The sequence below is a fragment of the Streptomyces sp. PT12 genome (assembly GCF_003311645.1).
Taxonomy (GTDB): domain Bacteria; phylum Actinomycetota; class Actinomycetes; order Streptomycetales; family Streptomycetaceae; genus Streptomyces.
This window is the reverse complement of the sequence record NZ_QEST01000131.1, coordinates 1-56,094: the sequence shown is the minus strand read 5'-3', so window position 1 is coordinate 56,094 and position 56,094 is coordinate 1. Positions and strand designations below refer to the sequence as shown.

Genomic DNA, 56,094 nt, shown 5'->3' with positions numbered 1-56,094 from the left:
AGCCGGACGGGCCGGGTCTCGACGGGGGCGTCCGCGGGGAAGGGGCCGTCGGGTGAGGCGCTTCCCTGGTCGTGCGGGTCGGTGGAGAAGCGGTCTCCGGCCACGACGTCGATGGGCGGCAACACGGCCGCGAGGGCGCGCACCGCGGTCGACTTGGCGGTGCCCTTCTCGCCCCTGACCAGGACGCCGCCTATCTCGGGGGAGACGGTGGTGAGGATGAGCGCGAGGCCCATGTCGCCGAGCCCGTCGGGGTGTTCGGGGTCACAGCCGAGGACCGCGGAAAAGGGGTAGTGCGCTGGCATGTGAGGCTCCCGCTCGCTTCGCCATCGTCAAGTGCGGGGCGCAAGGCCGGTCTTCGGACTTGCCGGGTCCCTGCTCCTTGCGAGCGGGCTCGGTTCACCGCAGCGGGCCTGTGCCGGAGTCTCACCGGCTTCCCAGATTCTCCCCGCCGGCCTTCCCCGCCGTTTCCGATGGCTGGGCCGTTGGGGCACCTTGTGCCTTCGGCGTTCACGATAGCGTCTCGTCCCATGGAGGACGCCAGGGGAGTGCCCGATGGCCCGGGGGGCGGGCCGCGGATCACGGTGATCGGCATCGGCGCGGACGGCTGGGAGGGTTTGCCCGAGCGGCTGCGGTCGTTGGTGCGCGGCGCGGGCGTCCTCCTGGGCGGCGCCAGGCACCTGGGCCTTGTGCCGCCCGTGCCGGGGCAGCGGCGCGAGACGTGGCCATCGCCGCTGCGGGAGGGACTGCCCGCCCTGCTGGGCTCGTCGGGCGGCGCGCCGGTGGCCGCCCTCGCCTCGGGCGACCCGATGCTCTCGGGCATCGGCACGACCCTGGTGGAGGTGCTGGGCGCCGAAGCGGTGCGGATCGAGCCCGCGGTCTCCTCCGTGGCGCTGGCGCGGGCCAGGATGGGCTGGTCGGCCGAGAGCAGCGAGGTCGTCACGCTCGTGGGGCGCGACCCGCACCTGCTGCTGCGCGCGCTCGCCCCTGGCCACCGCGTCCTGGTCCTCTCCCCCGACCGGGCCGCCCCCGGAGTGGTGGCGCGCCTCCTGGCCGACGCCGGGTACGGCGAGAGCGGGATGACGGTGCTCGGCGACCTCGGCGCGGACACGGAGTCACGCGCGGAGACGACGGCCAACGGCTGGCTGCGCGAACGGGCCCCCGGCGTGCCGGCGTTGCACGTGCTCGCGCTCGACCTGCGCGGTCCCGGCGTCAGTTGGGCCCCCGGGCTGCCGGACGAGGCGTACGAGCACGACGGCCAGCTCACCCGGCGCGACCTGCGCGCGGCGGCGCTCGCGCGGCTCGCCCCGGCTCCGGGGGCGCGCCTGTGGGACGTGGGCGCGGGGGCGGGGTCGGTCGGCATCGAATGGCTGCGCACCCACCCCCTGTGCCGGGCCAGCGCGATCGAGAGCCGCCGGGAGCGGGCGGCGCGCATCCGGCGCAACGCGCGGCGCCTCGGCGTTCCCTCGCTCACCGTGGTGGAGGGCACGGCGCCCAAGGCGCTCGCGGGCCTTCCCGCGCCCGACGCGGTCTTCGTGGGCGGCGGGGCGAGCGGGCCTGGGGTCATCGACGCGTGCCTCGGCGCGCTGCGCCCCGGAGGGCGGCTTGTGGTGCACGGGGTGACGCTCGAGACGGAGCGGGTGCTGGCCGACGCCTACCGGCTCCACGGCGGCGAGCTGTCCAGGCTGGCCGTGGAGAGCGCCGCGCCGCTCGGCACGTTCACGGGCTGGACGCCGGCGCGGACCGTCACCCAGTGGTTCTTCACGCGCCGTTCGTGACGTCGTCGGGGCCGCCTGGGCCGTCGGTGCCACCGGTGCGGTCCCTCGCCCGGTCGTAGAGGTGCGACTCACCGCCGCCGTCGGCCAGCGCCCACCCGACGAGGACGACGGCGGCCTGGCGCAGCCCGGCCCGCTCGACGGCGCCCGCGATGGTGGCGACGGTGCCCCACAGCACCAACTCCCCCGGCTGGCTTGCCCGGTGGACCACCACCACGGGGCAGTCGCCGCCGTACTCGGGCTCGATCTCGTCCATCAGCGCGCGGACGCGGCGGATCGCCAGGTGCAGCACGAGGGACGCCCTGGTCGCGGCGAACCGGCCAAGCGCCTCGCTCCGGGGCATCGGCGTCGAACGCGCCCGCGTGCGGGTGAGGACCACCGACTGGGCGACGAGCGGAACGGTCAGCTCCCTGCCGACGCGCGCCGCCGCGGCGGCGTACGCCGGGACGCCGGGCGTCACGTCCCAGGCCACCCCCGCGAGGGAGAGCCTGCGGGTCTGCTCGGCGAGGGCGGAGTAGAGGGAGGGGTCGCCCGACACCAGGCGGACGACCCGCCTGCCCGCGGCGGCCCCGCGGACCAGGAGGTCCACGATCCGGTCGAGGTCGAGGCCCTGGGTGTCGACCAGCTCGGCCCCCTCGGCGCAGGGGGCGAGCGCCTCGGGGTCCAGGTAGGTGCCCGGGTAGAGGACCAGGTCGGCCTCGGCGATGAGGCGGGCGGCGCGGACCGTGAGCAGATCGGCCGCGCCCGGCCCCGCGCCGACGAAGTGGACGGTCACGACGCGACCCACCTCGGCGTCAGGACCCGCCCTGAGGCGGTGACGCGGGTGGTGGAGGCGCCGACGATGACCAGGCACCTCATGTCGATGGCGGCGGGGTCGAGCGCGCCCAGCGTCGTGACGGTGACGGCCTCGTCGGCCCGGCCGATGTCACGGCCGACGACGACCACCGTCTCGGGCTTGCGGTGTTCGAGCAGAACGCGCCGCGCCACGGCGATCTGGGTGGCGCGCGAGCGGGACGCGGGGTTGTAGACGGCGAGGACCAGGTCGGCCTCGGCGACGGCGCGCAGGCGCCGTTCGACGACCTCCCATGGCTTGAGCCGGTCGGACAGGGAGATGACGGCGAAGTCGGCGCCGATCGGCGCCCCGGCCCGCGCCGCGACCGCCTGCACGGCGCTGACGCCGGGCAGGACGCGGATGGGCACGTCGGCGTAGGCGGGGTCTTCGGCCACCTCGAAGACGGCCGCGGCCATCCCGAAGACCCCGGCGTCGCCGCCGGAGACGACGGCGACGCGCTCCCCGCTCCGCGCCAGGTCGAGGGCGAGCCTGGCGCGGTCGGCCTCGACGGTGTTCCCCGAGGCGTGCCGCGCGAGTCCCGCGCGCCGCGGCACGCGGTCGACATAGGCGCGGTAGCCGACCACGTGGCCGACCGTGGCGAGCGCCGCGGCCGCCTCGGGGGTGAGCCAGTCGTCGGGGCCCGGGCCGAGGCCGACCACGAGCAGTTCGGCGGGCGCGGACGGCTCGGCGTCGGCCCGCGCGGGCGGCTCGGCGGCCCTGGTGCGGGAGCGGGGGCCGTTGCGGCTGTCGCCCGTGACGACGATGAGGGAGAAGTAGGGAACGGTCTCCGGGTCGACCTCGCTGACCGGCAGCAGGCGTTCGCCCGGCATCGAGGCCCGTTCGACGTAGAGCGCGTGGTCGAGCCGCCCCGCGGTGGCCAGGGCGCGGCGAACGGCGGGGAAGGTGCGGCCCAGCTTCATGATGACGGCGCCGTCGGTGTCCGCGAGGCGGCGGGCGAGCTCCGCCTCGGGCAGCGTACCCGGCAGCACGGTGAGCACGTCCGTCTGCCGCACCAGGGGGGATCCCGCGGTCACGCTCGCCGCCGCGAAGGCCGGGACGCCCGGCACGATCTCGGCGGCGTAGCGCTCGGCGAGCCGGTCGTGCATGTACATGTAGGAGCCGTAGAACAGCGGGTCGCCCTCCGCCAGCAGAACAACGTTCCTGCCCGCGTCGAGGTGCGCCGCGAGCCGCGCGGCGGAGTCCTCGTAGAAGTCGGCCAGGGCCCCTTCGTAGCCGAGCGGGTGGTCGGTGGTGCCGACGGTCACGGGGTAGACCAGCTCCTCCTCGACGGCCGTCGCGGGGATCAGGTCGCCGGCGATGCGGCGGGCGTTGGACCGCTTGCCTGTGCCGGAGTGGTAGGCGACGACATCGGCCGCGGCGATGAGGCGCGCGGCCTTGAGCGTGATCAGCCCGGGGTCGCCGGGGCCGACGCCGACGCCGTAGAAGCGGCCCGTTCTCGCGTCGTTCACTCCGCCTCCCGGGCCAGGGCGTTGAGGGCTGAAGAGGTCATGGCCGAGCCGCCCCTGCGGCCGCGCACGGTCACATGGGGGATGTCGATGCCGTGGTCGGCGGCGAGGGCCGCCAGGGCCTCCTTGGACTCGGCCGCGCCGACGAAGCCGACGGGGCAGCCGATGATCGCCGCCGGTCTCGGCGCGCCGTCGATCAGCATCTCCAGCAGGTGGAAGAGCGCGGTGGGGGCGTTGCCTATCGCCACGACGGCGCCCTGGAGCCGGGGCTCCCACAGCGACACCGCCGCCGCGCTCCGCGTGGTCGACCAGGCGCGGGCGAGCGTGCGGGCCCGCGGGTCGTTCAGCGCGCAGACCACGTCGTTGCGGGCGGGCAGCCGGTCGGCGGTGACGCCCGCGGCGACCATCGTGGCGTCGCACAGGATCGGCGCCCCCGCTTCGAGCGCCGTGCGCGCGGCCGCGACGAGCCGGGGGTGGACGACGAGGTCGTCCACTAGGTCGACCTGGCCGCTGCCGTGGATCATGCGGACGGCGAGCCTCTCGGCGTCGGCGGGAATCCCGTCGAACGTGGCCTCGCGCCGGATGGTCGCGAAGGAGTCGGCGTAGATCTCCCGGCCGTTGTCGACGTAGTCGTAGCGGCGCCGCGGGCGGCCGAGCACGCTCATCGCGGGACCTCGGCGGCGGGTATCAGGACGCCGTGCCAGGGCGTGACGACGAGGTCGAGGCCGGTGGCGAGCAGTTCGTCGGCCAGGGCGCGGGTCAGCGTGCCGCCGGGGATCTCGACGTGCCGCCCTGCGGGGACGTCGCCGTAGGGCAGGGGCGCGGTCGCGGGCGGCAGCCCCGGGTCCGGCGGCACCGGCGCGGCCAGGGGAACGGCCAGCTCGCGCACGTGCCACGGCGCGGCCGGTCCCTCGCCCCTGGCGCGCAGGAAGGCGAGGGCGAGGCCGGTGAGCGCGCCCACGGCGTCGCCCAGGGGCGTCACGGGGCCGAGCCCTTCGCCGATCCTCAGCTGCGCCGTCGTGCCGTTCAACGCCACGAGCCCCAGGTCGCAGGGCCTGTCGACGAGATCGCCGCGGCCGTCGTCGAGCGCGAAGAGGAAGCGGCCAGGCAGCTGGGCGGTCCTGGCGCGGGCGAGCAGCGCGGCGTCGAGCGCGGCCGCCACGCCGCGCAGGTCCGCCCGCCCACCGGCGATTCCGGTCCCCGGCGAGACCATGATGTTGCGCACCAGCTCGTGCGACCGCGACGGCAGCAGCCCGGTCGCCTCGAACGCCGCAAGCACCTCGGGGGCGAGCCCGCCGCCGCCCGGGCCGCCCGAGCCGTGCGAAGGCAGCCCGCGCACCTGGACGTTGGCGCGCGAGGTGAGGTGGATCCGCCCGTCGCCCCAGCGTTCGCAGAGCGCCAGCAGCGCCCGCAGGCCGCGGGCGGGAAGCCTGCCGCCGACCAGCCGCAGGCGGACGAGCAGCCCGTCGTCGGCGGGCCAGGGACGCAGCGCGCCGGGGCACCGGTCACGGCGGTCGCGCACGGCGTGAGAGGTCGGCACTGACACGGTCCTTCGAGGTCAGGGGCACATACGCGGGGCCCGCGGTTGACCTGGCGGCGGTCGCCGCTAGGGCCAGCAGGTCTTCGGACTCGGGATCATCCGGTGCGCGGCGCCTTCCCGGAACGGCTCGCTCCAGTGGCATGTCGCCGCGCCCGTCCCCCTCACCGCTGCGCGTCAGTCCCGGACTCTCACCGGGTTCCCTGACTCCACGGGGGAGCTCGACTGGCCGGACCAGCCTACGACGCGACCACGCGCGCGCGGCAAGGGGGCCTTCCCACCCATGGCACGCCGCGACGGCGTTCGCCGACCGGCACCGGGCCTCAGGGGGTCACGGCGACGGCGCGTCCGTCGATCTGGCCGTCGCGGAGCTTGCCGAGGTATTCGGGGATCTACTCGAAGGCGATCGGCGTGATCGTGGAGCGGATCTTGCCCTGGGCGATGAGGTCGAGCACGGCCTCGCACTCGGCCTTCTCCCCGTTGGAGGCCCCGACCAGGGTGATCTCCTTGAGGATGATCTTCTGCATCGACAGGGTCGCGGACTCGCGGGCCATGCCGATCTGCACGACCCGGCCGCCGTGGCGGACGGCGTCGATGGCGGAGGCCGTGGTGGTGCCGAATCCGGCGAAGTCGATGATCACGTCGAGCTTGGCGTCCTCGAAGTCACGGATGTCGGCGGACATGCCCGCCGGTCCGAAGTCCTGGATGTTCGGCCGGACGGCTTCGTTGATCTCGGCCACGTACACCTGCGCGCCGAAGGCCCGAGCGATCTGCGCGCCGAGTGAGCCCAGCCCGCCGAAGCCGATGACGCCGACCTTCATCCCCTCATCGACGCGGCCGAAGGTCCGCACGGCCCGGTAGGCGGTGCGCGCCGCGTCGGTGGCCGGTGCGGCCTGCTCGAAGCTGACCGCGTCGGGGATGCGGACGACAAGCCGTTCTTCGACGCGCACCTTCTCGGCGAATCCGCCGTCGACGGCGGTGCCGGGGCCCTCCGTCGTGGCGGGGATGCCGACGCGGTCACCGATGGCGAAGGAGTCCACGTCGCTGCCGATCGCGGAGACGATGCCCGCGGTCTCATGGCCGAGGACGATGGGGACGGATCCGAGGAGCGCGGTGATGGTGCCGTCCACGAAGCTGACGTCACTGTGGCACAGACCCGCCGCCTTCACGTCCACCACGATCTCGTCGGGGCCGGGCCGGGGATCCGCCAGGTCGACCAGACGCAGCGGCTCGTCGACGCCGGTGAACTGCCATGCCTTCATGGGGTGGTGCCTTTCGTCCTTGTCTGGTGGTGCCGGTGTCGCGGGTGTCCGCGAGAGGGCGTCGAACGAGCGGACCCGCGGCCCCCCGATGCCCTCCTCCGCGCGTGCCGGTGCCTCACCTGCGCCCAGAGATTTATGGTACTCCGTCCTACAAATATGTCCGGCACACATGTCCGGCGCGAGGCACCACACAGGGCGAGGTGGGAGGCAGGCCGAAGCCCCCCGGTCACGGGGGCGGGCAGGACATGCGCGCCGGGTCGGGAGCTCAGTCAGGATCCGCGGAGGGCAGCGGACGGAGCAGGGCGGCAACGCGCCCCATGTCCCGGTCGAGGTGAGCGATGAAGGCGTCACGGTCCCGATCGCCGCGCCAGGCGCGAAGCTGGGCGACGAAGCCGCTGTGGAACGCGCCCGCGACCGCCAGCGGGATCACCGCGTCCGGCGCGCCGCCCAGGTGCCCCGCGATGTGCTCGGCGATGACGCGCTTCCACCGCTCCCAGTGCCGGTGGGACTCCGCCTGCAACTCGGGGACTGTATCCAGGAGTTGGAACCGCTCCAGCCAGACCGGGCTGTCCCTGACCGCCGCCCGGGTGGATTCCACGACGGCCGCCCGCACCGTGTCGAGCGCGTCGGCGTCAGCGCCCGCCGCGGCGATCGCCGCGGCCAGACGTTCGATCGTGGTGTCGAACGCGTACCAGATGACCCCGGGCTTCGAGCCGAAGTAGCGGAAGAAGGTGGTCCTGCTGATGCCCGCGGCGGAGACGATCGAGGCGACGGTGACGTTCTCGTAGCCGTCGCGCCGCATCAGCGCGAGGGCCGCCGACTCCACGTCCTCGCGCGTACTGGCGCGAGGACGCCCCCTCCCCCGCCGCCCCGGCTCCTGCGACACGTGGAGGAGTCTAACGTCGCGCGTTCGCGGAGTACGGGGCCCAGCAGGTGATCGGGTCAGTGAAGGGCCCCGCTGACCGGCAGGGGGTTCACCGCAGTGCCGACCGGTCGGTGGGGGCGAGCCGCAGCCGTTGCGGGGGCCTGGCCCACCGTTCCGAAAGGGCCGGAAGCGCCTCGTCGCGCCAGCGTTCCGCGCGCCGCAGGCGATCCAGGTGGTCGTCGATGTGCCCTTCGTCGGTGAACCGCGCGAACCACACGAACACCTCCTCGTCCTCCCGCACCGGGAGCGCGGGGAAGGTGTTCGGGGCGTGCTCCGACCGCAGGTACGCCAGTGGCTCGCCGCCGGTCTCGGCCAGCACGGGCCGCACCCGCTCCTCGAAGCACGCGACGAACGGCGCGTCGAACGGGCCGTGCCCGTACCGGATCTTGACCTCGCCTCCCGGTGCTGAAGCACGGAGATTCTCCGTCCGTCCTCGGCGCGTGTGGTGAGCCGAGGACCACGGTGTTTCCTGGTTCCTCCCGACGGGTGCCGGGGTTGTGCGCGCTGCCTGGCTTCTGCCGGGTCTTACGTGTGCTCCGCAGGCGTTTACCGCCGCCGTTACCGGCGTCGGGCCCCTGGTCCGGGGGTGGGTGGTGCTGTCGTTGAGGCCGCGAGGATGCGGCGGCCTTCATAGCCGACGTTGCGTCCGGCGTTCCAGTCCAGGTCGTGGACGGTGCCGCAGGTTGGCTCGCTGCATGCCCAGGTGCGGACGTGCAGGGGCTTGGGTCCGTCGCGGTGCCCGCAGGCGGAAGAGATCGTCGACGACACGCTTACGGCCCCCGCCCGGACGGCGCGCGCGTCCCAACGGCGCCTTTCCGGCATCGAGTTCCCGCGCTCCCAACGACACGGTTGCCTCGCGGACACCGGCAGCCCGGGCGACTAGCCTGACCCCGCCATGACCGATCGACCGGGCCTCCGCTCCTATCAGCAGACGCCGCTGCCGTTCGTCCAGATGCGGAAAGATCGCCCCGAACTTGGCTGCCAGCGAAGCCCGCTGCCCCTCCAACGCACTCACACCGCACCAACGAGCCACAGCACGGGAAGCTACGGGTTAATGATCGGCAGGCCCTAACTGAACGGCGTTGCTACTAGTTCTCCGGCGTGGTCGTGGTCGGATGGACGGTGCCGACCGGGGTCGAGGGCAGCGGGGCACGTTCGCTCCCCGTTCCGGACAGACCTACGAGGGCTTGCCCTTCGGCCGCCCGCACCTCAACCGTCGAAGCGGTTCTCATCGGTCGCGTCGTCCAGGTCCCACGGCCCGTCGTGGCCGTGGGTGGCGAGGAGCCCTGGTCCCGCGTCCGGTAGCCGGGGTTCAGACAGTCGGCGACGTTGCGGCCCAGCCGGTCCACGGCCGCCGCGACCAGGCCGCCCCACGGGCAGCGCTCGTCCCGCGGCCGTCGTTGGGACGCTCCCCCATCTCCAGGCCCGTGTCGAACGCCGCCCTCTGCCTTTCGGCGCGAAGCCCAGGGGGAATCGGCGGCCACGCCCCGGAGGGCGGGACTCAGCCCAGAAAGCTCAGCCTGACCTGGCGGTCGACGTTGTCGACATTCGTGTCGACAAGGCACACCGACTGCCATGTGCCCAGCTGGAGGCGGCCCGCGACCACCGGGATCGTCGCGTGTGGGGGGATCAGGGCCGGGAGGACGTGGTCGCGGCCATGGCCGGGGGCGCCGTGGCGGTGGCGCCAGCGGGCGTCGGGGGGAAGCAGCTCGCGCAGCACCGCGAGCAGGTCGTCGTCGCTGCCCGAGCCCGTCTCCAGGATGGCGATGCCCGCGGTGGCGTGCGGGACGAAGACGTTGAACAGGCCGTCCGCGCCGCCCGCCGCCTCCCCGGCGAACTCCTCGCACGCGCGGGTCAGGTCGGTGACGGACTCGGACGAGCCGGTCGACACGTGCAGCACTCGGCTGCGCAGGGGGTCGCTCATGCCTCCCACGCTACGCGGGCGTGGCCAGGCTGGACTGGCGGACGATCAGCTCGGGGTCCAAAACGATCCGCTGGTGGGTGTGCAGGCCCGCCCCCTCGCCCGTCTCCTCAAGCAGCAGCTCGGCCGCCTGCCGCCCCATCCGCACCGCGGGCTGGCGCACCGAGGTCAGCGGAACGGCCGCGGCGGCGGCGAACTCGATGTCGTCGTACCCGACGAGCGCGACCTCGTCGGGCACGCGGACGCCCGCCGCGAAGAGGGCCTGAAGCACGCCGAGGGCCAGCAGGTCGTTGGCGCAGAACACCGCGGAGGGGCGCGGGGAGAGGCCGAGCAGCCTGGCGCCCGCGTCGCGGCCGCACGCGACGTCGAGGCGTTCGGCCTCCACATGGACGAGGGAGTCCTCGTCGAGCCCGGACTCGGCGAGCGCGGCGACCGCGCCCTGCTTGCGGTCCTGGCACTGCGGCAGCGACATCGGGCCGCTCACATAGGCGACGCTCCTGTGCCCCTGTTCGAGCAGGTGCCGCACGGCGAGCGAGCCGCCGAGCACGTCGTCCACGGACACCGAGCAGCCCTCGGCGCTCGGCAGGACGCGGTCGACGAAGACGAACGGGATGTCGTGGCGGCGGAAGTCGGCGAGGTTGCGGCCCGACATGTCGGCGGGGGTCACCAGGACGCCGCGCACGCGCTGCTCGGCGAAGAGCGAGAGATAGTCGGCCTCCTCGGACGCGCTCTGCGCGCTGTTGCACAGCATCACGCCCAACTCCGAGGCGCGCGCGACCCGTTCGGCGCCGGAGGCCACGTCGACGAAGAACGGGTTCCCCATGTCGAGCACCAGCAGCGCGATGATGCGGGACTGCCCGGCCCGCAGCTGCCGCGCGGACTCGCTGCGGACATAGCCCAGCTCGGCGATGGCCGCCCGCACCCGCTGCCTGGTCTCATCGGCGACCATGTGGGGGCGGTTGATGACATTGGACACGGTGCCCACCGACACGCCCGCCCGCCGTGCCACCTCTTTGATCCCCACCGTGTGCGCCATCCTCGTGTCCCGCTCCCTCATCCGCGCGCCCTGTTCGCCGCCGAGCCATGGTATGCACCACCGGCACCTACGGCGTTCCCGAGCGGGGTGCGAAGCGCCGGAACGCGCCCGGTGGCGCGGGCGCCGGGCGCTCAGGGGAGGTGGAACACCTCGGTGAGCGGGCGCATCGCCTCGTCGGGCCTGGCCCCGTCGAGCGCCTCGAAGAACTCCCCCATCGCGGCCTGCCAGCGGGCGTTCACCTCGGTCGCGTCCATGGCGCGCCGCGCCGCGGCGAAGTCGTCGGTCTCCAGGTAGCCGACCAGGAGGCCGTCATCGCGCAGGAAGAGCGAGTAGTTGTGCCAGCCCGCCTCGGACAGGGCCGCGCGCATCTCGGGCCACACGTTCTCGTGCCGCTCGCGGTACTCGTCGATCCGGTCCTGGCGGACCTTCAGCAGAAAGCAGACCCGCTCCATGGCCCCGTCCCCTCTGAAAGGTTTCACGCGGTCGCCGCACGCTAGCCACGTCCCTCGGACGGCGTCAAGATCCGCCCCTGCGCCCGCGCGGCGACGGCGGCGCGCGGCGGCCCGTGCGCGCCCGCCCGTCTTGACAGCCCTTGCCGCCCGTCTTAGCGTCCAGACAGTGAAACGATTCATACTCCGCGTCCGCACGGCGTCGCGCACCTTGGGAGCCCTGATCGCATGACCGCCCCATCCGCCGTCAAGGCGGCCCTCGCCTCGCAGGCCATCGAGACCCCGTCGTGGGCCTACGGGAACTCCGGCACCCGCTTCAAGGTGTTCGCCCAGCCCGGCGTCCCCCGCGACCCCCGGGAAAAGCTCGACGACGCCGCCCAGGTCCACCGCCACACCGGCGTCGCCCCCACGGTCGCCCTGCACATCCCCTGGGACCGGGTGGACGACTACGCCGCGCTCGCCCGGCACGCCGACGACCTCGGGCTGCGGCTCGGCGCGATCAACGCCAACGTGTTCCAGGACGACGACTACAAGCTCGGCAGCGTGTGCCACCCGGACGCGGCCGTGCGGCGCAAGGCGCTCGACCACCTCTTCGAGTGCGTCGACATCATGGACGCCACGGGCTCGCGCGACCTCAAGCTGTGGTTTTCCGACGGCACCAACTACCCCGGCCAGGACGACATCAGGGCCCGCCAGGACCGGCTCGCCGAGGCGCTGACCGCGGTCTACCAGCGGCTCGGCGATGACCAGCGGATGCTGCTGGAGTACAAGTTCTTCGAGCCCGCCTTCTACACCACCGACGTCCCCGACTGGGGCACCGCCTACGCGCACTGCCTCAAGCTCGGGCCCAAGGCGCAGGTCGTGGTGGACACCGGGCACCACGCCCCCGGCACCAACATCGAGTTCATCGTGGCGCTCCTGCTGCGCGAGGGAAAGCTCGGGGGGTTCGACTTCAACTCCCGCTTCTACGCGGACGACGACCTGATGGTGGGCGCGGCCGACCCGTTCCAGCTGTTCCGCATCATGTACGAGGTGGTGCGCGGCGGAGGGCTCGACCCGGCGGCGGGGGTGGCGTTCATGCTCGACCAGTGCCACAACATCGAGCCCAAGGTGCCCGCCATCATCCGCTCGGTGATGAACGTCCAGGAGGCCACGGCCAAGGCGCTGCTCGTCGACCGCGACGCGCTGGCCGCCGCGCAGGCGTCGGGGGACGTGCTGGGCGCCAACGCCGCGCTGATGGACGCGTTCTCGACGGATGTGCGGCCGCTGCTCGCCGAGGTGCGCGAGGACGCGGGGCTCGACCCCGATCCGGTGGCCGCCTACCACCGCTCGGGCTGGGCGGAGAAGATCATCGAGGAGCGCAAGGGCGGCCAGCAGGCCGGTTGGGGGGCCTGAACCGATGACGACGCACGAGGACAACGGACCCGTCGACGAGCTGCTCGCGCGCTCCCACCGGCTGGGCTCCGACCCGCGCAACACCAACTACGCGGGCGGCAACACCTCGGCCAAGGGCACCGCGAAGGACCCGGTGACCGGGGGCGACGTGGAGCTGCTGTGGGTGAAGGGCTCGGGCGGCGACCTGGGCACGCTGCGCGCCGCGGGGCTCGCGGCGCTGCGGCTCGACCGGCTGAGGGCGCTGACCGGGGTCTACCCGGGCGTGGAGCGCGAGGACGAGATGGTGGCGGCGTTCGACTACTGCCTGCACGGCAGGGGCGGGGCCGCGCCGTCGATCGACACGGCGATGCACGGGCTGGTGGACGCGCCCCATGTGGACCATCTGCACCCGGACTCGGGGATCGCGCTGGCGTGCGCGGCGGACGGCGAGGCGCTGACCGCGGAGTGCTTCGGCGACCGGGTGGTGTGGGTGCCGTGGCGGCGGCCGGGCTTCCAGCTCGGCCTGGACATCGCGGCCATCAAGGAGGCCAACCCCGGCGCGATCGGCACGATCCTGGGCGGCCACGGCATCACCGCGTGGGGCGCCACGAGCGAGGAGTGCGAGCGGAACTCCCTGGAGATCATCCGCACCGCCGAGCGCTTCATCGCGGAGCGTGGCAGGCCCGAGCCCTTCGGTCCCGTGCGGGCGGGGTTCGAGGCGTTGCCCGAGGGTGAACGGCAGGCGCGCGCCGCCGCGTTGGCGCCGGTGATCAGGGGGCTGGCGTCCACGGACAGGCCGCAGGTGGGGCACTTCGGCGACGCGGAGGTGGTGCTCGACTTCCTGTCGCGGGCCGGGCATCCGCGCCTGGCGCGCCTGGGCACGTCGTGCCCCGACCACTTCCTGCGGACCAAGGTCCGCCCTCTGGTGCTCGACCTGCCCGCGGACGCGCCGCTCGACGAGGCCGTGGCGCGCCTGAGGGAGCTGCACGCCGAGTACCGCGAGGAGTACCGGGCGTACTACGAGCGGCACGCGGACGCGGCGTCGCCGCCGATGCGCGGGGCGGATCCGGCGATCGTGCTGGTGCCTGGCGTGGGGATGTTCTCGTTCGGCAAGGACAAGCAGACGGCGCGGGTGGCGGGCGAGTTCTATGTGAACGCCGTCAACGTGATGCGGGGCGCCGAGGCGGTGTCGTCGTACGCGCCGATCGAGGAGCGGGAGAAGTTCCGCATCGAGTACTGGGAGCTGGAGGAGGCGAAGCTGCGGCGCATGCCGCCGCCCAAGCCGCTGGCGACGCGGGTGGCGCTGGTGACGGGGGCGGGCTCGGGGATCGGGCGGGCGACGGCGCGGCGCCTCGCCGACGAGGGCGCGTGCGTCGTGGTCGCCGATGTCAACTCCGAGGCGGCGCAGACCGTTGCCAAGGAGCTTGGCGGCCCCGACCGGGCGGTGGCGGTGACCGTGGACGTCACGTCGGAGGAGGGCATCGCGGCGGCGTTCCGGGCGGCGGCGCTGGCGTTCGGCGGGGTCGACCTGGTGGTCAACAACGCCGGGATCTCCATCTCCAAGCCGCTGCTGGAGACGACGGCCGAGGACTGGGACCGGCAGCACGGCATCATGGCGCGCGGCTCGTTCCTGGTGTCGCGCGAGGCGGCGCGGGTGATGTCCGAGCAGGGGATGGGCGGCGACATCGTGTACATCTCGTCGAAGAACGGGGTCTTCGCCGGGCCCAACAACATCGCCTATGGCGCGGCCAAGGCCGACCAGGCGCACCAGGTGCGGCTGCTGGCCGCCGAGTTGGGCGAGCGAGGGATCCGTGTCAACGGCGTCAACCCCGACGGCGTGGTCCGCGGCTCCGGGATCTTCGCCGGTGGCTGGGGCGCCAAGCGGGCGGCGGTGTACCGGGTGCCCGAGGAGCGTCTTGGCGAGTTCTACGCCCAGCGCACGCTGCTGAAGCGGGAGGTGCTGCCCGAGCATGTGGCGAACGCGGTGTTCGCGCTGACCGGCGGGGACCTGAGCCACACGACGGGGCTGCACATCCCCGTGGACGCGGGCGTGGCGGCGGCCTTCCTGCGTTGAACTCCCCTTCCCCGCCTTCCCGTTGACCGTTCGCCCGTTGACCGTTCGCCCGTTGACCGTTCGCACCGCCTTCGACCGAGGAGAGTCGCCATGCCGTCCGCCCCCCGTCCCTTCGCCGCGGTGGATCTGGGGGCGGCCAGCGGCCGGGTGATGCTCGGGCGGGTGGCCGGTGGCGAGCTGTCGCTGACCGAGGTGCACCGCTTCCCCAACGAGCCGGTGCGGGTGGGTCCGACGCTGCACTGGGACATCCTGGCGCTGTACCGGGGCGTGCTTGAGGGGCTGCGCGCGGCGGGCCGTGCCGCGGGCGGGCGGCTCGCCTCGGTCGGGGTGGACTCGTGGGCGGTGGACTATGGGCTGCTCGACGCGTCGGGCGCGTTGCTTGGCAATCCGGTGCACTACCGCGACGGCCGCACCGAGGGCGTCGCGGCGCGCGTGGCCGAGGTGCTGCCGCCGCGGGAGCTGTATGCGGCGACGGGGTTGCAGGAGCTTCCCTTCAACACGGTGTACCAGCTGGCCGCCGCCCGGGGCACGCCCCAACTGGCCGCCGCGCGCACGCTGTTGCTGATTCCGGATCTGGTCGCCTACTGGCTGACCGGCGTGGCGGGCACCGAGCTGACCAACGCGTCCACCACGCAGCTGATCGACCCGCGCACGCGCGACTGGTCGCGGGTGGTGGCGGACGCGGTGGGCGTCGACCTGGGGCTCTTCCCGCCGCTTCGCCTCCCTGGCGCGTCGGCGGGGGCGCTGCTGCCTGGGGTACTGGACGAGACGGGGCTCACCGGCCCTGTGCCGGTGACGGCGGTGGGCTCGCACGACACGGCGTCGGCGGTGGCGGGGGTCCCGGCCGCGGGGGAACGTTTCGCCTACATCGCCACGGGCACGTGGTCGCTCGCCGGGGTGGAGCTGGACGCGCCGGTGCTGAGCGAGGAGAGCCGCCGGGCGAACTTCACCAACGAGCTGGGCGTGGACGGCACCGTGCGGTACCTGAGGAACATCATGGGCCTGTGGCTGCTCCAGGAGTGCCTGCGCGCGTGGGCCGCGGCAGGGGAGCCGCACGAGCTCGGCCCGCTGCTTCGGCGGGCGGCGGCCGCGGCGCCGCTGCGTTCGGTGGTGGACGCGGGGGATCCGGCGTTTATCGCGCCGGGGCGGATGCCGGAGCGGATCGCGCGGGCGTGCCGCCGCACCGGGCAGCCGGTGCCGCGCGACGCGGGCGAGACGGTGCGCTGCGTGCTGGACTCGCTCGCGCTGGCGCACCGGGCGGCGGTCGACGACGCGGTGCGGCTCTCGGGCCGCGCGGTGGACGCCGTGCACGTGGTGGGCGGCGGGGCGCGCAACGCGCTGCTGTGCCAGCTGACGGCGGACGCGTGCGGGCTGCCCGTGGTGGCGGGCCCGGCCGAGGCGGCGGCCCTGGGGAACGTGCTGACGCAGGCCAGGGCGGCGGGCGCGGTGGCGGGGGGCCTGGCGGAATCGAGGGCGCTGCTGGCCGCCACGCAGCCGCTGAGGCACCATGAGCCGTCGGGCGACCGAGCGGTCTGGGACCGCGCGGCGGCCCGGCTGGCCGACGCCGGAGCGGCCGACGCCGGAGCGGCCGACGCCGAAACGGCGGACGCCGGGACGGCCTTCGGCGGAAAGGAGAAGTAGCCATGCGCGTCGCGCTCTTCGTCACGTGCGTCAACGACACGCTGTATCCGCGCACCGGGCGGGCGGTCGTGTCGCTGCTGGAACGGCTCGGGGTCGAGGTGGAGTTCCCCGTCGAGCAGTCCTGCTGCGGGCAGGCGCAGTTCAACAGCGGGTACCGGCACGAGACCGAGCCCCTGGTGCGGCGCTTCGCGCGGGCGTTCGACGGGGTCGACCACATCGTGGCGCCCTCGGGGTCGTGCGCGGCGATGGTCAGGGACAACTACCCCAGGATCGGCGCCAAGGCCCTTGCGGAGGGCCGGGGTTCGGAGCTGGCCGACGCGGCGGCCTCGGTGGTGCCGCGCACGCGCGAGCTGACGGAGTTCCTGGTGGACGTGCTCGGGGTGACCGACGTGGGGGCGTACTACCCGCACACCGTCACCTACCACCCCACGTGCCACGGGCTGCGGATGCTGGGGCTGGGCGACCGCCCGACGCGGCTGCTGCGCGCGGTCAAGGGCCTTGAGCTCGTGGACCTGCCGGGCGCCGACGAGTGCTGCGGCTTCGGCGGAACGTTCGCGGTGAAGAACTCCGCGGTCTCCTCCGCCATGGGCGCCGACAAGGCGCGCCACATCACCGGCACGGGCGCGGCGGCCGTGTGCACGGTCGACAACTCGTGCCAGATGCACATCGGTGGCACGCTGTCCAGGCTCGGCTCGCCGGTCCGCCCGGTGCACATCGCCGAGATCCTGGCCAGCACGGAGGAGGAGCAGTGGTAGGCACCTATCTCGGCATGCCCGCGTTCCCCGAGGCGGCGCGCGGCGCGGTGGGCGACGCGCGGCTGCGGTCCAATCTCACGCACGCCACGCACACCATCAGGGACAAGCGCGCCAAGGCCGTCGCCGAGCTGCCCGACTGGGGGCGGCTGAGGGCGGCGGGCGCGGCGATCAAGGACAGGACGCTGCGGCATCTCGACCACTATCTGGAGCGCCTCGAGGAGTCGGTGACCGCCGCGGGCGGCCAGGTGCACTGGGCGGCCGACGCGCGCGAGGCCAACCGCATCGTGACGCGCCTGGTGCGGGAGACCGGCGAGGACGAGGTCGTCAAGGTCAAGTCGATGGCGACGCAGGAGATCGGCCTCAACGCCGCGCTGACCGCCGCGGGGATCCGGGCCAACGAGACCGATCTGGCCGAGCTGATCGTGCAGTTGGGCGACGACCTGCCCTCCCACATCCTGGTCCCTGCGATCCACCGCAACCGGGGCGAGATCCGCGACATCTTCGCCGAGCGCATGGCCGACTGGGGCCGCCCCGCGCCCGAAGGGCTGACCGACTCCCCCGCGGACCTCGCGGAGGCCGCGCGGCTGCATCTGCGGCAGAAGTTCCTGAACGCCAAGGTCGGCGTCTCCGGCGCCAACTTCATGGTGGCCGAGACCGGCACGATGGTGGTGGTCGAGTCCGAGGGCAACGGGCGGATGTGCCTGACGCTGCCCGAGACGCTGATCTCGGTGGTGGGCATCGAGAAGGTCGTGCCAACGTGGCGCGACCTGGAGGTGTTCCTGCAACTGCTGCCGCGCTCCTCGACGGCGGAGCGGATGAACCCGTACACGTCGATGTGGACCGGCACATCGGAGGGCGATGGGCCGAGGACGTTCCACCTGGTCCTGCTGGACAACGGCCGCACCGACGCGCTCGCGGACACGGTGGGGCGGCAGGCGTTGCGCTGCATCCGCTGCTCGGCGTGCCTGAACGTCTGCCCGGTGTACGAGCGGGCGGGCGGCCACGCGTACGGCTCGGCCTACCCGGGCCCGATCGGCGCCGTTCTCACGCCCCAACTGCGGGGCGTGGCCAGCGAGTTGGATGCCTCGCTGCCCTATGCGTCATCGCTGTGCGGGGCGTGTTACGAGGTGTGCCCCGTGGCCATCGACATCCCCGAGGTGCTGGTGCACCTGAGGGAGCGGGTCGCCGAGGGCGGGGAGGTGACCGTGCGGGGCACCCGCACCACCGTGCGCCCGGCGCGCGGGCACGCGGCGGAGCGCGCGGCGATGCGCGCCTCGCGCTGGGCGCTCGACCACCCGGGCGTGCTGCGCGCCGGGCAGCGCGTGGCGGGCCGGGCGCGTCGGCTCGCGCCCCGGCGCCTGCCGGGCCCCGGGCGCGCCTGGACGGACACGCGGGACATCCCGGCGCTACCCGCCGAGTCGTTCCGCGACTGGTGGCGGCGGACCAGGGAGAAGCCGACGCGGGGACGCGGAAACGGCGCGAAGGGGACGGGCCGATGAGCGGGCGCGATGTGGTGCTCGGCCGGGTGCGGCGGGCGCTGGCGGACGTGCCGCGCGACGAGGGCCCCGACGACGTGCCCGTGCCCCGCGACTACGCCATCACCCACTCCCCCGCCGACGCGGTGGAGACCCTGGCCGAGAACCTGGCCGACTACCGCGCCCTGGTGCACCGCGCCGACGCGGCGGGCCTGCCCGGGCTCATCGCCCGGCTGCTGGCCGAGCGCGGCAGCCGCTCGGTGGTGACCCCGCCGGGGCTGCCACCCGAGTGGCTGACCGGGACGCCCGAGGACGTGCGCCGCGTGGCGGACGCGGCGGAGTCGACCCCGCACGACCTGGACGCGGTCGACAGCGTGGTGACGGGGTGCGCGCTGGCGATCGCCGAGACGGGCACGATCGTCCTCGACGGCGGCCCCGACCAGGGGCGGCGGCGCATCACGCTGGTCCCCGACCACCACATCTGCGTGGTCAGGGTCCCCGACCAGGTGGTGGACTCGGTGCCCCAGGCCCTGCCCCTGCTGGTCCCCGACCGGCCGCTGACCTGGATCTCCGGGCCATCGGCGACGAGCGACATCGAGCTGGACCGAGTTGAGGGCGTGCACGGCCCGCGTACGCTTGAGGTGGTTCTCGTCCGCGCGTGATGAGGGGTGGCCCATGCGACTGCTCGACGGCTTCGACCTGGCGCTCGACGCGTTCTCCGAGCGAGTCCACCGCGTCGGCGGCGACCAGTGGGACACGCAGACGCCGTGTGCAGCCTGGTCGGTGCGCGGCCTGGTCAACCATCTGACGAGCGAGCACCTGTGGGCGCCCTGGCTGCTGCGCGGCGCGGCGCTTGACGAGGTGGGCGACCGGTTCGACGGCGACGTGCTGGGCGACGACCCGGTGGCGGCGTGGGACGGCGCGGCGGCGGGCTCGCGCGCGGCGTTCCACGCCTCGGGCGCGCTGGACACGCCGGTGCAGACGAGCGGCGGGCCGACCCAGGCCGAGGAGTATCTGTCGCAGATGACGCTCGACCTGGCCGTGCACGGCTGGGACCTGGCGCGCGGCATCGAGGTGGACGACCGGATCGACCCGGGTGTGGCGGATCTGCTGCTCGGCTACGCGGAGGAGAAGTCGGCCGCCTGGCAGAGCCTCGGCATCTTCGCCCCCCCGGTCGCCGTCCCCGACTCCGCCTCGCCCCAGGACCGCCTGGTCGCGGCCCTGGGCCGCCGCCCCTGAGGGGAGCCACCGCCGGGCGGGCCAAGCGGCAGGAGACCGGGGGGCGCCCGGTCCTGTGGGACCGCATCGGGTGCGCCGCCCCGGACGGACGCGCGGATCAGCGCAGCCGGGTCGCGGGGCTGGCGGGGGTGAGGAGGTGGGTGGTCAGGCGTGTGGCGTGCGGGGCGATGAGGCCCGCCAGCTGGTCGACGGCCTGCTCGACGACCTTGCGGCCCGCGTCAGGCTCGACGGTCTCGAGCAGGAACACCACGTCGGCCGAGCCCGGGGTGACCTTGGTGCGGTCGCTGTCGCGGTGGTTCCAGTGGCGGGTCAGCACGCCGTCGGCGTCGGCGTAGACGACCTCGCCCCGCCTGGCCTCCTCGACGGTGTCAGGCTCGCCCAGCGGGACGAACGCGTCGCCGGGCACCGCGAACCGCAGCGCGATGTCGCCGCGCACGGCGCCCAGGTCGAACGCGCCCGCGGGGACGGCATGGGTCACCGAGACGGCGTTATAGGCGTCCACGGCGGGGCTGATGCGCGGCAGCCGCCCGGTCTTGCCAAGCCGCCGCGCCAGCGCGTCCATGCTGGGCCTGAAGCGGCGGGGGTTGGTGCCGAACGCCCGGTAGGCGGCGTGCCACGAGGCCAGCGAAGGGTCGGACTCGGCGGGCGCGGTCCAGCCGCCGTCCGCCGCCGACGACTCGACATCGGACAGCAGGCGTTCGGTCTCGGGCCACGGGTCCTGTCCCCGCACGCCCTCGGCCACCACCGCGGCCACGGCGAGCGCGGGGAACGCCTCGCACACCTCCGCCGCCACCCGCAGCTCCGTCATCCGGCACGCTCCCTTCGCGGTCCGCCTCTCCGCCCCCGACCCTAGCCCCTGCCCTTCCGCCCCCGTCCATCGGCAGCGTCCGGGGGCCCGCGGCCGTAGGTTCAACGTCGTGAACGCGCTGGGCCTCCCGTCGGTTACGGGGGCCGGAGCGGCGCCCGTAGCGTCGTCGGCATGGAGAAGGACGCCGCGGGCACGCTCGACGAGGCACTGCTCAGGCCGCACGCCACGGGACCCGAGTTCGAAGGGTGGCTGAGCAATCACGCGCTGATGGCCGTGGAGGCGCTGATCCGCCATGGCGAAGGTGCAAGGGTGCACCGCTGGTTGGACGCCTATCGGGCCCGGCTCGAGGACCATCCCACCTCCTGCGGCCGGATCACCGAGCGGAATTGGCGCGAGGCGCTGGGCGATCCGCGTCATCTCGCCGACTGGCCGGTGTACTTCGCCGAGCGGCTCGCCGAGGCGCCCTGGCGCGATGTGCTCGCCGTGTGGTGGCCCCGGCTGCTGCCCGGCATCACGGCGAGCGCGACGCACCCGGTGATCCGGGTCGGGCACGCGGTGCGGACGCTTCTCGCGGAGGGGCGCAACGAGCCGCGGCTGGCCGAGTTGGCGCACGCGCTCGGCTACTGGGCGGCGCGCCCCACCAGGCGCTCGCGGTGGGCGGCGCGGCGGCGCCTTCCCCTGTGGGCGCGGAGGAGGCCCTGCGGTCGGTGCCGCGCGTGGCCGACCAGTCGGGCGGCATCACCCACCGCCTCGCGCGGGTGCGGGACGTTCCCTCGTGGGCGGCGGGGGACGCGGCGGGGGACGCGGCGGGGGACGCGGCGGCGGCGCACAAGCGGCTGCGCGACCTGGTGGTGGGCGCGGCCCGCTACTACGCCACCCATGCGCACGGCTCGCCGGTGATGCTGGTGCACGCGGTGACGGCGCCCAACGCGGTGCGCCGAACCCTGCCCGCGCTGCCGCCCGCGCTATGGCCCGCGAGCCTGGCGGCGGCGTGGACGGCGAGCGCGGGGGTGGTGGCGGCCTATGGCCCGCCCGACGGGGCGCACGCGCCGGAGCGCGCGGCGGGGATCACGCCGGACGAGGTGTTCGCGCGGGCGGCCGAGCACGGCGACGAGCATGTGATCAAGCTGGCCGACACGGTGCTCGACGTGGCGTCGGACGACGACCCGCTCCCCCTCGCCGCGGCCCTGCGCCAGACGCCCCGCGGCGCGTAGCGGGAACGGTCAGGCGCCGTCCGCGGGCAGGCAGGCGGCCCAGCGCAGGCCGCCGAGGAGGTGGCGGGTGAAGTCGGGGTCGGAGAAGCACTCATCGGAGTGGCCGAGCGCGGTGTAGAACGAGCGGCCGCCCGCGCGTTCGTGGCACCAGACGAGCGGGTGGTCGGCGCCCATCCGCCCCCCGGTGTAGGTGCTTTCGTCGGCGGCGGCCAACACCCGCACGCGCTCGCGGGGGTTGGTCGCGAAGTTGTACCACTCGTCGGTGAACTCCCAGCGCTCGCCGAGGTGCGCGGTCGCCGGGTGGTCGCGGTCCTCGACCGACACCACGCCGGGCTGGAGGTCGGGGTGGCCGTCGAACACGGTGCCCACGAGCGTTTCGCCGAACCACGGCCAGCCGTACTCGGTGGTCGAGGCCGCGTGGACGCCGACGAAGCCGCCGCCGTCGGCGACGAAGCCGCGCAGCGCCGCCCTGCCCTCGTCGGTCAGGACGTCTCCGCTGGTGGAAAGGAAGACCACGGCCCGGCTGCCCGGCAGCCCACGGGTCAGCTCGTCGGGGTCCTCCGTGGCCGTCACGTCGAGGCCGTGCTCGGCGCCGAGCCGCCTGAACGCCTCGACGCCCGCGGGGATCGAGGCGTGCCGGTAGCCGGTGGTGCGGGAGTAGACCAGGATCCGGGGGTCGCTCATGGCGTCCCATGGTAGGCGCGGCCGCCGCGGCCCGCCCGGCGCGGCCCGGTGGCGATACCGCCATGATCGCCGCCATTCCGGGCGCCTGATGGGGCGGGAAGGCACAGGCGAAGGAATATCCGACGGCATATTCACCCGGCAGGTCTTCCACTGGACACCCGTGGGGCCCCATGATCTTGACCATCCCCTGGGAGGAGTACACATGCCCCGTGAACCTGTCGCCCGGATCTTCGCCCAGCAGGCGGAGGCGTGCGCCCGGCTCGGCTCGCCGCTCTACGCGGCGCTGCTGGAGCGCGCGGCGGACGACATCAGGGAGGGCGGTCCCTGCGCGGCGGTGCTCGCGGGGCACATCGTCGCGGGGCGCGAGGAGGCGGCGCGGGACCAGGCGTTGCCGCTCCGGCTCGCGGGGGCGGTGCACGCGCTGGTGCTCACCGGGCGCGCGCCCCGGCTCGCGGAGCACTACCCCAGCGCGGGAGGCGTCTTCAGCGCCGAGCGGCCCGACGCGGCGTGGCCCGCGTTCCGCGAGGTGGTCGCGGCCGAGGGCGAGTGGATCGAGGGCTGGCTGCGGCGGCCCCCGCAGACGAACGAGGTGGGCCGCGCCAATCTGCTGCTCGCCGGGCTGCTGTACGCGGTGCCGTCGGCGCAGCTGCCGGTCAGGCTGTTCGAGCTGGGGTCGAGCGCGGGGCTGAACCTCAGGGCCGAGCAATTCCGTTACAGCGCGGGTGACTTCGCGTGGGGCCCGGCCGACTCGGCCGTGCGGCTCGCCGACGCGTGGGAGGGTGAGGTGCCCGACTGGCTGCGGATGGGCGCCCAGCGGCACCAGGCGCTGCGGATCGTGGAGCGGCGCGGCTGCGACCTGACGCCGATCGACCCGCTGTCGGCGGACGGCTCGCTGGCGCTGCGGGCCTATGTGTGGCCCGATCAGCGGGACCGCTTCGCGCGCCTGGACGGCGCGCTGAGCATCGCGGCCAAGGTCTATGCCACGGTGGAGAGCGCGGGGGCGGCGGAGTTCCTTTCGGCGGTCGATCTCGAGCCCGGCACGCTGACGGTGGTGTGGCACTCGGTGATGCGCCAGTATGTGCCCGCCGAGGAGTGGGCCGCGGTGGAGCGCGAGCTGGACCGGCTCGCGGCGGCCTCGGGGCCGGAGGCGGGGTTCGCGGTGATCAGGTTCGAGCCGGGCGAGGTCCGCGGCACGCGCGGCTTCTGGCTCTCGGTGCGCTCGGACAAGGGCCCGGAGCGGCCGCTGGCGCTCGCGCACCCGCACGGGGTACCGGCCCGCTGGCCCACGGCGGTCGTGTGACCGACGATGGGCGCATGGCACACACGATGAGCCCGGCGGAGTGCCGGGAGTTCCTGGCCGAGGGCACCAGGACGGGGAAGCTGGCGACCGTGCGGGCCGACGGCTCGCCGCATGTGGCGCCTGTGTGGTTCGTGCTCGACGGCGACGCGCTCGTGTTCACCACGGGGGCGGACACGGTCAAGGGCCGCAACCTCGCGCGGGACGCCAGGGTGGCGATCAGCGTGGACGACGAACGGGCGCCGTACGCGTTCGTCGTGGTGCGGGGCCGGGTGGCGCTGAGCGAGGACATCGAGGAGCTGCGCGCGTGGTCGACGCGCATCGGCGGCCGGTACATGGGCGCGGACCGCGCCGAGGAGTTCGGGGCGCGCAACGGCGTGCCGGGCGAGCTGCTGGCGCGGGTCACGCCCGAGAGCGTCGTCGGGCAGTCCGCCGTGGCCGAGTGAAGGGGCGGCGCTGATGTCAGGCGGCCGGGTGGACCACCCGTTCTTCGCCCGCGTGTACGCGCGGGCCGCCCCGGCGCTCGACCGGCGCGGGATGGCCCAGCGGCGGGCCGCGCTGCTCGCGGGCCTCGCGGGCGACGTGGTCGAGATCGGCGCGGGCGAGGGCCGGAACTTCCCGCACTACCCGCCCGAGGTCACCCGCGTGGTGGCGATCGAGCCCGAGCCGAGGCTGCGGCGCCTGGCGCGGGAGCGGGCGGCATCGGCGCCGGTGCGGGTGGAGGTGGTGGACGCGCTGGCCGGGCGGCTGCCCGTGGACGACGCGTCGCTCGACGCGGCGGTGGCCTGCCTGGTGCTGTGCTCGGTCGCCGACCAGGAGGCAGCGCTCAACGAGGCGTACCGCGTGCTCAGGCCGGGCGGTCAGCTGCGGTACCTGGAGCACGTGCGGGCCCCTTCGGCGGGGCTGCGCGGGGTGCAGCGGCTGCTGGACGCGACGGTCTGGCCGCGGCTCGCGGGCGGCTGCCACACGGGCAGGGACACGCTGTCGGCGGTGGAGCGCACGGGGTTCGCGGTGCCCGAGCCGGTCCGTTTCCTCTTCCCCTCCGTCCCCGGGGTGCGGACGCCGTTCTCGTTCCATGTGCTGGGCACGGCCCACCGGCCGCCCGCCGCGCCCTGATGGGATGATCCTCCGGCGGCGCCCTCGCAGGATGGGGGCGCGGGGAGGAGGAACGGCCGTGGCGCGGCTGATCGAGACCGTGGCGTGGGTGCACCTGGACGAGCGGCACCGGATCCTGGGGGCGCGCTCCCGGGGGCGGACGCTGTTCTACATCCCCGGCGGCAAGCGCGAGGCGGGCGAGGACGACGTGGCGGCGCTCGTGCGGGAGGTGCGCGAGGAGCTGGCGGTGGCCATCGACCCGGCGACGGTGGCGCACCTGGGGACGTTCACGGCGCGCGCGGACGGGCACCCCGAGGGCACGCTGGTGCGGATGGCCTGCTACACGGCCGAGCACCGGGGAACGCCCGTGGCCAGCGGCGAGGTGGAGGAGCTTGCCTGGCTGTCGCTGGCCGACCGGCACCGCACGGCGCCCGTGGACCACGCGGTGTTCGACGCCCTGGCGGGCGAGGGCCGCCTGCGTTGACGGGCCCGCGGTGTGCCCGCGGAACGATCTGGTGCGGTCGTGGCCCCGCCGACCGGACGCCTATCCCCAAAGGGCCTGCCAGGGGCCGTCGTTGACGGCGGCAAGACGGCCCTGACCCTGACATTCCCCTGAGCGGCGGCGCCTCTGCCCGACGATCCGCTCTCTCGGCCGGTCGGCACGGACCGGCGGTGCTCCCTCGGCGATCCTCGGGCGGGGTGAGAGCACTTTTGTCAGAACTGTTGACTCGCGGTCCGGCGCGTTCTACGTTCACCCCCACTGCGGCTCGTACGCCATATCTCATATACGAGACGCCGTACATGAGATGCCCATCAGAGCTCCTAGTAAGGCCCTGTCCCGCATGAATGCACCCCTGTCCGGCGCCGTACCGGTGCCCATCCCGTCCAGGACGCAGTTTGTCCTTGAGCACCTGACCCATGCGATCCTCACCGGTCAACTCGCCCCTGGGACGGCCCTGGTGGAGACGGAGCTCGCGGCGCGCTTCGGGGTGTCCAAGACCCCGGTCCGGGAGGCGCTCAAGACGCTGGCCGGGCGTGGACTGGTGGTGATGAGCGAGTACAAGGGCGCCGCGGTGCGCACCGTGGACGCGGCGATGGCGCGTTCGGTCTACGACGTGCGGCTGCTGCTCGAGCCCGAGGCGGTGCGCCGCAGCGTCGCGGGCGAGGCCGGGCTGGCCGCCGCGCACCAGGCGCTCGAACGCGCGGCCACCGCCGGGGACAGCGCCGAACGCTCCCTGGCCAACCGGGACTTCCACCGCGCGCTCTACCTGCCGTGTGGCAATCCGCTGCTGGTCCGGATGCTTGACGACCTGCGCGACCAGGCGGCGCTCGTGTCGTCGGTGGCGTGGCAGACCAGGCCGACGTGGGAGCGGGAGGCGGCCGAGCACCGCGCGATCCTGGCCCGCGCCGAGGAAGGCGAGGCGGACGGGGCGGCGGCGCTGCTGCGCGAGCACATCGAGGGCTTTGTGCGACAGGCCTTCCCGAACGCGCAGGGTCCGAGCGAGGACGGGGAGGCGGCATGAGTGACTTCGCCGAACGCCGTGCCGCGCTCGCCGGGGTTGTGGCCATCACGGTGAGCCCGTTCGACGAGGCGGACCGGCTGGAGCACGACACGTTCAGGGCGCTGATCCGCCGCCTGGTCGACGGGGGCGTGCGGGCGATCACGCCCAACGGCAACACCAGCGAGTTCTACTCCCTCACCGCCGAAGAGCGGCGTGCCGAGGTGGAGTTGACCGTAGCGGAGGCCGGGGGCGCGGCCGAGGTGATCGTGGGCGTGGGCCTGGACGTGCCCACGGCGGTCGCCGAGGCGAGGCAGGCCCGAGAGCTCGGCGCGGGGATGGTGATGGTCCACCAGCCGGTGCACCCGTATGTGTCGCTGGATGGCTGGGTGGCGTACCACCGGGCGATCGCGGAGGCCGTTCCCGAGCTCGGCGTGGTGCCGTATGTGCGGAGTGCCGCGATCGATGGCGCGACGATCGCGCGCCTGGGCGAACTGTGCCCGAATGTGATCGGGGTGAAATACGCGGTGCCCGATCCGGTGCGGTTCGCGACCGTGGCGCGTCGGGCGGGTCTGGAGCGCCTGGTGTGGGTGGCGGGTCTCGCGGAGCTGTCGGCGCCGCCGTTCTTCGCGTGCGGGGCCACCGGTTTCACCTCGGGCCTGGTCAATGTGGCGCCCCGGGTGTCCGCGCGGATGCTGGACGCGCTCCACGCGGGGGACTATCCGGCGGCGATGCGCGTGTGGGAGTCCATCCGCGTCTTCGAGGAGCTGCGCGCGGAGAACCAGTCGGCCGACAACGTGAGCGTCGTCAAGGAGGCGCTGGCCGCCCTCGGCCTGTGCGGGCGGGCGATCCGCCCTCCGAGCAGCGCCCTGCCCGAGGCGCGCCGCGCGGCGGTCGCCGAGATCGTCCGGAGGTGGGAGATATGAGGGACGCTGCCGCTGTGGCTTCGCCGCGACCGCCCGTCCCCGGACGGGTCGTGGGGTCCAAGACCGGGGAGCCGCGCGCCGACGCCGCGCGCGCCGACGGGGTCGAGGTCGGGGGGCGGGGACGGGCGCTGCGTAGTGCTCAGTGGTTCGAGACCGAGGGGCTGCGGTCGTTCAGCCATCGGGCGCGGACGCGGCAGCTGGGGTTCCTGCCGGAGGAGCACCTGGGCAAGCCCGTTATCGCGATCCTCAACACCTGGTCGGACATCAACCCCTGCCACCAGCACCTGCGCGAGCGCGCCGAGGCGGTCAAGCGGGGGGTGTGGCAGGCGGGCGGGTTCCCGCTGGAGTTCCCGGTGGCGACGCTGTCGGAGACGTTTCAAAAGCCCACGCCCATGCTCTACCGCAACCTCCTGGCGATGGAGACCGAGGAGGTGCTGCGCTCCTACCCCGTCGACGGCGCGGTGCTGATGGGCGGGTGCGACAAGACGACGCCCGCGCTGCTGATGGGCGCGGCCAGCGTGGACGTTCCCGCGGTGTTCGTTCCCGCGGGGCCGATGCTGCGCGGGCACTGGCGCGGCGAGACGCTGGGCTCGGGCACGGACATGTGGAGATACTGGGACGAGAAGCGGGCCGGGCGCATCGGCGACCGCGAGCTGGCCGAACTGGAGTGCGGTCTCGCGCGGTCGGCCGGGACGTGCATGACCATGGGCACCGCCTCCACGATGGCCTCGGCCGCCGAGGTGCTTGGCGTGACCATGCCGGGCGCCGCCGCCATCCCGGCCGTGGACTCCGGGCACAGCCGCATGGCGGCCGCCGCCGGGATGCGCGCGGTCGAGCTGGTCCGCGCCGACCTGCCGATCTCCCGCTTCCTCACGCGGGAGGCGTACGAGGACGCGATCGCCACCGTGCTCGCCCTCGGCGGCTCGACCAACGCCGTCATCCACCTGATCGCGATGGCCGGGCGCTCCCAGATCCCGCTCTCGCTCGACGACTTCGACCGCGTCGCGCGCGATGTGCCGGTCCTCGCGGACATCAGGCCGGGCGGCCGGTTCCTGATGGAGGACTTCCACTACGCGGGCGGCCTGCCCGGGCTGCTGACCCGCCTCGCCGACGCCGGGCTGCTGCACCTTCAGCGCCCCACCGTCGCCCACGCCACGCTGCGCGAACAACTCGACGGCGCCGGGGTCCACGACGACCAGGTGATCAGGGCGTTGGGCAACCCGGTGGCCGACCAGGGCGGCCTGGCCGTGCTGCGCGGCAACCTCGCCCCCGACGGCGCGGTCATCAAGCACATCTCCGCCGAGCCCCACCTCCACCACCACACGGGCCCCGCCGTCGTCTTCGACGACTACCGGACGATGCAGGCCACCATCAACGAACCAGCCCTCGGCATCACCGCCGACAGCGTCCTGGTGCTGCGCGGCTCGGGACCGCTCGGCGGCCCCGGCATGCCCGAGTACGGCATGCTGCCCATCCCCGACTACCTCATCAAGCAGGGCGTCACCGACATGGTCCGCCTCTCCGACGCCCGCATGAGCGGCACCAGCTATGGCACGTGCGTGCTGCACATCGCGCCCGAATCGCACATCGGCGGCCCCCTCGCGCTCGTCGAGGACGGCGACCTGATCACCCTCGACGTCGCAGCCAGGACGCTTCATCTCCACGTGGACGACACGGAGTTGGAACGCCGCCGCGCCGCCTGGCAGCCCCCGCCCCGGCGTTATGGCCGCGGCTACGGCGCCCTGTACGAGGAGCACATCACCCAGGCCGACACCGGCTGCGACTTCGCTTTCCTCTCCCGCGAGGGAGACGTCCCCGAACCCGACGCGGGCTGACCGCAGGAACACACCCCGTTCCAGCCCTTCGATCCCCCCTCAGAGCCCACCCATCCACACCCACGCGGGAAGCGCTTACCGCCCTACCGCCCATCGAGAATCTGGAGAAGCGGAGCATGGCCGACACCGTCAACGAGGACGGTGCCGGGTCGAACGGCCCGGTGCCGATCGTCCTCGCGGGTGCCCGCGGGCACGGCCGCTGGCACCTGCGCAACATCCGCAGGCTCGCGGACGAGGGCCTGGTCAGCCTGGTCGGAGTCTGCGAGCTCACCCCGCTCGACGAGGAAGAGCTCGCCGGGCACGGCCAGGTGGCGCAGTCGGACGACCTGGCCCGCCTGCTGGAACGCACCGCGGCCGAGGTGGTCGTGGTCTGCACTCCCATCCACACGCATGCCGAGCTGGGCCAGATCGCGGCCGACGCCGGCGCGCACCTGCTGCTTGAGAAGCCACCCACCCCCTCCCGCGCGGCGTTCGAGCGGCTCACCGGCGGACTCGAGAGGGCCGGGGTGGTCTGCCAGGTCGGCTTCCAGTCACTGGGGTCGCACGCCCTCGACCGGATCGCCGAGCTGATCGGTGACGGCGCGATCGGCACCGTGACGGGCATCGGCGCCGCCGGCGCCTGGGGGCGCGACGAGTCCTACTGGCGGCGCGCGGCCTGGGGTGGCAGTCGCCGCCTTGACGGCCGCGACGTGGTGGACGGCGTGCTCACCAATCCGCTGGCCCACGCGGTGGCCACCGCGCTGCGCATCGAGGGCGCCGAGCGGGCGGAGGACATCGCGGCCGTCGACCTGGAGTTGTACCGGGTCAACGACATCTCCGCCGACGACACGTCCTGCGCCAGGATCACCACCACGGCGGGTGGGCGGGTGGTCGCCGCCGTGACGCTGTGCGCCGAGCACCCGAGCGAGCCATACGTGGTGGTGCACGGTGACGCGGGCCGGATCACCTTCTGGTACAAGGCAGACCGGCTGCTGCTCGAACGGGCGGGAGAGCGACCGCGGGTCTCCGAGCACGGCCGCACCGACCTGCTGGCCAACCTCGTGGCCCACCTGCGCGAAGGCGCCCCGCTGCGGGCCCCGTTGGCGCACACCGGGGCGTTCACTGAGGTGGTGGAGGCGGTGCGCACGGCCCCGGATCCGCTGGTCCTGCCCCGGGGCGCCTGGCGCAGCGAGCCGGGGACGAGCGGGCCGCGCCGGGTCATCCCCGGCATCGACGAGCTGACCGCGCGGGGAGCGGCGGAGCTGGCCCTGTACTCCGAACTGGCCGTGGACTGGGCGCGATACCCGAGGGAGCGCCTTCGCCGTCCCGGCCAAGGCCCGGGCCCGGGCTGAGAAGGGGGTGGGAGTTGGCAGGCGCCATCCATGGGCTCTTTGTCCGTTGTCCGAATCCAGCGCTCGCAGGGAGAGTGCAGATGATCAAGGAAATTCCCGGCACGTCCGTGACGCGTCGGCCCGAGCCGGGTGGACGGGGCGGTCCGGCATGACACGCACCGAGATACACGTGGAGCCCACCCGGGCCCGGTCGCTGTCGCCGCGCAAGGCGCGGCCCGAGCCCAGGGGCGCGAAGACCCGCCGCCGCCGTGAGGCGGTGACGGCCTATGTCTTCCTGGCGCCCTGGTTCGTCGGTCTGGCCCTGATCACCGCGGGGCCGCTGGTGGCGTCGCTCTATCTGTCCTTCACCGACTACAACCTGATCGGTGACGCCGACTGGGTCGGGCTGGACAACTACCAGCGGATGTTCACGGACGACCCGCGCTTCATGAAGGCCCTGCGCAACACGGCGGTGTACGTCTTCGTCTCCGTCCCGCTCCAGCTGGGCTTCGCGCTGGCGCTGGCGCTGCTGCTGGACCGCGGCGTGTCCGGACTGCCCATCTACCGATCGATCTACTACCTGCCCTCGCTGCTCGGCGGAAGCGTCGCCATCGCGATCCTGTGGCGGCAGATCTTCGGCGACGAGGGCATCGTCAACGGCTTCCTCGGCATCTTCGGAGTCGAGGGCACCAGCTGGATCGCCAATCCGGACACCGCCCTGGGAACCCTGATCATCCTGAACGTCTGGACGTTCGGCGCGCCGATGGTCATCTTCCTGGCCGGACTGCGGCAGATCCCGCAGAGCCTCTACGAGGCGGCCGGGATCGACGGGGCCAACAAGCTGCGGCAGTTCCGCTCCATCACCGTGCCCCTGCTCACGCCGATCATCTTCTTCAACCTGGTGCTCCAGTTGATCAACGCCTTCCAGTCCTTCACCCAGGCGTTCGTGGTGAGCGGCGGTAAAGGCGGACCCGCGGATTCCACGCTCTTCTACACCATGTACATCTACCTGAAGGGATTCGGCCCTTCCCTGGAAATGGGATACGCATCGGCGATGGCGTGGGTGCTCGTGCTCATCATCGCCGTCTTCACGGCCATCAATTTCGGCATGTCGAAATACTGGGTGTTCTACAGTGACAAATAAAACTGAGCGCAACGGCACCCTGCTCGCCAGGACGCTTGGTGCGGCGCAGCGTCACCGGTTCCTGACGCATCTGCTGCTCATCGGGTTCGGCTTCGTCATGCTCTACCCGCTGCTGTGGATGGTCTCAAGTGCCCTCAAGCCCGAGGAGCTCATCTTCCGGGAGACCGGGCTGCTCCCGAGCGAGGTCACTCTCGACAACTTCTCCGATGGCTGGGGTGCGCTGAGCCACTCCTTCGGCCACTACTTCGTCAACTCGGCCATCGTCACGGTCGGCGCGGTGGTCGGCAATCTCGTGGCCTGTTCGCTCGCCGCCTACGCTTTCGCCAGGCTGGAGTTCCCCCTCAAGCGCCTGTGGTTCGCGCTGATGCTCGGCTCGATCATGCTGCCCCTCCACGCCGTGCTCGTCCCGCAGTACGTCCTGTTCTCCGAGCTGGACTGGATCAACACCTTCTGGCCGCTGATCATTCCGAAGTTCCTTGCCACGGACGCGTTCTTCATCTTCCTGATGGTGCAGTTCATCAGGACCCTGCCGAGGGATCTCGACGAGGCGGCCAGGATCGACGGGGCCGGGCACTGGCGGATCTTCAGCCGCATCATCATCCCGCTGTCCATGCCGGCGCTTGCCACCACGGCGATCTTCACCTTCATCTGGACGTGGAACGACTTCCTCAGCCAGCTGATCTTCCTCACCAACCCGGATATGTTCACGGCTCCGGTAGCGCTTCGCACCTTCATGGACGCCAGTGGCAATTCGTCCTGGGGCCCCATGTTCGCCATGTCCTTGCTGTCTCTCGGTCCCATTTTCGGGTTCTTCCTCGCCGGTCAGAGGTATCTGATCCGCGGTATCGCCACCACCGGGCTGCGTTAGCCCAGGTCCTTTAGAAAGGGAATAACATGTCACATCGGAAAGGAAAGTCATATGCGGCGCTCGCCGCGGTGGGGGCGCTTCTCGCGGGCGTCACCGCGTGCGGCGACGACAGCGAATCCGGCGACGGGTCCGTGACGTTGCGCATGGCCTGGTGGGGAAACGACTCCCGGCACGAGCTGACGCAAGAGGCGATCGCTCTCTTCGAGGAGAAGAATCCCGGTATCCAGGTGGAGCCTGAGTACACCGACTTCACCCCCTACTACGACCGGCTGACGACGCAGGTGGCCTCCCGTGAGGCCCCCGATGTCTTCGCGATCGAGATCCGCAGGCTGGGGGAGTTCTCCGACAACGAGATCCTGGCCGACCTCACGGACCGGTTGGACACGGCGGACCTTGACCCGAATGTGCTGGCGTCCGGCGTGGTGAACGATCAGCAGGTGGGCATACCCACGGGCGCCAACACCTTCAGCCTGATGGCGAACACCGCCGTGTTCGACGAGGCGGGGGTCGAGCTCCCGGACGACACCTCATGGACGTGGGACGACTACCTGGAGGTCAGCCAGCAGATCAGCGAGGCCACAGGGGACGCCTACGGCTCGCAGCCGTCGTTCAACGACGCCTTCCTGAAGATCTTCGCGGAGCAGCACGGCGAGCAGATGTACACCGAGGACGGCATCGGCCTCTCCGAGGACACGCTGGTCGAGTGGTTCGAGCTCCAGCTGGAGCACCAGGACTCCGGTGCCGCGCCGGACGCGGCGCTCAGCGCCGAGCTCGGAAGCGCCGTCGAGAACGCCCTGGTCGCCACCAACGACGGAGCGTTCGGCATGTGGTGGAGCAACCAGCTGAGCGCCATCAGCATCAGCTCGGGCGAGAGCATCGAGTTGCTGCGCTTCCCGACCGCCCCCGGCGCCGAGGCCAGCGGCATGTTCCTCCAGCCGAGCATGTACTGGTCGTCCTACGCCGGGACCGAGCACCCCGAGGAGGCGGCCCTGCTCATCGACTTCCTCGTCAACGACCCCGAGGCAGGAGCCATCCTGGGCTCGGACCGCGGGCTTCCCATCAACTCCACCGTGCTGGAGAGCATCCAGGCCGATCTTCCTGAGGCGGACGTCGCCTCGCTCGAGTTCTTCAACGAGATCGCAGGGGAGCTCAGCGCGGCCCCCACCGCGCCGCCCCTGGGAGCGGGCGACATCCCCGACATGCTGGAGCGCTACGGCCAGGAGGTCCTGTTCGGCAACCAGAGCCCGCGGGAGGCGGCCTCCGCCTTCCTCGCCGAAGCCGATTCCACCCTGGGCTGACCGTGCCGGGCGGACCGGCCGCGGATCCCCGGCCGGTGCCGTGCGCGCACGGCACCGGCCGCCTCGACGCCTGAACCAGGAGCAAGCTGTGGGTACTCGATACGCCTTTGTCGGTCTCGGTCATCGCGCCCGGATGTATGTGAACGCGCTTCTGACCGACTGGAGCGACGCCGGCGAGATCACCGGCCTGTGCGACGTCAACCAGACCCGCATGAACTACTACAACCGCACCATCGCGCGATCGGGTCGCCCCGAGGTCCCCTGCTTCGCGCCCGACCGCTTCGAGGAGATGCTTGACCGCGCCGACACCGTGGTGGTCACCACGGTGGACGCGCTGCACGCCACCTATGTGTGCGCGGCGCTCGACGCCGACCGGAACGTCGTGGTGGAGAAGCCGCTGACCACGGACGCGGCGGGCTGCGCCGCCATCGCCGACTCGGCGGCGCGCAGCGACGGCAATCTCATCGTGACCTTCAACTACCGCTATTCGCCGCGCAATTCCGCGGTGCGCGGGCTCCTCGCCGAGGGGGCCGTGGGCGAGGTCACCTCCGTGCACTTCGAATGGCTGCTTGACACCATCCACGGCGCGGACTACTTCCGCCGCTGGCACCGGGACAGGTCGGCCTCAGGGGGGCTGCTCGTCCACAAGTCCAGCCACCACTTCGATCTCGTCAACTGGTGGCTCGACTCGGCGGCCGAGCTGGTGTTCGCCCAGGCGGACCTGCGCTTCTACGGCGAGGAGAACGCGGCGGCGCGGGGCCTGACCGGACGTCCCGCGCGCGGGCAGGGCGCGCCCGGACTCGGCAGTGACCCCTTCCTCCTGGACGTCTCCGCCGACCCCCGGCTCGCCGAGCTCTACCTGCGAGCCGAGCACGAGGACGGCTACATCAGGGACCGCGACGTCTTCGGCCCCGGCGTCACCATTGACGACAACATGGCGGTCCTGGTCCGCTACGCGAACCGGGCGATGCTCACCTATTCCCTCAACGCCCACGCGCCGTACGAGGGTTACCGGGTGTCCTTCAACGGCACCGAGGGCCGCATCGAACTGAACGTCTGCGAAAGGGCCTGGACTCCCCCGCACGCCGCGATCGATCCAAGCGCCGCGTCCAAGGAGAACGCCGAGGGCGCCTGGGAGCGGCTTGTCCTGCACCGGCACTGGAACAAGCCGGAGGACATCGCCATCGAAGGCGGCGCGGGAGCGCACGGCGGCGGTGACCGGCTGCTGCTCGACGATGTCTTCCGCGGGCCGTCCGATGACCCGCTGGCGCGGCCCGCCGGGTACCGCGACGGCATCCGGAGCGTCCTGATCGGCGCCGCGGCGAACCGTTCGGCCGAAACGGGTACCCCTGTCCGTCTGACCGACGACGGCACCCGCCTGGCCGACTGAGGGCGAGAGGTCAGCCCGCCAGCCACTCCTCCACCGCTTCGGCCGCGGCGTCGGCGTGCGCCTCCATCATCGTGAAGTGGTCGCCCGCGACGTCGACAGCCCGGTGGGGGTGCTTCCAGGTGGCCCGCCACGGCTCGCCCTCGGGCAGCCCGGCCAGCGGCGTGCTCGAGCGGACCAGGAGCGTGGGCGCCGAGACCGGGGACGGGGTCCAGTCGAAGCTCATGTAGCGGCCCATCGCGGTGAGCCACGCGTCGTCCTCGCCGCCGAGCACGCGGTCCCTGCGGGCCTTCAGGCCCCGGATGACGGCGGGGATGAGGCGTTCGAGCAGCTCGGTCTCGTCGGGCGGGTAGCTGTCGAGCAAGACGACCCGGTCGGGCGCGGTGCCACGGGCCCGGAGCTCCTCGGCGACGGCGTGGGCGACGAAGCCGCCCGACGAGTAACCGACCAGCGCGAACGGCGCCCCGTCGGCAAGCCGCAGCGCCGTGTCGGCGTGGGCGCGGGCCAGGGCGCGGGCCGTGGCGGCGACGGGCTCTCCCGCGCGGAAACCCGGGTGGGGCAGCGCGACGACGGCGCGCCTGCCGCGCAGCGCGGCGGCGAACCGCGCGTACTGGTGGGGGCCCGAGACGCCGATGATCGGCGGGAGGCACAGCAGCGTGGGGCCCTCGTGGTCGCCGCCCGCGAGCCGCACCCCGGTGCCGCCGTCGGGCGGGGTGGGGGCTCATCTCGATGAACGTGTGGTGTCCCGCGTTCATGAGCGTGGCGGCGGCGCGGTCGAAGCTGCCGGGCTGCCGCAGGTTGGCGAACCAGTACGCGGCGTCGAGGCGGGTGGTGTCGGTGATCTCGCCGGTGACGGATGAGGCTGGGGGGCGGGCGCGGCGTCGGGGTCGCGGTCGGGCGCGGGGTCGCGGTCGGGGTCGCGGTCCCGCGGGTCCGGCTCCTCCAGCAGCACATGCGCGTTGGTGCCGCTGACGCCGAACGACGAGACGCCCGCGCGGCGGGCCCTTCCGGTCTCGGGCCAGGGCGTCGCGGTGGCCAGGAGAGAGACGGCGCCGCGCGACCAGTCGACGTGCGGCGTGGGCTCCTTGAGGTGCAGGGTGGCGGGGAGGGTGCCATGGCGCATGGCGAGCACCATCTTGATGACGCCCGCGACCCCGGCTGCGGCCTGGCTGTGGCCGAGGTTGGACTTCGACGAGCCCAGCCACAGCGGGCGTTCGGGCGCGCGGCCTCGGCCGTAGACGGAGATGACGGCCTGGGCCTCGATGGGGTCGCCGAGCGTGGTGCCCGTGCCGTGGGCCTCGACGGCGTCGATGTCCTCGGGGCGCAGCCCGGCATCGGCCAACGCGGCCCGGATCACGCGCTGTTGGGAGGGGCCGTTGGGCGCGGTGAGGCCGTTGGAGGCGCCGTCGGAGTTGACGGCGGAGCCTCGGATGACCGCGAGCACGCGGTGGCCGTTGCGGCGGGCGTCGCAGAGGCGTTCCACGACGAGGACGCCGACGCCCTCGGAGAAGCCGGTGCCGTCGGCGGACGCGTCGAACGGCTTGCAGCGGCCGTCGGGCGCCAGGCCGCCCTGCTTGCTGAACTCGACGAACGCGGTGGGCGTGGCCATCACGGTCGCCCCGCCCGCGAGCGCGAGGTCGCACTCGCCGCGGCGCAGGGCCTGCGCGGCCAGGTGCAGCGTCACGAGGGACGCGGAGCACGCGGTATCGAGCAGGAGCCGCTGCTGGGGGTCCATGGCCAGGGCCTCGCGTGGACTGATGCCGAAGAACGCGGCGTCGAAGTCGGCGGCGTCGTGCAGGAATCCGCCGCGCGCGGTGGCGCTGGCGCCCTCGGGGAGGTCCCAGCCGCGGTCGTCGGGGAACGGCACGAGGGCGTCATCGCCCGCGGCCAGCAGCCGCCACAGCTCATCGGGCGAGGCGATGCCGCCGGGGAAGCGGCAGCCCATGGCGACGATGGCGATGGGCTCGTGGGCGGCGTCGGTCAACTCCCGGTTGAGGCGGCGGAGTTTCGTGTTCTCCTTGACGGAGGCGCGCAGTGCGGCGACGACGGTCGCCTCGGTGCCGGTCATGCTCGTTCCCCCCGGTTCCCTGTGTGGTGGGCCGTGTCGGTGTCGTGGCGGGCGGCGCCGTCGGCCGTGGTGCCGTCGGCCGCGTCGGGCTCGTCGGCCGCTTCGGGCTCGTCGGCCGCTTCGTCGTCGCCCGCCTCGGAGAGGACCAGGTACACAAGGTCGTCCACGCTCATCGCGTCGACCTCGGCCAACTCGTCGGCCTCGTCGGCCTCGTCGCTCTCGTCGGTCGCGCTGGCTCTGACGGGGTGGGGTGCCGGGGCGGGGGCGGGGGGCGCCTCGGGCAGGGCGTCGAGGAAGGCGTTGGCCGCGGTGTAGTTGCCCTGGCCGACGTTGCCGACGACTCCGGCGAACGAGGAGAACAGCACGAACGCCGACAGATCGAGGCCCGCGGTCAGCTCGTGCAGATGGGTGGCGGCGTCGACCTTGGGGCGCGCCACGGCGGCGAACCGCTCGGGGGTGAGGTCGCCCAGCGCCCCGTCGTCCAGCACACCCGCGGTGTGGAAGACGGTGGTGATGCCGGGGTGGGCGTCGATGACGGCGGCAAGCGCGGCGCGGTCGGCGGCGTCGCATGCGGCGATGGTCACCTCGGCGCCCAACGCCCGTAGCTCCTCGGCCAGTTGGGCGGCGCCTTGCGCGCGTTCCCCGCTGCGGCTGAGCAGCAGCAGGTGCGCGGCCCCCTCGCGGGCCAGCCAGCGGGCGACATGGGCGCCGAGCGCGCCGGTCCCGCCGGTGATGAGCGCCGTGCCCTGGGGGCGCCAGGGGTGGCGCCCGGTGGCGGGGTGCGCGCGGCGCAGGCGGCGGGTGTGCAACGCCGTGCCGCGCACGGCCAGTTGGTCCTCGCCCTGCCCCGTGGCTCCGCCTAGGGCGGCGCACAGCCGTTCCAGCGTGGGCTGTTCGGGCGCGCCTGCCGGGAGGTCGATCAACCCGCCCCAGCGTTCGGGGTGTTCGAGGGCGGCGACCCGGCCGAGGCCCCACAGCCGCGCCTGCCACGGGTCGGGCGCGGCGTCCGCGGCGCCCGTGGTGACGGCGGCGCGGGTGAGCACCCACAGCGGGGCGTGCACGCCGACGCCCGCGAGGGCGCGGGGCAGGCCCGCGGTGGCGGGGAGGGGATCGCCGTCGTCGGCGAGGGCAAGCAGCGCGAGCACGCCCCTGATCTCCGGCGCCGGGGGAACGCCCTCGCCCGGGGCGGCGAGGGTGACATCGGCGCCCGCGCCCTTCAGCGCGTCGGCGACGGCGGCCATTGCGTCGCTCTCGATGACGCCCGATGGGGTGAGGAGCAGCCAGGTGCCGCCGAGCCCCGGGCCCTGGCCCGGGGCGGGGTCGGGCAGGCGCTGCCACGCGACCCGGTACAGCCAGCCGTCGGCGTCGTGCGTGCCAGTACGGGGCGGGACGGCGTCGAGCCAGTAACGGCGGCGCTGGAACGGGTAGGTGGGGACGTCGACGCGGCGGGCGCCGGGGAAGACCGCGCACCAGTCGAGGGGGACGCCGCGGACCCACGCTTCGGAGAGGGAGGCGAGGAAACGCGCCTGGCCGCCCTCGTTGCGGCGCAACGAGCCGATGGCGACGGCCTCTTCGAGCCCCGGCACCAGAACGGGGTGGGCGCTGCACTCGATGAACACCCCGTGGCCCTGGGAGCGCGCGGCCTCCACGGCCTCGTCGAAACGGACGCGGCCGCGCAGGCTGTCGAACCAGTAGCCGGCGTCGAGCGTCGCCGGGTCCGCCCTCCCCCCTGTGGCGATGGGGAGGGTGCGCGCGGCGAGTTGGACGGGGGTGCGGTCAGGAGGTGGCGTCGACGCCCTGGCGGGCGGGCGCGGCATCGGCCGTCTCGGCCACGTCATCGACGGCCCCGACGGCACCGATGGCACCGACGGCACCGGCCGAGGGCCGCATTCCGGCGTCGGCGTCCCTGCGCAGGAGGGCGGCGTAGCGGCCTTCGAGGGCCAGCAGCTCGGCGTGGGTGCCGCGTTCGGCGATCCGGCCCCCGTCGAGCACGACGATCTGGTCGGCGTCGCGCACGGTGGAGAGCCGGTGGGCGATGGTGATGGTGGTGCGCCCGGCGGACAGGGCGTCGATGGCGCGCTGGACGGCCTGCTCGGTGCGGGTGTCGAGCGCGCTGGTCGCCTCGTCGAGGACCAGCACGGGCGGGTCGCGCAGGATCGTGCGGGCCAGCGCGAGGCGCTGCTTCTCGCCGCCGGAGAAGCGGTAGCCGCGCTCCCCCACGACCGTGTCGTAGCCGTCGGGCAGCGACGCGATGTGGTCGTGGATGTGGGCGGCCCGCGCGGCGGCCTCGATCTCGTCGGGGGTGGCGTCGGGCCTGGCGAACCTGAGGTTCTCGGCGACCGAGGCGTGGAAGAGGTACGCCTCCTGCGAGACGACGCCGACCGCGCGGGCCAGGGCGGCGAAGCTGAGGTCGCGCACGTCGGTGCCGTCGATGGTGACCCGGCCGCCCGTCACGTCGTACAGGCGCGGCACCAGGTAGCCGAGCGAGGTCTTGCCCGCGCCCGTCGGGCCCACCACGGCGAGCGAGCCACCCGCGGGGACGGCGATGTCGATGCCGGAGAGGATGGGCGGCGCGCCGGGCTCGTAGCCGAAGGTGACGTTCTCGAACCTGACGTCGCCGCGCGCCCTGGTGCCGGGCTCGACCGGGTCGGGGCGTTCGGTGATGTCGACGCGCAGGTCGAGGTATTCGAAGATCCGCTGGAAGAGCGCAAGCGACGCCTGGATGTCCACGCCGGTGGAGAGCAGCGAGACGGCGGGCCGCAGCAGCCCCTGCTGGAGGCTGACGAACGCGACCAGCGTGCCGATCGACGGCGGGGTGCCGCCGAGCTGGAACATCAAGCCCGCCGACCAGTAGAGCAGCGCGGGGATCGCGGCCATGATCATGCCGATCGTGGCCATCCGCCAGCGCCCCGCCATGCTGGCGCGGGTCTCGACGTCGGCCAGCTGCCGTGACTCGTCGGCGAACTCGCGGGTCAGGGCCTCGGCGCGGCCCATCGTGCGGCCGAGCAGGATGCCGCTGACCGACAGGGACTCGGTGACGGTGGCGGCCATGGCCGCCATCTGCTTCTGCCGCTGGGTGGTGATCCTGCGCCGCTCGCGGCCGACGCGGCGCGCGATCCAGACGAACGCGGGCAGCAGCGCGAGCGACACCAGCGTCAGCCGCCAGTCGAGCGCGAGCATGGCGACCACGGTGGCGACGACCGCGGTCAGGTTGGAGACCAGCGACGTGGCCGTGGAGGTGACGGTGGCCTGCATGCTGCCGATGTCGCTGGCGATGCGGGACTGGACCTCGCCGGTGCGGGTCCTGGTGAAGAACGCCAGCGGCATCTGCTGGAGCTTGGCGTACACGGCGGTGCGCAGGTCGTGCATGACCCGCTGGCCGACGGTGGTGGAGATGAGGGTCTGGAGCACGCCGAAGACCGAGCTGGTCACGGCGGTGGCGATCATGCCGAGCGCGAGCAGGGCGAGCAGCCCGGTGCGGCGCTCGGGGAGGGCGACGTCGATGACCTCGCGGAGCAGGAACGGCGAGGCGACGGCCACGAGGGACGAGGCGGCCACCAGGAGGCCGACCAGGGCGAGGCGGCCGCGGTAGGGGCGGAAGAGGCGAAGGATCCGGCGGATCTGGGCGGGCTGCCCGGCGTCGGCCGGCTCGGGCTGGGGGTCCCGGGGGGTGGCGCGGCTGGGCGCTGCGTGGTGGGGGGCGTCGTGCGGCATGGGCTCCTTCGGTGCTGCGGGAACGGCGCGACGGTCCGGCGCGTCGCGCCAACCCTCAACCCTACGGCGATCGCCGCCCGGATCAGCCGCCTCCGCGCAGGTCGGCGAGAGGGCGGAGAGCTGGCCAGCGGCCGTGACCCGTGTTACCAAGGGCCATGCCCGAAGGAACTCTCCACGACGTCCATGACGCGGTGATCGTCGGCGGCGGCCACAACGGCCTGGTGGCCGCCGCCTATCTGGCCAGGGCGGGTCGCCGGGTGCTGGTGCTCGAACGGCTGGGCAGGACGGGCGGCGCGGCCGTCTCCGACGCGGCCTTCCCCGGCGTCGCCGCGCGGCTCTCGCGCTACGCGTACCTGGTGAGCCTGCTGCCCGCGCGGATCGTGCGCGACCTGGGGCTGAACGTCACGCTGCGGCCGAGGCGCTGGTCGTCCTACACGCCCTTCGAGCGGGGCGGGGTCCCCGGCGGGCTGCTCGTGGGCGGCGGGGAGGCCAGGACGCGGGAGGCGTTCGCGCGGCTGACCGGCTCGGACCGGGAGTACGAGGCGTGGCGGCGCTTCCACGCCATGACCGGGCGGGTGGCCGAGCGGGTGTGGCCCACGCTGACCGAGCCGCTGCCGGGGCGGGCCGAGCTGCGGGCGCGGGTGGGCGACGGCGCGGCGTGGGAGGCGCTGTTCGAGCGGCCGCTCGGCGAGGCGATCGAGGCGGCGTTCGACGACGACCTGGTGCGCGGGGTGGTGCTGACGGACGGGCTGATCGGCACGTTCGCCGGGGCGCACGACCCGGCGCTGCTCCAGAACCGCTGCTTCCTGTACCACGTGATGGGGCAGGGCACGGGCGCGTGGGATGTGCCGGTGGGCGGGATGGGCGCGGTGACGGACGCGCTGGCCGACGCGGCGCGGGCGGCGGGCGCGGAGATCCGGGTGGGGCACGAGGTGACGTCCATCGCGACGGACGGGACGGCGGCCGAGGTGGCGTTCGTGACCGAGGGGGGCGGCGGCGGCACGGTGGGCGCGCGCCGGGTGCTGGTCAACGCGTCGCCGCGGGAGCTGGCTCGGCTGCTTGGCGAGGAGCCAGGGGCCGCCGCCGCGGCGGAGGGCGCGCAGTTCAAGGTGAACATGCTGCTGCGGCGGCTGCCCGCGCTGCGCGACCCCGGCGTGGATCCGCGCGAGGCGTTCGCGGGAACGTTCCACATCGCCGAGGGCTATGGGCAGCTGGCGGCGGCGCACCGGGAGGCGGCGGCGGGGCGGCTGCCGGGCACGCCGCCGAGCGAGGTGTACTGCCACTCGCTCACCGACCCCTCGATCCTCTCCCCCGAGCTGGCCGCGACGGGCCACCACACCCTGACGCTGTTCGGGCTGCACACCCCCGCGCGGCTCTTCGCGGGGGGTGAGGGGAGGAACGACGCGGCGCGCGCGGAGCTGCTGGGCGCGACGCTCGCGGCGTTCGACGCGCACCTGGCCGAGCCGATCGCCGACTGCCTCGCGCTGGACGGCGACGGCAGGCCCTGCGTCGAGGCGAGGACGCCGCTCGACCTGGAGCGCGACCTGCGGCTGCCCGGCGGCCACATCTTCCACGGCGACCTCTCCTTCCCCTGGCTCGACGAGGCGGACGAGGCCGAAGGGGAGGCCGCCGAGCGCGCCGCGGCCGACCCCGCGGCGCGCTGGGGCGTGGCGACGGGCCACCCCACGGTGCTGCTGTGCGGCGCCGGCGCGGTGCGCGGCGGCGGCGTCAGCGGCATCGGGGGGCACAACGCGGCGATGGCCGTGCTGAGTTCGGACGCCTGACGGCGGCGCGCCGGGTCGTTACGCTGGGCGGCATGGCCGTGGACGAGACGCTGTCCGCCGACTGGCTGCGGGCGCCCGCGGCCCCGCCGCCCGACGAGGCGACGCTCGGCGCGTTCGACCGGCTGCTCGACCGCGCCGGGCTCGTGCTGCACGGCTCGGACCGCGCCGACCTGCGGGAGCTGACGCCGCGGCGGTGCGGCCGCTGGCCCGGCGCGCGGTGGCCCCCGAGGACTTCCCCTTCCTCGACCGGCTACGCGGCCACGACGACGCGGCGGTCTTCGCCCGAGTCGAGGCCGACCCCCTGGGCTTCCCCTGGCTCGACGCCCGAGAACGCGCGAAGGGACCTGAAAGCACCCGAGGACACCGGGGCCGGAAATGCCTGTTTTGCCCCGGCTCTCCGGGGAACCCGGCGCCCATGCGACACGACGACTTCATAGGACAGGTCCAGGCCCGCGCCCGGCTCGACAGCAGGGGCGCTGCCGAGGCCGCCACCCGGGCCAGCCTGGAGACCCTCGCCGAACGCATCCCGCCCGCGCTGGCCGAGCACCTTGCCGCCCAGCTGCCCCGGGAGATCGGCGAGCACCTGCGGCGCGTCGCCACGGCGCCCGACCTCCCGGCCACCGGCATCAGGATGACCAACGAGCAGTTCTTCGCCCGCGTCTCCGAGCGCTCGGGCGCCGACCTGCCCAAGGCGGTGCACGAGGCCCGTTGCGTGGTCGAGGTCACGGACGAGGCCACCGTCGGGAGCCTGACCGACAAGGTCAGGGACGCCCTGGACGACGAGCTCGCCGACGTCCTCTTCGCGGGCAGCTCCGGGCGGTGAGCGGCCGTGACCGACGAGCCGATGGGCGACGAGCCGATGGGCGACGACGTGTACCAGCCGATCGACCCCACCGAGGATGTCACCTACGAGGCGGACCTGGAGAACGCGCTCGGCGAGAAGGGCCTCGACGAGGTCCTTGACGAGGGCTACTCCCCGCCCGAGAGGCCCCTCGCGGTCACGGGCCCCGGCACCACGGCGGCCGAGCAGCGCGAGCGTCAGTCGCTCGACGAGCGCCTCGCCGTCGAGCTGCCCGACGTGGGCGCCGACGACGATCCGGGCGACGGCGTCGGCGACAGCCCCGACCAGGCGGGCGAGCCGCTCGGCGACGAGATCTCGGGCGGCGAACGGGCCGGGCGCCTGGTCGGCGACGAGGGCGAAGGGCCGCCGCGCGACGCCGACGTCACGGCCGAGGACGTCGGCATCGACGGGGGCGCGGCCGCGGCCGAGGAAGCGGCGATGCACATCGCGCAGGACGAGCGCGAGGAGCGCGCCGAGGGCTTCGAGCCCTGAGCGACCCGATCCGGTCGGCCATGTTCGACCGTGACCGAAGGCGCTCTCCTGCGGCCGTCCCCGCGTGGCTACGATGGTGGCCGCCATGCACGACGCGCCTCATTTCCGCAGCTATGTGGCCCTGGGTGACTCGTTCACCGAGGGCATGTCCGACGCCCTGCCCGACGGCACCTACCGGGGCTGGGCCGACCTCCTCGCCGCGCGGCTCGCCGCCAGGCACGACGGGTTCGCCTACGCCAACCTGGCCGTGCGCGGCAAGCTGATGCGGCAGATCGCCGCCGAGCAGGTGCCAGCCGCCGCCGCGATGGACGCCGACCTGATCACGCTCGTCGGCGGGCTCAACGACGTGCTGCGCCCGCGCTGCGACATGGACGAGGTGTGCGGGCTGCTCGCCGACTCCGTGGCCCGGCTCGCGCCCACCTGCCGCCAGCTGGTCCTGATGCGCAGCCCCGGGCGGAACGGGCCCGTGCTCGAGCGGTACCGGCCGCGCATGGACCGGCTGTTCGCGTTTATCGACGAGCTGGCCGAGCGGCACGGGGCCCTGGTCGTCGACCTCTACGCCGCACCCGCGCTCGGCGACCCCCGGCTGTGGGCCGACGACCGGCTGCACCTGACCGCCGAGGGCCACCGGCGGGTCGGCGAGGCGGTGTGGCAGCGGCTCGGACACGAGCCGGACTTCGCGTGGGACGTGCCGCTGCCGGTCTCGGCTCCCGTGAGCTGGGCGGTGCGGCGCGCCAAGGACGTCAGGTTCGCCCGCGAGCACCTGCTGCCGTGGATCGCCCGCCGCCTGACCGGCCGCTCATCCGGCGACGGCCGCCTGCCCAAGCGCCCCGAGCTGACGCCCCTCCTGCGGGAGAAGCGCCTCTGAGGCGGCCCGTAGAATCCGGTGGCGTGACTGACAAGCCGCGCATTCCGAACGTTCTGGCGGGCCGCTACGCCTCCGTCGAGCTGGCCCGCCTGTGGTCCCCCGAGCACAAGGTGGTGCTCGAACGGCGGCTGTGGCTCGCGGTCCTGCGGGCGCTTGACGAGCTGGGCGTGGCCGTGCCCGAGGGCGCCGTCGCGGACTACGAGCGCGTCGTCGACCGGGTGGACCTGGCGTCGATCGCCGCGCGGGAGCGGGTCACCCGGCACGATGTGAAGGCGCGCATCGAGGAGTTCAACGCGCTGGCCGGGCACGAGCAGGTCCACAAGGGCATGACGTCACGCGATCTGACCGAGAACGTCGAGCAGTTGCAGATCCGGCGCTCCCTGGAGCTGGCGCGGGACCGGGCGGTGGCGCTGCTGGCGCGGCTCGGGAGGCTGGCCGGGGAGCACGGGGCCCTGGTGATGGCGGGCCGTTCGCACAACGTCCCCGCGCAGGCCACCACGTTGGGCAAGCGCTTCGCCACCGCGGCCGACGAGCTGCTTGTGGCGCTCGGCCGGGTCGAGGAGCTGCTTGAACGCTATCCGCTACGCGGGATCAAGGGCCCGGTCGGGACCGGGCAGGACATGCTCGACCTGCTGGGCGGCGACGAGGCCGGGCTCGCCGACCTGGAGGGGCGGGTGGCCGCCCACCTGGGCTTCGGGCGGGTGCTGACGTCGGTGGGCCAGGTCTATCCGCGGTCGCTCGACTACGAGGTGGTGACCGCGCTGGTGCAGCTGGCCGCCGCGCCCTCGTCGCTCGCCCGCACGATCCGGCTGATGGCCGGGCAGGAGCTGGTGACCGAGGGGTTCAAGCCGGGCCAGGTCGGCTCGTCCGCGATGCCGCACAAGATGAACACCCGCTCGTGCGAGCGGGTCAACGGCCTGGCCGTGGTGCTGCGCGGCTATGCCTCGATGGCGGGCGAGCTGGCGGGCGACCAGTGGAACGAGGGCGACGTCTCGTGCTCGGTGGTGCGCCGCGTCGCGCTGCCCGACGCGTTCTTCGCCTTCGACGGTCTTGCCGAGACGTTTCTCACGGTGCTCGACGAGTTCGGCGCCTTCGAGCCCGTGGTGGCGCGCGAGCTCGACCGCTATCTGCCGTTCCTCGCCACCACCAAGGTGCTGATGGCGGCGGTGCGGGCGGGCGTGGGCCGTGAGACGGCGCACGAGGTCATCAAGGAGCACGCCGTGGCCGCGGCCCTGCGGCTGCGGGAGGGCGCCGAGGGCAACGACCTGCTCGACCGGCTCGCGCGCGACCCCCGCATCCCGCTCGACCGCCCGGGGCTCGACGCGCTGATGGCCGACCGGCTGTCCTTCACGGGTGCGGCCGAGAGCCAGGTCGCGGCGGTGATCGCGCGGATCGAGGAGGTCGTCAAGAGCCACCCCGAGGCGGCGGCGTACGCGCCGGGGGCGATCCTTTAGAGACGCGAAGGGACGCGAGAGACACGAAGGGACACGAACGGGCACGGTCGCGGAAGGCGGGCGGTGTGGGGAGTCTCACCGGTGGCGATCCGTCGCTGCTGCGCAGGATCAACTCCGCGGCGGTGCTGCGGGCGCTGCGGGACGCCGAGCCGTCCTGTTCGCTGACGGACCTGGCCAGGGAGACGGGCCTGTCACGGCCGACCGTCGAGGGCGTCGTGGAGGGCCTGGCCGAGGCGGGCCTGGTCGCCGAGACCGGGGTGTCGGGATCGGGAGGGCGCGCGGGGCGACCCGCGCGCCGTTTCCGTTTCAGGGCCGAGGCGGGGCTGCTGCTCGGCATCGAGCTGGGGCCGCGCCGGGTCGCCGCGGTGCTCGCCGACCTGGCGGGCCACCGGCTCGGCGGCGCGGCGCGCGAGGTGTCCACGCGGGCGACGGCCGACGAGCGGCTTGCGGGCGCGCAGGCCGTGGCGGCGGAGCTGCTCGGCGAGCGGGACGACGCGGCGCCGCTGCGCGCGGTGGGCGTGGGCAGCCCCGGCATCGTCGGCCTCGACGGCACGGTGACGCTGTGCACCGCGCTGCCGGGCTGGACGGGCCTCGACCTCGGCGGGCGGCTGCGAGCGGCGTTCGGCTGCCCCGTGCAGGTGGAGAACGACGCCAACGCCGCCGTTCTCGCGGAGCGTTGGGTGGGCGCGGCGGCCGGGGCCGACGACGTGGTGATGGTGCTCGCGGGGCTGAGCCCGGGCGCCGGGTCGCTGATCGGCGGGCGGCTGCACCGCGGGCACGGCGGGGCGGCCGGGGAGATCGGGGCGCTGCACCTGCTGGGGCGCCAGGCCACCCCCGAGCGGCTGCTGTCCACGTCGGGCGAGCCGCTGGATCCGCTGGACGAGATGGCCGTGGCGCGGGTGATCGCCGAGGCCAGGGAGGGCGACCGGCGCGCCGGGGCCGCGGTGGGGCGCTTCGTGGCGCGGCTGGTGCACGACGTGGCGGCGCTGGTGCTGGCGCTCGACCCCGAGCTGGTGGTGATCGGCGGCTGGGCGGTCGGCCTCGACGAGGTGGTGGAGCCGGTGCGGCGCGAGCTGGAACGTTACTGCCTGCGCGCGCCCCGCGTCGTGGCCTCCGCGCTCGGCGACACGGCCGTGGCCACCGGGGCGCTGCGGCTCGCGCTCGACCAGGTGGAGCGCGAGCTGTACGCGGTGGGGGGCGTCAGCTCGCGCTGAGCGACAGCGGCGCCTGGCTGCTCGACGCCTGGTTCCCGAAGGTGAGGCGGCACGTGTCGGCCCGGTAGGTCGCTGCGGCGACGGCCACGGTGCGGCCGCCCGCGACATAGCGGGTGGTGACGATCAGCACGGGAGAGCCGGGCAGCCGGTCGAGGCGGCGGGCGTCGTCCGAGCCCGCCGAGCCCAGCTCGACCGAGCGGTCCTGGCCGCCGAGGTCGAGGCGCCCGAGCCTGGCCAGCACGGCGCGGGCGCGCTCGGCGCCCGAGGCCCCGCGCGGCTCGTCGCCCGGGGGCAGCGCGTCGACCGGGATGAAGAGCTGCTCGGCGGCGACCGGCTGGCCGTGCGCGAGCAGCGTGCGGTGGACCACCTCGACCGGCTCCCCCGCGGGCACGTCGAGCGCCCTGGCCACCGCGGGCGGCGGCGGGGTGCGGACGGCGTCGGAGGCCACCCAGGTGTCGCCTGGAGCTCCCGGCCACGTGTGCTGGCGTGGGCTGACATCCACGCCGACGCGCGGCGGCGCCACGGTGGTGCCCACGCCGCGGCGGCGCTGGAGGCGGCCTTCGAGCTCGAGCTGGTCGAGCGCCTGGCGCAGCGTCGCGCGGGCCACGCCAAAGCGGGCGGCGAGCTCCCGCTCGTTGGGCAGGGCCTGGCCGACGCTGAACTCGGTGTCGAGCGCGCGCGAGAGCACCGTCTTCAGGTGCCAGTACTTGGGCTCCGGCTGATGGTCGAGCTGTGTGGTCCCCACTCGTGCCTCCCCGGTCGCCCGCGGACGTGGGTGCGCCGCGCGGCTCGATTATGAAAGGTTGTTGCGTATATGGGGGACCATAAGCCGCCCGGGTGACTTGGTCAAGACCAATCCCCCTGTCTAGGGTCACCTCGTGCGAAACGAGCAACAGGGCGAAACGCGGCACAACACGCGGGTCACCGTCGTCACCGGTGGGAGCCGCGGGATCGGGGCGGCGGTCGCGGCGCGGCTGGCGCGCGCGGGGCACGACGTGGCGATCGGCTATGTCAGCGACGAGGGCGCCGCGGCGCGCGTCGTCGAACGGGTGCGCGCCCGGGGGCGCTCGGCGGTCGCCGTGCGCGTGGACGTCTCCGTCGAGGACGAGGTGGACGGCCTGTTCACGGCGGCGGCCGAACGCCTCGGGCCTGTCACGGGGCTGGTCAACAACGCCGGGGTGAGCGGGCCCCTGGGCCGGTTCACGGAGACGTCGACGGCCGTGATGCGGCGGGTCGTCGACGTCAACGTCATGGGCTCGCTGCTGTGCGCGCGCCGCGCCGCGCTGGCCATGTCGACGCGGCACGGCGGCCCCGGCGGCGCGATCGTGAACATCTCGTCGGGCGCCGCGACGCTCGGCAGCCCCGGCGAGTATGTCCACTACGCGGCGACCAAGGCGGCGGTCGACACGTTGACGACGGGCCTCGCCAAGGAGCTGGCCCCCGAGGGGATCAGGGTGAACTCCGTGCAGCCCGGCATGATCGTCACCGACATGCACGCCACGATGGGCGACCCGGGGCGGCCCTGGCGCGACCCCGACCGGGTGCCGATGCGCCGCCCCGGCGAGCCCGACGAGGTCGCGGGCGCGGTGGCCTGGCTGCTGTCGGACGAGGCGTCGTACACCACGGGCGCGGTGCTGCGGGTCTCCGGAGGGCTGTAGGCGTTGACGGGGCGTCGACAGGGCGTCGACAGGGGCGTTGACATGGCGTCGACAGGGGCGCTGAGGGGGCGTTGACACCGCCCGGGGAACGGGGCCGCCACCGGGTCGCGGTGGCGGCCCCTCGCCGGGTGCCGGGCGTCAGCGCTGTTCGACGACGCGGAACGTCAGGACGTCGGTGAACCGGCGCCCATATGCGTCGGTCGCCGTCACCACCGCGCGGTGGCGGCCCGCCTGGAGGTCGTCGGGCAGCTCGAGGCGCCACAGGTGCATGGTCCGGTCGGCGACGCTGCCGCCGTGGACCAGCTGCTGGGCGACGGCGTGCGGGTCGGACCACTCGGGGCCGATCAGCTGGTCCTCGCCGCGCATCGGCTGGGTGCGGGTGGCCTGGCGGGACGGGCCGCCGTCGATCCGCACCTCCACCGTCGAACCGGTCGAGCCCATCCAGAAGTTGGTGGTCAGCCAGGTCTGCCCCGCCAGGTCGTCGCGGCTGATCACGAGCGGGTCGCCCAGCTCGGGAGCGGCGCCCTGGGGGTCGTCGTTCCACTCCTGGCGCTCGGCGTACCACGCGCGGTAGGTGGGGCTGTTGACGCCGAGCTGGGTCCCCACGCGGTTGCTCTCGCCGGTCACGGTGTAGCGCTCGCGGAACGCGTTGCCCGTGATGTCCAGGGTGAGCAGCCCCGGCCTGCCGCCGTCGCGGCCGATCGCGGTGGGGTAGCCGTCGTCGGTGATCTCGCCCGAGTACCAGTCGCCCGAGATGGCGCCCGCGGTGATGTGCGGGAACGGCAGCCCGTCGACGCCGAAGAGGTCGTTCCAGCCCTGGACGAGGTCGCCCGTGCGCATGTTCTCGATCGAGTGGGTGTGCCCGGCGACGGAGACGGCCCTGCGGCCCTCCAGCAGGTCGTAGACCTCGCGGACCTGGTCGACCTGGTGGATCGCGCTGCCCTCGTCGGCGAACGTCAGCAGCGGGATGTGGCTGGCGACCACGACCAGCTTGTCCTCGTCGACCGCGGCCAGGTCGCGTTCGAGCCAGGCGAGCTGGTTCTCGTCGAGGCGGCCGTTGTAACGGGGCGCGTTCTCGGGGTCGTCGCACTCGGGGCGGCGGCCGTCGGCGTTGTCGACATCGGGGGTGCAGGGGTAGCGCACGGTGTTCAGGGCCACGACGTGCGCGTCGCCGATGTCGTACGAGTAGTACGCGGGCGCCAGTTGGGCGCGGAAGGTGTCGAACGAGTGCTCGGCGGTGGTGGCGTCGAAGTCCAGGTCGTGGTTGCCCGGCAGGAAGCGGGCCGGGCCGTTGGTCAGGCTCGTCAGCTCCTTGACGTCCGGGTAGAGCGACAGGTCGTCGCCGACGACGTCGCCGATGAACAGCGTGCCACAGCCCTGGTAGTCGCGGCGCCCCGCCAGGTCGTCGATGGCGCCGCGGCGGGCGTACTCGACCTCGGTCCTGTTGTAGGTCTGGAGGTCGCCCGCGATCACGCAGTGCTGCTCCTGCGCGCGCGTCAGCTGGCTGCGGACGAGCGGGAAGTTGACCGCGTCGGGCAGGGCGCCGGTGGGCGCGATGCCGCCGTAGCGCAGCTCGGGCGAGCCCTCGGGGAGGTGGTTGTAGTGGAACTGGGCGACGTTGGAGTCGTCCACGGGCACCTGGTAGCCGGACGGCTGGGTGATGAAGACCGTCATATTGCCGTACACGGGGAGCCGGTAGCGGCCCTGGCGGTCGGTCGTCACGACGTCGCGGCCGTTCGACACGGTGACGCCCGCGAGGCCGCGCTCCCCGCGGTCGCTCTCGCTGTCGCGGTCCTGGTCGACGAAGACCGTGCCGGTCAGGAACGCGGGGTCGGCCGGGCCTTCGGGCGTGCGGACGACCTCGACCTGGCCGCGGTAGGCGGAGTCGTCCCAGTCCCCGGTGCCCGCGTGCGGGGTGGCGGCCTGCGGGGTGGCGGTGGAGGGGGTCGGGACCGTCGCGAGCGTCGCGGCGACCGCGAGGGTCATCCACGCCGTGAGGGCGACGCGGAGGCTGCTGTGTTCTCGCGAGGGGAAACTCAACATGGGGGGTTCTCCGGTGAGTCGTCGGCGCGAGTGCCGGCGCCGTCGGGCGGCGCGGAACGGATCGTGCGCGACGCGACTGAACGCAGGGCGCAGCGCGGGAGAACACCAGCCGTCCCGGGGTCGGCCCGGGTGCGAACGTTTCACGAACCTGTAACGGGCCACTCATCCCTGACGTCACGTCAGCTCGCGTCGTTCGGGGGTGCGAACGGCGCGAACGGCGCGAGCGGTCCCGGGTCCTCGGGCGGGGTGAGGTGGGCCAGCTTGTCGGGGTTGACGACCAGGTAGACATCGCGGACGCGCCCGTCCTCGTCGACCCGGAGCTGGAAGACGCCGTAAGGGCGGCCGTGCGTGGTGACCAGGAGCGCCGGGGCGCCGTTGACCTCGACCAGGTGGAACGCCGGGGCCGCTGGCGGGCGTTGGGCGACGCCCAAGAGGAAGCGGCCGACCTTGTCCGCGCCCTCGATCGTGCGCAGCGGCGCCTTGGCCTCGCCGCCCCGCTGGCGCGGCGGCGCGGGGTGGTGTATACGGCCGGGCGGCGGCGGGAGTTGCTCGCGTGGGCGCGGGCGGTCGACGGGCTGCTGATCGAGGACGCCTACGACGGCGACTTCGGCTACGACCGGGCGCCGGTGCGCGCCAGCGGCTGCTCGACCTGGCGCGTCCGGTGCGCGACCAGGCGGCCTTCGCCGACTTCCTGGCGAGCGGGGCGTGCGACCGGCAGCTGCGGCGTTGCCAACGCGCCTACCGCGAGCGCCGGGACGCGCTGGTCGCGGCGCTCGGCGAGCACTGCCCGGGGGCCGAAGTGACGGAGGTCGCGGCGGGGCTGCACGCGACGGTGACGCTGCCGGAGCGTTTCGGGCCCGAGGGGCGGTTCCTGAAGTGGCCCGCGAAGGCGGGGGTATCGGTGCGCACAGTACGGGAGTTGGGAGGTACGGTGTCAAAGGACGACCGGGCGCGGCTGGTTCTCGGTTACGCCCATGTGACGCCCACCCGGATCGTTCGGGCGGCGCGGTTGCTCGGCGAGGCGGCGCGCGAGCCACCAGCCGCACCACGGGCACCAAAGAGCGCAATTCACGCGTAAGCGCCTTTACCCTTCGGTCACAGGGCGTTCGTGATCACGCAATAACCGAACGCGAGAGTGCTTCCATGGCAGCAGACTCCGACACACCCGGCCCCTCGATCCGCTTCCCCCACGGTCGGCTCCGGACCACGGGAGGCTACGCGCCGGGGCGGGCCTGTCCGCCGCTCGCGGCCCGGGGCGTGGTCGCCGTGCCGGGGCCCCGCGCGGTGGTGACGGCCGAGGGCCGGAAGATCCTGCTACGGGCCGCGGGCCCTGGCGACCTCCCCGAGGCGCTTGCGCTGCACGCCCGTTGCTCGGAGCGGACGCTGGCCGGGCGCTACCGCGCCTCCGCGCACGAGGCCGACGCGCTGCTGCCGCACCTGCTGCACCCCGCCATGGGCCGCAGCGTCGCCGCGGTCACCGACGACGGCGACGTGGTGGGCCTCGGGCATCTGCTGTTCGACGGCGAGGAGTCGGAGGTCGCGCTGCTGGTCGCGGACGACTGGCAGCGGCTCGGCATCGGCTCCGCGCTGCTACGCCGCCTCATCGGGCTCGCCGTCCACGCCCGCCACGAGGCCGTGTACCTGGTGACCGGCCCGGCCAACGCCGCGGTGATCGCCCTGATGAACGCCGTGATCAACGCCACGGGCCTGCCGCTCGAACGGCAGACGACCGACGGCAGCCTGGTCCTGTCCGCGCGCCTCGCCCCCGGCGGCTGCCAGCCGCAGCTCCCGGTGGTGCTGCCCGCGCAGGGCGGGTGGTGACGAACACCCGTCCGGCGTACCAGGATGGGTTCATGTCAGAAGACCCACGTGTCCCGCTTCCGCGTCGGCTCGCCGACTCCTACGTCGACGAGCTGGTCGTGCTCGACCCGATCCTCGGTACCAGGCTCGGCGACCCCGAGAGCGCCGACCGGCTGCCCGACTTCTCCCCCGACGGGCAGCGGGCCCTCGCCGACCTGGCCCGCCGCACCCTCGACCGGCTGCCCGCGGCCGAGGCGACGCCCGGCGGGGACGGCGACGCGGAGCGGCGCTGTGCGCGGCTGCTGCGCGAGCGGCTGACCGCCGAGCTCGCGGTGCACGACGCGGGCGAGGGCCTGCGCGCGGTCAGCAACCTCAGCTCCCCCGTCCACTCCGTGCGGGAGGCGTTCATCATCGCGCCCACCGAGACGGAGGAAGACTGGGCCGCGGTGGCGCGGCGCCTGCGGGCGGTGCCCCGGGCGCTCGACGGGTACCGGGCGTCGCTCGCCGATGGCCTCGACCGCTCGCTGCCCGCCGGGCCGCGGCAGGTCGAGACGGTGATCGGGCAGCTCGGGGAGTGGACGCGGGGCGGCGAAGGCGGCTGGTTCGGGTCGTTCGTGGCCCAGGGGCCCGAGGCGCTACGCGCGGAGCTCGTCGCGGGCGCGCGCGACGCGGCGGCCGGGGTGGCGCGGCTCGCGGCGTGGCTGCGTGACACCTACGCGCCCGCCGTCGACGGCTCCCCCGACATCGTCGGGGCCGAGCGCTACGCCCGCTGGGTCAGGTACTGGAACGGCACCGACCCCGACCTCGATGACGCCTACGCCTACGGCTGGTCGGAGTTCCACCGGCTGCACGCGGAGATGGTGGCCGAGGCGGGGAAGATCCTGCCGGGCGCCTCGCCGTGGGACACGCTGCGCCACCTCGACACCGAGGGCGAGGCCGTCGAGGGCGTCGAAGAGGTGCGGCAGTGGCTCCAGGCGCTCATGGACGACGCGATCAGGGCGCTGGACGGCACGCACTTCGAGCTGGCTGACCGGGTCAAGCGGGTCGAGTCGATGATCGCCCCGCCCGGCAGCGCCGCGGCGCCGTACTACAGCGGCCCCTCGCTCGACTTCTCCCGGCCCGGCCGCACCTGGCTGCCGACCATGGGCCAGACGCGTTTCCCCGTCTACGACCTGGTGTCCACGTGGTACCACGAGGGCGTGCCTGGACATCACCTCCAGCTGGCGCAGTGGGCGCACGTCGCCGACGAGCTGTCCCGTTACCAGACGGCGGTCGGCACGGTCAGCGCGAACGCCGAGGGCTGGGCGCTGTACGCGGAGCGGCTGATGGACGAGCTGGGCTTCCTGTACAACGCCGAGCGGCGCCTCGGCTATCTGGACTGCCAGATGATGCGGGCGCTGCGCGTCATCGTGGACATCGGCATGCACCTTCGGCTGCGGATCCCCGACGACTCGCCGTTCGAGCCCGGGGCACGCTGGACGCCCGCGCTGGCGCAGGAGTTCTTCGGGCGGCACAACTCGCGCCCCGCGGACGTCGTGGAGAGCGAGCTGGTGCGCTATCTGGGCCTGCCGGGGCAGGCGATCGGCTACAAGCTGGGCGAACGCGCCTGGCTGCGCGGCCGGGAGGCGGCGCGGCGGGCCAGGGGCGCGGCGTTCGACGCGAAGCGCTGGCACATGGCGGCGCTGTCGCAGGGGTCGCTCGGCCTCGACGACCTGGTGGCCGAGCTGTCGATCCTCTGAGGCAACCGCCGCTCCGGACATGGGCGCGCGCCGGGGCGTGCACGCCGGGGCCGCGCCCCGCGGGGTCAGGGGGCGTCGGGCGCGGCCCGGTGGACGACGGTGGAGCCGCGGCGCGTCTTGACGACCTGGAGCTGGGCGGGGATCCGGCCGCGCAGATCGGGCACATGGCTGACGATGGCGACGCTGCGGTCGTGCTCGCGCAGCCCGTCGAGGACGTCGAGGACCTCGTCGAGTGACTGCTCGTCGAGGCTGCCGAAGCCCTCGTCGATGAAGAGCGTGTCGAGGCGGCGGCCGCCCGCCTCCTCGGCGACGACGTCGGCGAGGCCGAGGGCCAGGGCGAGGGACACGAAGAACGACTCGCCGCCCGACAGGCTCGCGGTGTCCCTGGCTCGCCCCGTCCACGCGTCCATCACGCGCAGCCCGAGGCCCGAGCGGGCGCGGTGGGCCGCCCTGGCGTCGGAGTGGACGAGGGTGTAGCGGCCCGCGGACATGCGGTGCAGGCGGACGCTCGCGGCGGCGGCGACCTGTTCGAGCCTGGCGGCCAGCACATAGGTCTCAAGGCGCATGCGGTACTCGTTCTCCGGGGCGGTGCCCGCGGTGAGCCCGGCCAGGCGCGTGATGTGGCGGCTCTCGTCGCGCAGCGGCGCCAGCGCGGCGGCGTCGTCGGCGGCGCGGGCGCCCAGGGCGTCGAGCTCGGCGCACCGGGCGGCGGCCGCGGAATCGGCCGCGGCGGCGGCGCGCAGCCGGTCGGTGGCGGCGGCCAGCCGGGCCGCCGCGGCGGCGGGGTCAGCGGGCGGCGCGTGGGCGGCGGCCGCGGTGCCCGGGTCGGTGAGGACGGCGGCAAGCGACGCCTCCTCGGCCGTCCAGGCGTCAAGGCGGTCCTGCAACGCCCGCTGCTCGGCCCGGATCAGCAGGGCGTCGGCCGCGGCGCCTGGCGTGTCGAACCCCGCGCCGTACGCGGCGTCGGCGGCGGTGGCGTCCGCCTGCTTGAGCCGGTCGGCGCTCTCCTCTGCGGCGCGGACCGCGGCCGCGGCGCGGGCGAGCGCGTCGGCGAGGCGGGAGGCGGCGGCGACGCGCGCGGCGAGGCCGACGCCCTCGTCGCGGTCCCCGGTGTCCTGGCGCTCGAACTCGCGGCGCAGCGCGGCCCGTTCGGCGGTGAGTGCTTCGTGGCGCGAGGCGCGGGCGGCGGCGCGCCGCCGGATGGCGTGGCCGAGCGCGAGCAGCCGCTCGTGCTCGCGCTCGGCCTCGGCGAGCGCGGCACAACCCCCGCAAGATCCGACAACAGACGCTCCCGCA

50 protein-coding genes, 5 pseudogenes and 2 riboswitches (1 of these 57 only partly in view) are annotated in these 56,094 nt (G+C 73.9%); of the genes and pseudogenes, 32 read left to right on the top strand and 23 right to left on the bottom strand.

The genetic code is table 11. The annotated features are described in order from the left end of the window. Positions 1-302 carry the start of a VWA domain-containing protein gene (locus tag DEH69_RS15015; protein WP_113687472.1) on the bottom strand. The gene continues 1,792 nt to the left of window position 1, outside the view, so only the first 302 of its 2,094 coding nucleotides appear in the window; it begins with the start codon at positions 300-302; its stop codon lies beyond the left edge, outside the window. A 26-nt stretch (positions 303-328) separates the two neighbouring features. Next, a riboswitch (cobalamin riboswitch) is annotated at positions 329-510 on the bottom strand. A 17-nt stretch (positions 511-527) separates the two neighbouring features. Between DEH69_RS15015 and cbiE the strand changes: the two genes are divergently transcribed. Further along, entirely contained in the window at positions 528-1,775 is a 1,248-nt protein-coding gene (gene cbiE / locus DEH69_RS15010) for a precorrin-6y C5,15-methyltransferase (decarboxylating) subunit CbiE (protein ID WP_113687471.1), read from the top strand. On the opposite strand, the gene DEH69_RS15005 is transcribed toward cbiE, so the two are convergent. The 12 genes and pseudogenes from DEH69_RS15005 to DEH69_RS14945 form a co-directional block, all read right to left on the bottom strand. Then, positions 1,759-2,547, bottom strand: coding sequence for a cobalt-precorrin-4/precorrin-4 C(11)-methyltransferase (locus DEH69_RS15005; RefSeq protein WP_220131267.1), 789 nt, complete (start codon positions 2,545-2,547; stop codon positions 1,759-1,761). The two genes, cbiE and DEH69_RS15005, sit on opposite strands and share 17 nt — an antisense overlap. Beyond that, a complete protein-coding gene (locus DEH69_RS15000; protein WP_113687469.1) occupies positions 2,544-4,073 on the bottom strand; it encodes a precorrin-2 C(20)-methyltransferase in 1,530 nt (509 codons plus the stop codon). Before DEH69_RS15000 ends, DEH69_RS15005 begins: the two co-directional genes overlap by 4 nt. Further along, positions 4,070-4,735, bottom strand: a complete 666-nt coding sequence (locus DEH69_RS14995; protein WP_113687468.1) for a precorrin-8X methylmutase — start codon at positions 4,733-4,735, stop codon at positions 4,070-4,072. The genes DEH69_RS15000 and DEH69_RS14995 overlap by 4 nt, the downstream gene beginning before the upstream one ends. Continuing rightward, positions 4,732-5,610, bottom strand: a complete 879-nt coding sequence (locus DEH69_RS14990; protein ID WP_220131266.1) for a hypothetical protein — start codon at positions 5,608-5,610, stop codon at positions 4,732-4,734. The genes DEH69_RS14995 and DEH69_RS14990 overlap by 4 nt, the downstream gene beginning before the upstream one ends. A gap of 56 nt (positions 5,611-5,666) precedes the next feature. After that, positions 5,667-5,852: riboswitch (cobalamin riboswitch) on the bottom strand. A 147-nt stretch (positions 5,853-5,999) separates the two neighbouring features. Next, positions 6,000-6,869, bottom strand: a complete 870-nt coding sequence (locus DEH69_RS14985) for an alcohol dehydrogenase catalytic domain-containing protein (RefSeq protein WP_113687466.1) — start codon at positions 6,867-6,869, stop codon at positions 6,000-6,002. Positions 6,870-7,134: 265 nt separating this feature from the next. After that, positions 7,135-7,695 (bottom strand): TetR family transcriptional regulator, encoded by a 561-nt coding sequence (locus DEH69_RS14980; protein WP_113687465.1) that lies wholly within the window; start codon positions 7,693-7,695, stop codon positions 7,135-7,137. Positions 7,696-7,843: 148 nt separating this feature from the next. After that, entirely contained in the window at positions 7,844-8,113 is a 270-nt protein-coding gene (locus DEH69_RS14975; protein WP_147255591.1) for a hypothetical protein, read from the bottom strand. 239 nt (positions 8,114-8,352) lie between these two features. After that, entirely contained in the window at positions 8,353-8,616 is a 264-nt protein-coding gene (locus DEH69_RS33460) for a zinc ribbon domain-containing protein (protein ID WP_309302798.1), read from the bottom strand. Next, positions 8,561-8,809 (bottom strand): annotated as a pseudogene (locus DEH69_RS14965) (ISAzo13 family transposase); the annotation flags it as partial. The gene DEH69_RS33460 and the pseudogene DEH69_RS14965, both read right to left, overlap by 56 nt. Positions 8,810-9,295: 486 nt before the next feature. Then, a complete protein-coding gene (locus DEH69_RS14955) occupies positions 9,296-9,718 on the bottom strand; it encodes a YjbQ family protein (protein WP_113687463.1) in 423 nt (140 codons plus the stop codon). A 10-nt stretch (positions 9,719-9,728) separates the two neighbouring features. Further along, entirely contained in the window at positions 9,729-10,751 is a 1,023-nt protein-coding gene (locus DEH69_RS14950; RefSeq protein ID WP_113687462.1) for a LacI family DNA-binding transcriptional regulator, read from the bottom strand. A gap of 131 nt (positions 10,752-10,882) precedes the next feature. Further along, positions 10,883-11,203: an L-rhamnose mutarotase gene (locus DEH69_RS14945; protein ID WP_113687461.1), complete on the bottom strand. Its 321-nt coding sequence runs from the start codon at positions 11,201-11,203 to the stop codon at positions 10,883-10,885. Between the two features lie 225 nt (positions 11,204-11,428). On the opposite strand from DEH69_RS14945, the gene rhaI reads away from it, so the two are divergent. The 7 genes from rhaI (at position 11,429) to DEH69_RS14910 (ending at position 19,758) form a co-directional block, all read left to right on the top strand. Continuing rightward, positions 11,429-12,595, top strand: coding sequence for an L-rhamnose isomerase (gene rhaI / locus DEH69_RS14940; RefSeq protein WP_113687460.1), 1,167 nt, complete (start codon positions 11,429-11,431; stop codon positions 12,593-12,595). Between the two features lie 4 nt (positions 12,596-12,599). Beyond that, positions 12,600-14,648 carry a bifunctional aldolase/short-chain dehydrogenase gene (locus DEH69_RS14935; RefSeq protein ID WP_113687459.1) on the top strand — a complete coding sequence of 683 codons (2,049 nt, stop codon included), beginning with the start codon at positions 12,600-12,602 and terminating at the stop codon, positions 14,646-14,648. Positions 14,649-14,738: 90 nt separating this feature from the next. Further along, on the top strand, positions 14,739-16,289 hold the full coding sequence (locus DEH69_RS14930) for a rhamnulokinase family protein (RefSeq protein WP_113687458.1): 1,551 nt from the start codon (positions 14,739-14,741) through the stop codon (positions 16,287-16,289). 2 nt (positions 16,290-16,291) lie between these two features. Next, entirely contained in the window at positions 16,292-17,044 is a 753-nt protein-coding gene (locus DEH69_RS14925) for a (Fe-S)-binding protein (protein WP_113687457.1), read from the top strand. Beyond that, positions 17,038-18,543 (top strand): lactate utilization protein B, encoded by a 1,506-nt coding sequence (locus DEH69_RS14920; RefSeq protein WP_113687456.1) that lies wholly within the window; start codon positions 17,038-17,040, stop codon positions 18,541-18,543. Before DEH69_RS14925 ends, DEH69_RS14920 begins: the two co-directional genes overlap by 7 nt. Then, positions 18,540-19,181, top strand: coding sequence for a lactate utilization protein C (locus tag DEH69_RS14915; protein WP_113687455.1), 642 nt, complete (start codon positions 18,540-18,542; stop codon positions 19,179-19,181). Before DEH69_RS14920 ends, DEH69_RS14915 begins: the two co-directional genes overlap by 4 nt. Before the next feature lie 13 nt (positions 19,182-19,194). Further along, on the top strand, positions 19,195-19,758 hold the full coding sequence (locus DEH69_RS14910) for a TIGR03086 family metal-binding protein (protein WP_113687454.1): 564 nt from the start codon (positions 19,195-19,197) through the stop codon (positions 19,756-19,758). A 97-nt stretch (positions 19,759-19,855) separates the two neighbouring features. Here DEH69_RS14910 and DEH69_RS14905 read toward each other — a convergent pair whose 3' ends face one another. Further along, positions 19,856-20,566: a B3/4 domain-containing protein gene (locus tag DEH69_RS14905; RefSeq protein ID WP_113687453.1), complete on the bottom strand. Its 711-nt coding sequence runs from the start codon at positions 20,564-20,566 to the stop codon at positions 19,856-19,858. Between the two features lie 171 nt (positions 20,567-20,737). On the opposite strand from DEH69_RS14905, the pseudogene DEH69_RS14900 reads away from it, so the two are divergent. Then, a pseudogene (locus DEH69_RS14900) lies at positions 20,738-21,780 on the top strand (questin oxidase family protein). 9 nt (positions 21,781-21,789) lie between these two features. On the opposite strand, the gene DEH69_RS14895 reads toward DEH69_RS14900, so the two are convergent. Beyond that, complete coding sequence (locus DEH69_RS14895) at positions 21,790-22,464, bottom strand: ThuA domain-containing protein (RefSeq protein WP_113687452.1); 675 nt, start codon at positions 22,462-22,464, stop codon at positions 21,790-21,792. 202 nt (positions 22,465-22,666) lie between these two features. Between DEH69_RS14895 and DEH69_RS14890 the strand changes: the two genes are divergently transcribed. The 12 genes from DEH69_RS14890 (at position 22,667) to DEH69_RS14835 (ending at position 35,126) form a co-directional block, all read left to right on the top strand. Further along, positions 22,667-23,764, top strand: coding sequence for a DUF2332 domain-containing protein (locus tag DEH69_RS14890; RefSeq protein WP_113687451.1), 1,098 nt, complete (start codon positions 22,667-22,669; stop codon positions 23,762-23,764). 14 nt (positions 23,765-23,778) lie between these two features. Beyond that, on the top strand, positions 23,779-24,207 hold the full coding sequence (locus DEH69_RS14885) for a PPOX class F420-dependent oxidoreductase (RefSeq protein WP_113687450.1): 429 nt from the start codon (positions 23,779-23,781) through the stop codon (positions 24,205-24,207). A 13-nt stretch (positions 24,208-24,220) separates the two neighbouring features. Further along, complete coding sequence (locus tag DEH69_RS14880) at positions 24,221-24,877, top strand: class I SAM-dependent methyltransferase (RefSeq protein WP_113687449.1); 657 nt, start codon at positions 24,221-24,223, stop codon at positions 24,875-24,877. A 58-nt stretch (positions 24,878-24,935) separates the two neighbouring features. Further along, positions 24,936-25,340 carry an NUDIX domain-containing protein gene (locus tag DEH69_RS14875; RefSeq protein WP_113687448.1) on the top strand — a complete coding sequence of 135 codons (405 nt, stop codon included), beginning with the start codon at positions 24,936-24,938 and terminating at the stop codon, positions 25,338-25,340. A 358-nt stretch (positions 25,341-25,698) separates the two neighbouring features. Next, positions 25,699-26,379 carry a GntR family transcriptional regulator gene (locus tag DEH69_RS14870; protein ID WP_113687447.1) on the top strand — a complete coding sequence of 227 codons (681 nt, stop codon included), beginning with the start codon at positions 25,699-25,701 and terminating at the stop codon, positions 26,377-26,379. Further along, positions 26,376-27,281, top strand: a complete 906-nt coding sequence (locus DEH69_RS14865) for a dihydrodipicolinate synthase family protein (RefSeq protein WP_113687446.1) — start codon at positions 26,376-26,378, stop codon at positions 27,279-27,281. Before DEH69_RS14870 ends, DEH69_RS14865 begins: the two co-directional genes overlap by 4 nt. Positions 27,282-27,409: 128 nt before the next feature. Further along, complete coding sequence (gene araD / locus DEH69_RS14860; RefSeq protein WP_258534685.1) at positions 27,410-29,116, top strand: L-arabinonate dehydratase; 1,707 nt, start codon at positions 27,410-27,412, stop codon at positions 29,114-29,116. 116 nt (positions 29,117-29,232) lie between these two features. Next, positions 29,233-30,447: a Gfo/Idh/MocA family protein gene (locus DEH69_RS14855; RefSeq protein ID WP_113687444.1), complete on the top strand. Its 1,215-nt coding sequence runs from the start codon at positions 29,233-29,235 to the stop codon at positions 30,445-30,447. 148 nt (positions 30,448-30,595) lie between these two features. Then, a complete protein-coding gene (locus DEH69_RS14850; protein WP_113687443.1) occupies positions 30,596-31,570 on the top strand; it encodes a carbohydrate ABC transporter permease in 975 nt (324 codons plus the stop codon). After that, positions 31,560-32,438 (top strand): carbohydrate ABC transporter permease, encoded by an 879-nt coding sequence (locus DEH69_RS14845; protein ID WP_258534675.1) that lies wholly within the window; start codon positions 31,560-31,562, stop codon positions 32,436-32,438. The genes DEH69_RS14850 and DEH69_RS14845 overlap by 11 nt, the downstream gene beginning before the upstream one ends. Positions 32,439-32,464: 26 nt before the next feature. Continuing rightward, on the top strand, positions 32,465-33,736 hold the full coding sequence (locus tag DEH69_RS14840; protein ID WP_113687442.1) for an ABC transporter substrate-binding protein: 1,272 nt from the start codon (positions 32,465-32,467) through the stop codon (positions 33,734-33,736). A gap of 40 nt (positions 33,737-33,776) precedes the next feature. Further along, complete coding sequence (locus DEH69_RS14835) at positions 33,777-35,126, top strand: Gfo/Idh/MocA family oxidoreductase (protein ID WP_309302797.1); 1,350 nt, start codon at positions 33,777-33,779, stop codon at positions 35,124-35,126. Between the two features lie 10 nt (positions 35,127-35,136). On the opposite strand, the gene DEH69_RS14830 is transcribed toward DEH69_RS14835, so the two are convergent. The 4 genes and pseudogenes from DEH69_RS14830 to DEH69_RS14815 form a co-directional block, all read right to left on the bottom strand. Continuing rightward, complete coding sequence (locus tag DEH69_RS14830; protein WP_113687440.1) at positions 35,137-35,814, bottom strand: alpha/beta fold hydrolase; 678 nt, start codon at positions 35,812-35,814, stop codon at positions 35,137-35,139. Between the two features lie 246 nt (positions 35,815-36,060). Continuing rightward, positions 36,061-37,949: pseudogene (locus DEH69_RS32730) on the bottom strand (SDR family NAD(P)-dependent oxidoreductase); the annotation flags it as partial. 735 nt (positions 37,950-38,684) lie between these two features. Further along, a pseudogene (locus DEH69_RS32725) lies at positions 38,685-39,008 on the bottom strand (acyltransferase domain-containing protein); the annotation flags it as partial. Continuing rightward, positions 38,968-40,905 (bottom strand): ABC transporter ATP-binding protein, encoded by a 1,938-nt coding sequence (locus DEH69_RS14815; RefSeq protein ID WP_113687437.1) that lies wholly within the window; start codon positions 40,903-40,905, stop codon positions 38,968-38,970. The gene DEH69_RS14815 and the pseudogene DEH69_RS32725, both read right to left, overlap by 41 nt. 155 nt (positions 40,906-41,060) lie before the next feature. On the opposite strand from DEH69_RS14815, the gene DEH69_RS14810 reads away from it, so the two are divergent. The 7 genes from DEH69_RS14810 to DEH69_RS14785 all read left to right on the top strand — a co-directional run bounded on the left by DEH69_RS14810 (position 41,061) and on the right by DEH69_RS14785 (position 47,558). Beyond that, positions 41,061-42,689 carry an NAD(P)/FAD-dependent oxidoreductase gene (locus DEH69_RS14810; protein WP_113687436.1) on the top strand — a complete coding sequence of 543 codons (1,629 nt, stop codon included), beginning with the start codon at positions 41,061-41,063 and terminating at the stop codon, positions 42,687-42,689. A 32-nt stretch (positions 42,690-42,721) separates the two neighbouring features. Then, on the top strand, positions 42,722-43,126 hold the full coding sequence (locus DEH69_RS31000; RefSeq protein ID WP_147255589.1) for a hypothetical protein: 405 nt from the start codon (positions 42,722-42,724) through the stop codon (positions 43,124-43,126). Then, positions 43,105-43,512 (top strand): DUF2267 domain-containing protein, encoded by a 408-nt coding sequence (locus DEH69_RS14805; RefSeq protein ID WP_113687435.1) that lies wholly within the window; start codon positions 43,105-43,107, stop codon positions 43,510-43,512. The genes DEH69_RS31000 and DEH69_RS14805 overlap by 22 nt, the downstream gene beginning before the upstream one ends. A gap of 21 nt (positions 43,513-43,533) precedes the next feature. Continuing rightward, positions 43,534-44,022, top strand: coding sequence for a DUF5709 domain-containing protein (locus DEH69_RS14800; protein WP_113687507.1), 489 nt, complete (start codon positions 43,534-43,536; stop codon positions 44,020-44,022). Positions 44,023-44,095: 73 nt separating this feature from the next. Then, positions 44,096-44,890: an SGNH/GDSL hydrolase family protein gene (locus DEH69_RS14795; protein WP_258534684.1), complete on the top strand. Its 795-nt coding sequence runs from the start codon at positions 44,096-44,098 to the stop codon at positions 44,888-44,890. Between the two features lie 23 nt (positions 44,891-44,913). Next, positions 44,914-46,344, top strand: a complete 1,431-nt coding sequence (purB, locus tag DEH69_RS14790) for an adenylosuccinate lyase (RefSeq protein ID WP_113687434.1) — start codon at positions 44,914-44,916, stop codon at positions 46,342-46,344. A 65-nt stretch (positions 46,345-46,409) separates the two neighbouring features. Next, positions 46,410-47,558 carry an ROK family transcriptional regulator gene (locus tag DEH69_RS14785; RefSeq protein WP_113687433.1) on the top strand — a complete coding sequence of 383 codons (1,149 nt, stop codon included), beginning with the start codon at positions 46,410-46,412 and terminating at the stop codon, positions 47,556-47,558. On the opposite strand, the gene DEH69_RS14780 is transcribed toward DEH69_RS14785, so the two are convergent. Next, positions 47,545-48,303, bottom strand: coding sequence for a GntR family transcriptional regulator (locus tag DEH69_RS14780; RefSeq protein ID WP_113687432.1), 759 nt, complete (start codon positions 48,301-48,303; stop codon positions 47,545-47,547). The two genes, DEH69_RS14785 and DEH69_RS14780, sit on opposite strands and share 14 nt — an antisense overlap. Positions 48,304-48,436: 133 nt before the next feature. Here DEH69_RS14780 and DEH69_RS14775 point away from each other — a divergent pair, with 133 nt between their 5' ends. After that, positions 48,437-49,216: an SDR family oxidoreductase gene (locus tag DEH69_RS14775; protein ID WP_113687431.1), complete on the top strand. Its 780-nt coding sequence runs from the start codon at positions 48,437-48,439 to the stop codon at positions 49,214-49,216. Between the two features lie 138 nt (positions 49,217-49,354). Here DEH69_RS14775 and DEH69_RS14770 read toward each other — a convergent pair whose 3' ends face one another. Further along, a complete protein-coding gene (locus DEH69_RS14770; protein WP_113687505.1) occupies positions 49,355-51,202 on the bottom strand; it encodes a calcineurin-like phosphoesterase family protein in 1,848 nt (615 codons plus the stop codon). Between the two features lie 236 nt (positions 51,203-51,438). Continuing rightward, on the bottom strand, positions 51,439-51,690 hold the full coding sequence (locus tag DEH69_RS14765) for a hypothetical protein (RefSeq protein ID WP_113687430.1): 252 nt from the start codon (positions 51,688-51,690) through the stop codon (positions 51,439-51,441). Positions 51,691-51,771: 81 nt separating this feature from the next. Here DEH69_RS14765 and DEH69_RS14760 point away from each other — a divergent pair. The 3 genes and pseudogenes from DEH69_RS14760 to DEH69_RS14750 all read left to right on the top strand — a co-directional run. Continuing rightward, positions 51,772-52,337: pseudogene (locus DEH69_RS14760) on the top strand (PLP-dependent aminotransferase family protein); the annotation flags it as partial. A 65-nt stretch (positions 52,338-52,402) separates the two neighbouring features. Beyond that, positions 52,403-53,080 (top strand): GNAT family N-acetyltransferase, encoded by a 678-nt coding sequence (locus tag DEH69_RS14755; protein ID WP_147255587.1) that lies wholly within the window; start codon positions 52,403-52,405, stop codon positions 53,078-53,080. Between the two features lie 32 nt (positions 53,081-53,112). Continuing rightward, positions 53,113-54,798: a DUF885 domain-containing protein gene (locus DEH69_RS14750; RefSeq protein WP_113687427.1), complete on the top strand. Its 1,686-nt coding sequence runs from the start codon at positions 53,113-53,115 to the stop codon at positions 54,796-54,798. Positions 54,799-54,863: 65 nt separating this feature from the next. Here the strand turns inward: DEH69_RS14750 and DEH69_RS14745 are convergent. Further along, a partial coding sequence (locus DEH69_RS14745) for an SbcC/MukB-like Walker B domain-containing protein (RefSeq protein ID WP_309302796.1) occupies positions 54,864-56,094 on the bottom strand: 1,231 nt, incomplete at its 5' end.

What these genes read in the sequence shown, in the direction of transcription:
- DEH69_RS14865 (WP_113687446.1), top strand. Translation starts at nt 26,376, where the DNA reads ATGAGTGACTTCGCCGAACGCCGTGCCGCGCTCGCCGGGGTTGTGGCC.
- DEH69_RS14800 (WP_113687507.1), top strand. Translation starts at nt 43,534, where the DNA reads ATGGGCGACGAGCCGATGGGCGACGACGTGTACCAGCCGATCGACCCC.
- DEH69_RS14850 (WP_113687443.1), top strand. Translation starts at nt 30,596, where the DNA reads ATGACACGCACCGAGATACACGTGGAGCCCACCCGGGCCCGGTCGCTG.
- DEH69_RS14905 (WP_113687453.1), bottom strand. Translation starts at nt 20,566, where the DNA reads ATGACGGAGCTGCGGGTGGCGGCGGAGGTGTGCGAGGCGTTCCCCGCG.
- DEH69_RS14885 (WP_113687450.1), top strand. Translation starts at nt 23,779, where the DNA reads ATGGCACACACGATGAGCCCGGCGGAGTGCCGGGAGTTCCTGGCCGAG.
- DEH69_RS14755 (WP_147255587.1), top strand. Translation starts at nt 52,403, where the DNA reads ATGGCAGCAGACTCCGACACACCCGGCCCCTCGATCCGCTTCCCCCAC.
- DEH69_RS14910 (WP_113687454.1), top strand. Translation starts at nt 19,195, where the DNA reads ATGCGACTGCTCGACGGCTTCGACCTGGCGCTCGACGCGTTCTCCGAG.
- rhaI (WP_113687460.1), top strand. Translation starts at nt 11,429, where the DNA reads ATGACCGCCCCATCCGCCGTCAAGGCGGCCCTCGCCTCGCAGGCCATC.
- DEH69_RS14950 (WP_113687462.1), bottom strand. Translation starts at nt 10,751, where the DNA reads ATGGCGCACACGGTGGGGATCAAAGAGGTGGCACGGCGGGCGGGCGTG.
- cbiE (WP_113687471.1), top strand. Translation starts at nt 528, where the DNA reads ATGGAGGACGCCAGGGGAGTGCCCGATGGCCCGGGGGGCGGGCCGCGG.
- DEH69_RS14815 (WP_113687437.1), bottom strand. Translation starts at nt 40,905, where the DNA reads ATGCCGCACGACGCCCCCCACCACGCAGCGCCCAGCCGCGCCACCCCC.
- DEH69_RS14880 (WP_113687449.1), top strand. Translation starts at nt 24,221, where the DNA reads ATGTCAGGCGGCCGGGTGGACCACCCGTTCTTCGCCCGCGTGTACGCG.
- DEH69_RS14995 (WP_113687468.1), bottom strand. Translation starts at nt 4,735, where the DNA reads ATGAGCGTGCTCGGCCGCCCGCGGCGCCGCTACGACTACGTCGACAAC.
- DEH69_RS14930 (WP_113687458.1), top strand. Translation starts at nt 14,739, where the DNA reads ATGCCGTCCGCCCCCCGTCCCTTCGCCGCGGTGGATCTGGGGGCGGCC.
- DEH69_RS14870 (WP_113687447.1), top strand. Translation starts at nt 25,699, where the DNA reads ATGAATGCACCCCTGTCCGGCGCCGTACCGGTGCCCATCCCGTCCAGG.
- DEH69_RS14795 (WP_258534684.1), top strand. Translation starts at nt 44,096, where the DNA reads ATGGTGGCCGCCATGCACGACGCGCCTCATTTCCGCAGCTATGTGGCC.
- DEH69_RS14840 (WP_113687442.1), top strand. Translation starts at nt 32,465, where the DNA reads ATGTCACATCGGAAAGGAAAGTCATATGCGGCGCTCGCCGCGGTGGGG.
- DEH69_RS14925 (WP_113687457.1), top strand. Translation starts at nt 16,292, where the DNA reads ATGCGCGTCGCGCTCTTCGTCACGTGCGTCAACGACACGCTGTATCCG.
- DEH69_RS14750 (WP_113687427.1), top strand. Translation starts at nt 53,113, where the DNA reads ATGTCAGAAGACCCACGTGTCCCGCTTCCGCGTCGGCTCGCCGACTCC.
- DEH69_RS14770 (WP_113687505.1), bottom strand. Translation starts at nt 51,202, where the DNA reads ATGACCCTCGCGGTCGCCGCGACGCTCGCGACGGTCCCGACCCCCTCC.
- DEH69_RS14895 (WP_113687452.1), bottom strand. Translation starts at nt 22,464, where the DNA reads ATGAGCGACCCCCGGATCCTGGTCTACTCCCGCACCACCGGCTACCGG.
- DEH69_RS14915 (WP_113687455.1), top strand. Translation starts at nt 18,540, where the DNA reads ATGAGCGGGCGCGATGTGGTGCTCGGCCGGGTGCGGCGGGCGCTGGCG.
- DEH69_RS14955 (WP_113687463.1), bottom strand. Translation starts at nt 9,718, where the DNA reads ATGAGCGACCCCCTGCGCAGCCGAGTGCTGCACGTGTCGACCGGCTCG.
- DEH69_RS14855 (WP_113687444.1), top strand. Translation starts at nt 29,233, where the DNA reads ATGGCCGACACCGTCAACGAGGACGGTGCCGGGTCGAACGGCCCGGTG.
- DEH69_RS14985 (WP_113687466.1), bottom strand. Translation starts at nt 6,869, where the DNA reads ATGAAGGCATGGCAGTTCACCGGCGTCGACGAGCCGCTGCGTCTGGTC.
- DEH69_RS14890 (WP_113687451.1), top strand. Translation starts at nt 22,667, where the DNA reads ATGCCCCGTGAACCTGTCGCCCGGATCTTCGCCCAGCAGGCGGAGGCG.
- DEH69_RS33460 (WP_309302798.1), bottom strand. Translation starts at nt 8,616, where the DNA reads ATGCCGGAAAGGCGCCGTTGGGACGCGCGCGCCGTCCGGGCGGGGGCC.
- DEH69_RS14805 (WP_113687435.1), top strand. Translation starts at nt 43,105, where the DNA reads ATGCGACACGACGACTTCATAGGACAGGTCCAGGCCCGCGCCCGGCTC.
- DEH69_RS14810 (WP_113687436.1), top strand. Translation starts at nt 41,061, where the DNA reads ATGCCCGAAGGAACTCTCCACGACGTCCATGACGCGGTGATCGTCGGC.
- DEH69_RS14945 (WP_113687461.1), bottom strand. Translation starts at nt 11,203, where the DNA reads ATGGAGCGGGTCTGCTTTCTGCTGAAGGTCCGCCAGGACCGGATCGAC.
- DEH69_RS31000 (WP_147255589.1), top strand. Translation starts at nt 42,722, where the DNA reads ATGGCCGTGGACGAGACGCTGTCCGCCGACTGGCTGCGGGCGCCCGCG.
- DEH69_RS14935 (WP_113687459.1), top strand. Translation starts at nt 12,600, where the DNA reads ATGACGACGCACGAGGACAACGGACCCGTCGACGAGCTGCTCGCGCGC.